Here is a 57,266-nt window from a genome sequence, read left to right on the forward strand (position 1 = left end):
GGCGGTTTTCGGACCAAGACAGGGGAGCGTGGGGTCCTGGCGGGTAGTAGTCAAGCGATGGGGTGACGCAGGAAGGTAGCTGAGCCCGGCCGGTGGTTGTGCCGGGGTAAGCGTGTAGACCGCACCATAGGCAAATCCGTGGTGCATGTGGTTGAGACGTGATGCCGAGCCGATTCAGGTGAAGTCAGTGATCCTATGCTGTCGAGAAAAGCCTCTAGCGAGTTCCGAGCGGCCCGTACCCTAAACCGACACAGGTGGTCAGGTAGAGAATACCGAGGCGATCGGGTGAACTGTGGTTAAGGAACTCGGCAAATTGCCCCCGTAACTTTGGGAGAAGGGGGGCCGGAGACGTGAAGCCACTTGCTGGTGGAGCGTTGTATGGCCGCAGAGAGCAGGGGGAAGCGACTGTTTACTAAAAACACAGGTCCATGCGAAGAAGTAATTCGATGTATATGGACTGACGCCTGCCCGGTGCTGGAACGTTAAGGGGACCGGTTAGCTCTCTTCGGGGGGCGAGGCTGAGAACTTAAGCGCCAGTAAACGGCGGTGGTAACTATAACCATCCTAAGGTAGCGAAATTCCTTGTCGGGTAAGTTCCGACCTGCACGAATGGCGTAACGACTTCCCCACTGTCTCAACCACAGGCCCGGCGAAATTGCAGTACGAGTAAAGATGCTCGTTACGCGCGGCAGGACGGAAAGACCCCGGGACCTTTACTATAGCTTGACATTGGTGCTTGAATTAGCTTGTGTAGGATAGGTGGGAGCCGGTGAAGCTCGTACGCCAGTATGGGTGGAGGCAGTGTTGAAATACCACTCTGGTTGGTTCGGGTATCTAACTTGGGGCCCTTATCGGGTTCAGGGACAGTGTCTGGTGGGTAGTTTAACTGGGGCGGTTGCCTCCTAAATGGTAACGGAGGCGCCCAAAGGTTCCCTCAGCCTGGTTGGCAATCAGGTGTTGAGTGTAAGTGTATAAGGGAGCTTGACTGTGAGACTGACGGGTCGAGCAGGGACGAAAGTCGGGACTAGTGATCCGGCACTTGCGTGTGGAAGCGGTGTCGCTCAACGGATAAAAGGTACCCCGGGGATAACAGGCTGATCTTCCCCAAGAGTCCATATCGACGGGATGGTTTGGCACCTCGATGTCGGCTCGTCGCATCCTGGGGCTGTAGCAGGTCCCAAGGGTTGGGCTGTTCGCCCATTAAAGCGGTACGCGAGCTGGGTTTAGAACGTCGTGAGACAGTTCGGTCCCTATCCGCCGTGCGCGTAGGATACTTGAGAAGGGCTGTCCCTAGTACGAGAGGACCGGGACGGACGAACCTCTGGTGTGCCAGTTGTCCCGCCAGGGGCACGGCTGGTTGGCTACGTTCGGGAGGGATAACCGCTGAAAGCATCTAAGCGGGAAGCCTGCTTCGAGATGAGGTATCCCACCCCTGTTTGGGGGTAAGGCTCCCAGTGAGACGACTGGGTTGATAGGCCGGAGATGTAAGCCAGGTAACTGGTTCAGTTGACCGGTACTAATAGGCCGAGGACTTGTCTACAAGGCTGCTACGCGTCCACTGTGTGATTCACAGCAAACGAACAACGGTGTTCCCGGGTGTGGCCGGGGTGTTGTTTGTTGTGTTGATAGGGTTACGGCGGTTATGGCGGAAGGGAAACGCCCGGTTACATTCCGAACCCGGAAGCTAAGCCTTCCAGCGCTGATGGTACTGCACTCGGGAGGGTGTGGGAGAGTAGGACACCGCCGGACATCTTAGTGTGCAGGGCCACCCCGACCGGGGTGGCCCTGCACTGTGTGTTTTGGCGATCTCGCCATGAGGAAGGATGTACCCGTGAGTTCAGGAGCGCATGGCGGAGAGCGCCCGCGCCGTCGAGACGACGACCGTCCAGGCAGCGAGGGCGGTCGGGACGGCTCCGCGCGTCGCGACGGACGCCCGCCCTATCGCGGGGATCGGGATCCCCGCGGCGGCAGCTCCGGCGACCGGGGCGGCTATCAAGGCGGCGGCCGAAGCGTCGGCGGCCGCGACGGTGACCGTCGGGAGCGGCCGTCTCCCCGGGGCGGGGTGGGTGACCACCGGTCCGGCGGTGGTGGTTACGAGCGGCGCGCCGGCGGGTCGGGCGACGACCGCCGCAGTGGCGGGTTCGGAGGCGACCGGCGGGGCGGCGGGTTCGGAGGCGACCGGCGCGGCGGCGGGTTCGGAGGCGACCGGCGCGGCGGCGGGTTCGGAGGCGACCGGGACTCCCGGGGAGACCATGACTTTCGGGCCGAGCGTGGGCCCGGGGGCGGACGGTTCCGGGATGGCGATCGACGCACCGGCGGCGACCGGGGCTCGTATCGGGACGACGCGGGTGGCGGAAACCGGGACTCCGGGCATCGGGCAGACTACCGCGACCGCGGCGCGGGCTTTCGGGACGGTGGAGACCACCGGCGGGGTGACGACCGGCGGAGCGGTTACCGAGGTGACGGGCGTCGAGGAGAGGCATCCGGTTCCGGTCGTTCCGGTTTCCGCGGCCGGGACGGACGCTGGGAGGATCGCCCAGCCGGCTCGGGACGAAGCGCCGCCGACCGCGAGGGTGGTTACCGGTCCGGGGGGCGGGACGGCTTCGACCGGGGTGACCGTGGCCCTCGCGACGGCTATGGCGGCGACACCCGGGGCGACCGCGGGCCGCGCGGCGGTGGATATCGGGACGATGCCCGGCGCGGCGACGAGAGGTCCGGAGGTGGCTACCGTGGCGGCTACGCCGGCGGTGACCGGCGCGGCGGCTACCGGGACGGTTCCCGGCCCGGCTTCGGCGAGGAGCGCCGGGGTGATCGAGACTCACGCGGTGGCGGTTACCGGGACGGCGAGCGCGGATATCGCGGTGATGCGGGGGGACGCGACAGCGGATATCGCGGCGACGGCGGATATCGGGATCGTGCGACTCGGGACTCCGGCGGCGATGCCGGGCGGGGCGGTTATCGGGGTGGATCGTCCGACAGCGGCGGCCAGCGCGGTGTAGGACGCGACGGCGGACGACGCTTCGGCGACGACGGTCGTCGAGGGTTCGCCGGGCGTACCCGCGACGGTGCCCGAGACTCGGACCGGGACGGTCCTCGCGGCGGTGACCGTGGTGGCTTCCGCCGTACGGAGCGGGACGGCCGGGACGGGGGACGCGAGGGTGTCCGCCGTCCGGGCGGAGCCCGTGCCGACGACGACCGCCGCTCCGGGACACCACCGCGGCGCACCGGCGAGGCGTACTCCGGGACCGCGGGGAAAGAAACCGGCGGTCCCCGTTCCGGAACGGATCGGCGCGGCCAGGGCGATCGGTCCGCACGGCCGGTCGACCAGGCCCGGGAAGCGCCGGAACCTGCGCTTCCGGCGGAGATCGTCGCCACCGACCTCGACGGCGCGGTCCGGGCCGAACTGCTCTCCCTGGCGAAGCCCGTCGCGGAGAGCGTCGCTCGGCATCTCGTCGCGACGGGTCAACTACTCGACGAGAATCCGAGCCTTGCCCTGGAGCACGCGCTGGCCGCACGCCGGCTCGCGGCACGGATCGCACCGGTGCGCGAGGCCGTCGGGCTGGCGGCGTACCGGGCCGGTGAGTGGCAGACGGCACTCGCCGAACTGCGTACCTACCACCGGATGAGCGGGCGGCAGACGCACCTGGCGGTGCTCGCCGACTGCGAGCGGGCGCTCGGGCGTCCCGAGCGGGCGATCGACCTCTATCGCGGCGCGGACCGGGAGGCGCTCGACCCTGCGGAGGCCGTGGAATTGTTGATCGTGGCGGCCGGAGCCCGTGGTGACCTCGGCCAGGGCGACGCCGCGGTGGCGATGCTCCAGGTACGTGAACTGACGGCCGGTACGACCGAGCCGTGGGCGGCCCGGCTGCGGTACGCGTACGCCGACGCGCTGCTCTCGGCGGGCCGGCGGGAAGAGGCACGCGAGTGGTTTTCCCGGGCGGCCGAAATCGACGAGTTCGGCGAGACCGACGCTGCGGAACGGCTGCTGGAACTCGACGGCGTCGTCCTGGAGGGTGACGACGAGTCCGAGGACGAGTACGAGGACACGAACGACGGCGACAACGGCGACGTAGCCGACCGGACGCAGGGCGCTGGCATGTACGACGCCGACGCCGACGCCGTTGGCGTTGGCGTCGGTGATGGCGATGGCGTGGAGGCGGCCGGGGCGGTGGAGCCGGGCGGAGACGAGATCGGGAACGTGGAGCAGGACACGGATGTGGTCGAGGACACGGACCTGGACGAGCGCGCCGGTGAGGGTGTGAACGGTCGGGTGGTCGACGCCGATCCCGCGCGACCGGCGCGTACCGCCGAGTCGTGAGCGGTTCCGCGCCGGACGGCCGGCTGGTCGACGCGTACGACCTGGTGATTTTCGACCTGGACGGCGTGGTCTATCTCGTCGACCGACCAATCGATACGGCGGTCGCGGCGGTTGCCCGGCTGCACGACGAGGGCAAGCCGCTGGCGTACGCGACGAACAACGCCTCCCGGCGCGCCGCCGAGGTTGCCGCCCTGCTTTCCGGGATGGGGCTCGCCGTGCAACCGCACGAGGTGCTCACCTCGGCGGCTGCGGCGGCGGAACTGCTGGCACACCGGTTCCCGCCCGACTCACCGGTGCTCGTGGTGGGGGCGGAGGCGCTGCGGGCCGAGGTACGTGACGTCGGGCTGCGCCCCGTCATCCGGTTGGAGGACGCACCGGTCGCGGTGGTGCAGGGCTACGGGCCGGAGGTGGGCTGGGCGGAGCTGGCCGAGGCGGCGCTCGCCATCCGGGCCGGGGCCGACTGGTTCGCCACCAACACCGACCGGACCCTGCCGACCGCCCGTGGCCCGGTGCCGGGGAACGGCTCCCTGGTCGCGGCGGTGCGTACCGCTCTGGGACGGGAACCCGACGTCGTGGTCGGCAAGCCGGAGCCGGCTCTGTTCGCCGCTGCCACCCGGCGGTTCGGCGCGGCCCGTCCGCTGGCCGTCGGTGATCGGTTGGACACCGACATCGAGGGCGCGGTCCGGGCCGGCATGGCGAGCCTGCTGGTTCTCACCGGTGTGGCCGCCGCCGTCGACCTGCTACAGGCGCCGCCGTCGGCCCGCCCGGACTTCGTGGCGCACGACCTGGGCGGGCTCTTCGACCCGGCCCAGGTCGCGCGGCTGACCGGGCCCGGAGCCGGCACCTCCAACGGTGCGGAAGGCTGGCGTGTGGTCGGCGGCGCCCCGGCAGTTCTCACCGGGGCGGGGTCGAGTTTGGCTGCGCTGGCCGCGCTCTGTGCGGCGAGTTGGGCGGGAACCGAGGTCGATGGCATCGAACCGGGCTCCGAGGCGGCTCGCAAGGCGCTCGACGAGCTCGGTCTGCTGCGCTGACCGAAGCGGCCCCTGCGACGAGCGTCAGAGCATCTTGCGGAGCTTCAGCAGGTCCAGCGGGTTGGCATTGATCGACATCTGCCGGGAGGCGAGCGCCCTCGGGACGTCCAACTCGCCCCGGACCAGCCGGATCAGGTCGTCGCTGGCGATGCTCAGGGCGACCTTGGCCTTGGGGTCGTCCCCGTCCGCCAGGTCGACCAGGCGACCGCCGGCCAGCCGGCCGTGGAACGCCGTGCTCAGGTCGGTGATCCGGCAGGCCAGGGTGCGATCGAGATCGACCTGCTTGCGTACCTTCTCGGCGTTCGCGTCCATCCGGGCCGCCAGATCGTGCAATGCCTGCCGGCACTCCTCAACGGTCGCCATCGTCGTGCCCCCTCGCATCACGCCACGCCCGTCCCCCGGGCACCGTACCGCACTGGACGGCACCGGGCGCCCGGTAGCGTGCAACCTGAACAGTCGGCACACGCGGAAGGACCGGGGTATGCAGGATGCGTGGCGGGCCTATCTCGAACTGGCCCTCGGGCTCACGGACGCGTCGAAGAAGCGCGCGCAGGCCGCAGCCAGGAAGCTGGTCGGCTCCAGCGGTGCGACCGCCGCCCAACTGCAGACGATGGCCGAGGAACTGCTCTCCACCGGGATGGCCAACCGGGAGGCGCTGACCCGGATGATCCGGGTCGAGATCGACCGGACCCTCGGCGCCCTCGGCCTGGCGACGGGGGAGGAGGTCGCCGCGCTCACCGAACGGGTCGGCAACCTGGAACGGGAGCTGGCCGCTGCCAGGGGGACCGCGCCGGGTGGCACGGGCCTGGAGCCGGAAGCGGAAGGGGCGAGGAAGGTAGCGGCCACGAAGGCCGTAGCCAAGAAGACGGTCGCCAAGAAGACGGTCGCCAAGAAGACGGTCGCCAAGAAGACGGTCGCCAAGAAGACGCTGGCCAAGAAGGCGGCCGCAGCGGATGCGCCCGCGAAGAAGGCTGTGGCGAAGAAGGCTGCGCCCGGCAGGGCGGTGGTGGCGAAGAAGGCCGCACCGGGTAAGACGGTGGCCAGGCGGACCGCGACGCCGGGCGGCGGTGCGGCATGATCGCTGCGGAAGAGCAGGCCCGGAGGCGGACCGGGCGGAGCGGAGGGGCAGCATGAGTCAGGTTCCCGTTCCCGGACCGTTCCGACCGCGCCCCCCGGCCCCGGCCGCGCCGGTCGGCACCGGGCCGGCCACGCCCGGCGACCGGAGCACGCCCGGCGGTGGTGGTTCCGGTCACCCCGCCGTCGACGCGGCACTGCAGGCGATGGCGAACGCTGCGGACCTTCCGCCGGCGGACCAGATCGCCCAGTACGAGGCGGCGCACCAGACGCTGCGGGAAACGCTCGCCACCATCGACCAGGCCTGAGCCCCGTCCCCCGGAGAACGTCCGATGGCACGTCGCACCCGGCTCGACGCCGAACTCGTCCGCCGCGGTCTGGCCCGGTCCCGGGAACAGGCCGCCGCACTGGTCGAGGCCGGGCGGGTCCAGGTCCGTGGGGTGCGCGCGCACAAGGTGGCCGCCATGGTGGACCCGGCCGATCCGGTGCGGGTGCTCGGCGAGGACCCGAGCACGGAGTACGTCTCCCGGGGCGGCCACAAGCTGGCCGGCGCCCTGGCGGCTTTCACGGCCGACGGGCTCGCCGTCTCGGGCCGCCGCTGCCTGGACGCGGGGGCGTCGACCGGCGGCTTCACCGACGTGCTGCTCCGGGCGGGTGCCGCCGAGGTGGTGGCGGTCGATGTCGGCTACGGGCAGCTTGCCTGGACGATCCGGGAAGATCCACGGGTACGGGTATTCGAGCGGACCAATGTGCGTACCCTGACGCCCGACACCATCGGCGGCACGGTGACCCTCACGGTCGGGGACCTCTCGTTCATCTCGCTCCGCCTGGTGCTGCCGGCACTGGCCGGCTGCACCGCGCCGGACGGCGACCTGGTGTTGATGGTCAAGCCGCAGTTCGAGGTCGGGAAGGAACGGGTGGGCAGCGGTGGCGTGGTACGCGATCCGCAGTTGCGGACCGAGGCGGTGCTCGCGGTGACCGGGGCGGCAGCCGGGCTGGGACTCGGCCTGGCCGGGGTGGTGGCCAGTCCGCTGCCCGGGCCGAGCGGAAACGTGGAGTTCTTCGTCTGGCTGCGCGCCGGCGCACCGGCCGCGGACGAGGCGCTGGTCGCGGCGGTGGTGGCGGCGGGGCCGGCCGTGGCGCGGGAGGGAGCCCGATGACTCGCACCGCACTGCTGGTGACGCACACCGGGCGGCGGCGGAGCACCGAACACGCCCGTACGGTGGCGGCGGACCTGATCCAGGCCGGCTTCGAGGTCCGGGTGGTGGCCGAGGAGGCCGACGACCTGGATCTGCCCGGGGTGACCCCGGTGAGTCTGCTCGACGCGGCCGAGGGCGCGGAGATCGTCTTCGCGCTCGGCGGCGACGGCACCTTCCTGCGCGCCGCCGACCTGGCCCGACCGGCGAAGGCGCCGCTGCTCGGCATCAACCTCGGCAAGGTCGGGTTCCTCGCCGAGGCCGAGATCGACGACCTGGACGAGGCGGTCCGGGACGTGGTGGACCGCAACTACACAGTGGACGAACGGCTCACCCTCGACGTCCGGGCGGAGTTCGAGGGCGGCCCGGTGATCGAGTCGTGGGCGCTCAACGAGGTGAGCGTGGAGAAGGGCGAGCGCGCCCAGATGCTCGAACTCCTCGTCGACGTCGACGGCCGTCCGCTGTCCCGGTACGGCTGCGACGGTGTGGTCTGCGCGACTCCGACCGGCTCCACCGCGTACGCCTTTTCGGCCGGCGGGCCGGTGGTGTGGCCGGAGGTGGAGGCGCTGCTGCTGGTGCCGATCAGCGCGCACGCGCTCTTCAGCCGGCCCGTCGTCACCGCGCCGACGGCGACCTTCACCATCACGGTGGACCCGTTCACCACCCTTGCCGTGCTCTGCTGCGACGGCCGCCGCGTCTACGATCTGCCTCCCGGGGCCCGGGTGACAGTGCAGCGGGGCGCGCTTCCGGTGCGGATCGTCCGGCTGCGGGCCCGGCACTTCACCGACCGGCTGGTGGCCAAGTTCGGCCTGCCGGTGCACGGCTGGCGGGGCGGTCGCAGGTAGATCGCCGGTGGACGCGGGCGGTGGCTCACGGGCGGTGGGCGGCAGGTAGTCGCAGGCAGCCGGCGCCGGCGCACCGGCCGGGAACTGCTCGCGGCGTGGCGGCCACTCATCTCCGAACGCGTGCCGGGTGGTCAAGTGTCGGTGACCGCTACTACTGTCGGTTGCTGTGCTGGAAGAGCTGCGCATCACCGGACTGGGCGTCATCGAGGACACGACACTGCCGCTGACGGGCGGCATGAATGTCATCACGGGCGAGACCGGCGCCGGCAAGACGATGGTGGTGACCGGTCTCGGCCTGCTCTTCGGCGGTCGGGCCGACGCCGGGCGGGTGCGCGCCGATCCGGGCCGGGCCATGGTGGAGGGCCGACTGCGGTTGGCCGGCGCCACCGCCACGGCGGTGCACGCCCGGATCGTGGACGCCGGCGGCGAGCCGGACGACGACGGGTCGGTGCTGCTCAGCCGCACGGTCACCGTGGAAGGGCGGTCGCGGGCGCACGTGGCGGGCCGCAGCATGCCGGTGTCGATGCTGGCCGAGGTGGGTGAGCAGGTGTTGGCCGTGCACGGCCAGTCGGACCAGCTCCGGCTGCTCCGCCCGGCCGAGCAGCGGGCCGCCCTGGACCGGTTCGGCGGGGCGGAGCACGAGAAGCTGCTGGAGAGCCTGCGCGAGTCGTACGCCGGGTGGCGGCGGGTCTGTGACGACCTGGCCGATCGGCGGCGCAACGCGCGCGAGCGCAACCAGGAGGCCGACCTGCTGCGGCTCGGATTGGACGAGATCACCCGGGTCGACCCGCAACCGGGCGAGGACGAGGAGCTCAAGGCCGAGGCGCAGCGGCTGGAGCACGCCGAGGGGCTGCGTACGGCGGCGCAGACCGCGCAGCACTGCGTGGCGGGTGCTGCCGAGCCGACCGACGAGATGGCCGACGTGACCACGCTGCTCGGGCACGCCCGGCGGACGCTGGAGGCCCAGGCCGGGGTGGACCGGACCCTCGGTGACCTGTCGGTGCGGCTGGAGGAGGTCGCCACGCTGGTCGGCGACGTCGCGGCGGAGCTCTCCGGCTACCTCGCCGCGCTGGACGCCGATCCGGCCCGGTTGCAGGTCATCTACGAGCGCCGGGCCGCGCTGCGCGGCCTCACCCGCAAGTATGCCGACGACGTCGACGGGGTGATCGCCTGGGCCGAGCGGGCCCGGACCCGCCTGTCCGATCTGGACAGCTCCGACGACCTTCTCGACGAGCTGGACCGGGAGCGGCAGCGACTGGCCGGCGAGGTGGCCGAGTTGGCCGCCCGGCTCTCGGCGGCGCGCCGCGAGGCGGCCACCCGCTTCGCCGAGCAGGTCACGGTGGAGCTGGCCGGGCTGGCGATGCCGCACGCCCGGATCGAGGTGGCGGTGCTGCCCCGGCCGGCCGGCAGGTCCGAGCCGACGCTCACCGTGGACGGCGTGGAGGTCGGGGTCGGTCCGGACGGGGCGGACGAGGTCGAGCTGCGGCTGCTGGCTCATCCTGGTGCCCCCGCGCTGCCGTTGCAGCGCGGTGCCTCCGGCGGTGAACTGTCCCGGGTGATGCTCGCGATCGAGGTGGTCTTCGCGGGCTCGGGCGGGCCCCCGACCCTGGTCTTCGACGAGGTCGACGCGGGCGTGGGCGGGCAGGCCGCGGTCGAGATCGGCCGCCGGCTGGCCCGGCTGGCCCGCAGCCACCAGGTGCTGGTGGTGACCCACCTGCCGCAGGTCGCGGCCTTCGCCGACCGGCACCTGGTGGTGGCCAAGGACACCGGCGGCGCCGTGACGACCAGCGGGGTGCGGATGGTGGAGGACACCGAGCGGGCTCGGGAACTGGCCCGGATGCTCGCTGGTTTGCCCGACTCCGATCTGGGTATCGCCCATGCGGAGGAACTCTTGGCGGTGGCGGCCCGGGAGCGGCGCCCGTGAGCGGCCGGAGCCGCGCCACGGATCGGGCCTGGAGCCCGGCACGGTGCCGGGCTCGGAGTCGGACGAGGGTCGGCGCCGGGCCGGGCGTGACCGTGGCGGGATGGTGCGTGGTGCCGAACCGATGCGTGGTACCGAACCGAGCGGGGTGACGCCGGCCACACTCGGTCGGGCGTCGATGTGATTCCCTGGGGTGGCGGCCCTGCTCAGGCATGTCGCGAGAGAAAGCTCTGCCCCACGTGCCAGGATGGTCAGGATGCGTTTACCCATGTTGCGCCGGGCCCGGAGCGCGGAACCGGGCAAGATCGTCGGCATTGCGCGCCTCGACCGCCGGACGAAGCGCCTGGTCAGCAGGCTGCGGCCGGGTGACATCGCGGTGATCGACCACGTCGACCTGGACCGGGTGGCGGCGGACTCGCTCGTGGCGGTGGGCGTGGCCGCGGTGCTCAACGCCAAGCCGTCGGTCTCCGGTCGCTATCCCAACCTCGGCCCCGAGGTGTTGATCAAGGCGGGCATCCCGCTCGTCGACGACTTGGGCGAGAGCGTCTTCCAGCAGATTCGGGAGGGCGACACCCTGCGGATCGACGGCAACACCGTGCTGCGCGACGACGAGCCGATCGGGCACGGCAGCCGGCAGGACGCCGAGTCGGTCGCCAAGGCGATGTCCGACGCCCGGGAAGGGCTCTCGGTGCAGCTGGAGGCGTTCGCCGCCAACACCATGGAATACCTCAAGCAGGAGCGGGAGCTGCTGCTCGACGGCGTCGGCGTGCCGGACGTCGAGACCCCGATCCGGGGCCGGCACTGCCTGATCGTCGTCCGGGGCTACGACTACAAGGCAGACCTCGACGTGCTGCGCCCGTACATCCGGGAGTTCAAGCCGGTGCTGATCGGCGTCGACGGCGGCGCGGACGCGCTGGTGGAGGCGGGCTACACCCCGGACCTGATCATCGGCGACATGGACTCGGTCACCGACGACGTGTTGCGGTGCGGCGCCGAGGTGATCGTGCACGCCTATCCCGACGGGCGGGCGCCGGGGCTGGCCCGGGTGAACGGGCTCGGCGTCGCCGCGCAGACCTTTCCGGCCGCGGCCACCAGCGAGGACCTGGCGATGCTGCTCGCCGACGGCAAGGGGGCCTCGCTGATCGTCGCGGTCGGGACCCACGCCACCCTTGTCGAGTTCCTCGACAAGGGGCGCGGCGGCATGGCCTCCACCTTCCTGACCCGGCTGAAGGTCGGCGGCAAGCTGGTCGACGCCAAGGGGGTGAGCCGGCTCTACCGGCAGAGCATCTCCGGGTCGTCCCTCCTGCTGCTCGTGCTCTCGGCGGTGGCCGCGATGGCGTCTGCGGTCGCCGTCTCCACCGTGGGGAAGGCATACCTCGGGGTCGCCTCCGAATGGTGGGACAATGTGGTATTCCAGCTCGGGCAGCTCTTCTAGCTCCGAGCCGATGTCCTTCCGCCCCCGAACTCCCAAGAGGCGCCTGTCGTGATCAATTTCCGGTACCACGTGGTCTCGCTGACCGCGGTCTTCCTCGCCCTGGCCATCGGCCTGGTGGTGGGCACCGCGGCGTTGAACGGTCCGGTCGCCGACTCGCTCAAGGACCGGGTCAACGGACTCAGCAAGCACAACGAGCAGCTCCGCGAAGCGGTGAACAACCTGGAGACCGAGGTCAAGCGCGAGGAGGACTTCCTCACCGAGGCCGCGCCGCACATCCTCAAGGACACCCTGGCCGACCGGCGCGTCCTGCTGTTCACCCTGCCGAGCGGGCAGGAGCACGCCGACGGGATCGCCGAGATGCTGCGGATGGGCGGGGCCACGATCACCGGGCGGATCGACGTACAGGAGAAGTTCATCGACCCGGACAACAGCGTCCTGCTGCTCGGCGTCGCGGCCAAGGCGGCCCGGCCCACCGTGCCGGACGTCGGGCTGCCGAGCAGCGAGGGCGTGGAGAAGTCCAGCGCGCTGCTGGCCAGCGCCCTGCTGGACCGCCCGGAGGGTGGCTCGCCGGTGACCGACGCGGACCGCCGGTCGGTGCTGGACGACTACAGCGACGAGGGTTACCTCAACGTCCCCGACAAGATCAGCGGTCCCGCCGAGGCGGTGGTGCTGGTCAGTGGGCCGCCCTACGTCGACCGGGACGCGACCCGGAAGGACAGGTCGGTGGTCCAGCTCGCCGAGCAGTTCGACCGGGCCGGGGCGCTCGTGGTGGCCGGCAACGGCAGCAGCGGCGGAAACCTGGTCGCGGAGGTACGCCGGGACCCCGCACTGGCCAAGACGATCTCCACCGTCGACAACGCCAACACCGTGGCCGGGCAGGTGGTCACCGCCCTCGCCGTGGTCCAGCAACTCACCCAGAAGCGGGCCGGCGCGTACGGCGTCGGTGCCAGCGTGGACTCGCTGCTGCCGGAACGGCCGGAGTGACCGCCCTCGACGCCGACCGGGGGAAGGTCGGCCCGGGGAAGGTGTGGCGCCGTTCCCGGGCGCTCGGCGCCGGGGTGTTGCTGGCCGGGGCGGCGCTGCGCGGCGTACTCGGCTCGCCCTGGGCCGGCGGGCTGCGGCGTACCAATTTCCGGGGCCGCACCGTCACCCTGGCCGCCGGTCCGGCGCTCGCCGTCGGGGCCGCCGCCGGCGGGGCGCTCGGCGCACCGAGCCGGCCCGCCGGAGCCGCCGCGCTGGTCGCCGGCCTCTCCTGCGGCGCCGTCGGGCTCTACGACGACGTGGTCGGCGGTCGGCCGGAACAGAAGACCGCCAAGGGCTTCGCCGGGCACCTGGCCGCGCTCCGGCAGGGGCGGGTGACCGGCGGTATCGTCAAGATCGCCGGAGTCGGCGCCGCCGGGCTCGCCGCCGCCGCCCTGCTCGCCGCCGACCCGACCGTCCGGGCCCACCCCGGCCGACGCCGGCCACACCGCGGCGCCGGGCGCCGGTCGGCCCGCACCGGCCGGGTCGCCGGAACCCTCGACGTGCTGCTCGGCGCGGGCGTGATCGCCGGCACCGCCAACCTGGTCAACCTGCTCGACCTGCGACCGGGCCGGGCGCTCAAGGCCAGCCTGCTGCTCGGCGCGCCGCTGCTGCCCGGCCCGACCGGTGGACTCGCCGCCGGCCCGGTCGGCGCCGCCGCCGCACTGCTCCCGGCCGACCTCGACGAACGGGTCATGCTCGGGGACAGCGGCGCCAACGCCCTCGGCGCGCTGCTCGGGGTGGCGCTGGCCGCGCGTACCGGGCCGGTGGGGCGGGCCGGCACGCTGGCCGTGGTCGCCGCGCTCACCGCCGCCAGCGAGAGGGTCAGCTTCACGCAGGTGATCCAGAACACCAGGGGGTTGCGCGAACTCGACGCCCTGGGCCGGCGACAGTCCTGAGGTGGGCAGGCCGGCACCCCTCGTCGGCGCCGGGCGCGTCGCGGGCGCCGCGGCGCTGATCGCCGTACTCACCGTGGCCAGTCGACTGGCCGGGTTCGGGCGTACCGCCGTCTTCACCTGGGTGATGGGGGAAGACAGCGACCTCGGCGGCATGTACGTGGTGGCGAACAGCGTGCCCAACATCGTCTTCGAGATCGTCGCCGGTGGGGCGCTGGCCAGTCTCGTCGTACCGCTGCTGGCCGGCGCGGTCGCGGCCGGTGACCGGGCGACGGTCTCGGCCACCACCGGCGCCCTGCTCACCTGGACGGTCAGCCTGCTCGTCCCGCTCGCCGTCGCGGTGGCACTGCTCGCCGAACCGGTCGTCGGGCTGATCTCGGAGGGGCGCAGCGACACCGAGATCGAGGCCGGGGCGCGAATGCTCCGGGTCTTCGCCCCGCAACTGCCGCTCTACGGGATCGGCATCGTGCTCACCGGCGTGCTCCAGTCGTATCGCAGATTCGCCTGGCCGGTGCTGGCGCCGCTGCTCTCCAGCGTGACCGTGATCGCGGTCTACCTGGCGTTCGCCGCCGTCGAGGGGGTGCACCCGAGCATCGGCGGGGTCGGCCGGGGCGGCGAGCTGATCCTCTCCGCCGGCACCACGCTCGGGGTGGTGGTGCTCTCGCTGTCGCTGCTCGTCCCGGTGCGCCGGCTGCGGCTGCGGCTCCGCCCCGGCTACGCGCTGGCCGCCGGGGCCCGGGGCAGGATCCGTGGCCTCGCGCTGGCCGGTGCGGTGACGGTGCTGGGCCAGCAGGTCGCGCTGGTGGTCAGCCTGCACCAGGTCAGCGGCGGACCGACCGGCGCGCCGGTGGTCTTCAACCTCGCCCAGACGGTGTACCTGCTGCCCTGGGCGGTGCTCGCCGTGCCGCTCGCGATCGCGGCGTACCCGCAGCTGGTCGCCGCGCACAGCGCCGGGGACGAGGCGGAGTACCGGCGTACGCTGGCGCCGACCGCCCGCCGGGTGCTGCTCTTCAGCTGCCTCGGCGCGGCGGCGCTGGCCGGCACCGCCGAGCCGGTGGCCCGGTTCTTCTGGCCGGGCAGCGGCCCTCCGCTCGCCGCCGCCGTCGCCGGCTTCGCGCCGGGCCTGCTCGGGTACGGGCTCTTCGCGGTACTCACCCGGGCCCTCTACGCGCGCGGCGCCACCCGGCCGGCGGCGGTGGCCACCCTCGCCGGCTGGCTCGTCGTGCCGGTCGCCGCGGTGGCGCTGGCCGCCGCCCTGCCGGTCGACTACCGGGTCTTCGCGGTCGGGTTGGCGAACTCGGCCGGCATGCTGGTGCTCGGGCTCCTGCTGGTCCGGGCGGTCCGGCGCAGTGCCGGAGCGGCCGCGCTGACCGGATTCACCAGGTCAGCCCTGGTGGGGCTGCTCGCCGGAACAATCGCGGCGGCGGCCGGCGCGCTGCTGGCGCACCGGTTGCCGGGCCTCGGAAGTGGTACCCCGGCGAGAGTCGACGCCCTCGTGCAGGGCATGCTGTCCGGAGTAGCCGTGGGCGCGGCTTTCGTCGCGGTCGCCTATCCGCTGGACCGGCACGACGTCCGCCCGCTGCTGGCAGCGGCCCGGGCCCGGCTGCGCCGCCTGCTGGCGCAGGCCCCGGGCGAGGACGACGGGAAGGAGCGGGGGGCGCGGTGAGCGAGCAGGTACGGGGGATCCGGTGACCGGGGCTGCCGCCGACCGGGCCGGCTCGGTGCTCCTGGTCCTCGCCTCCAGCACCGGCGGCGTCGGTCAGCACGTCGCCTCGCTCGCCCGCGGGCTGGTCGGTGCCGGACTGGCGGTCACCGTCTGCGGTCCCGCCGCGACGCAGCAGCAGTTCGACTTCACCGCCGCAGGAGCCCGGTTCGTGCCGGTGGAGATTCCGGCCAGTCCCACCCCGGCCGACGTACGGGCGGTCGCCGGGCTGCGCCGGGCGTTCGCCGCCGGGCCGGTCGACGTGGTGCACGCGCACGGGCTGCGGGCCGGCCTGGTGGCGGTGCTCGCCCGCCCGGCCGTACCGGTGGTGGTGACCCTGCACAACGCGGTGCTCGCCGGCGGGCTGCGGGGCCGGCTCTCCCGGCTGGCCGAGCGGACCGTGATCCGGCGGGCCCGGGTCGTCCTCGGCGCCTCCGCCGACCTCGTCGCGCGGGCCGGCGCGCTCGGCTCCCGGGACGCCCGGCTCGCCCCGGTCGCCGCCCCGGAACTGCCGCCGCCGCGCCGGAGCCGGCAGGCGGTCCGGGCCGAGTTCGCCGTCGCTCCGGAGCAGCCACTGATCGTCTCGGTCGGCCGGCTGCACCCGCAGAAGCGGTACGACGTGCTGGTGGACGCCGCCGCCCGGTGGCGCGAGCGGAAGCCGGTGCCGGTGGTGGTGATCGCCGGCAGCGGGCCGAGCTATCTGCAACTGGCCGCCCGCATCTCGGCCGCCCGGGCCCCGGTGACCCTGCTCGGGCACCGCACCGACGTGGCCGACCTGCTCGCCGGGGCCGATCTGGCCGTGGTCACCAGCGACTGGGAGGCACGGCAGCTCTTCGCGCAGGAGGCGCTGCGGGCCGGCGTGCCGCTGGTGGCCACCGCCGTGGGCGGCCTGCCCGAGCTGGTCGGCGAGGCGGCCGTGCTGGTGGCGCCGGGTGAGGTGGCGGCGGTGGACGAGGCGGTGCGGGCGTTGCTCGACGACCCCGCCCGCCGGGCCGAGCTGGCCGGACGGGCCATTGCGCAGGCTGCGCGGTGGCCGACCGCGGCGGAGACGACCGCCGCCGTCGCCGCGGTCTACGCCGAACTCGGCGTACCCGGACCGCAGCCGGGCGTACCCGGACCGCAGCCGTCAGCAGACGGACAGGGCAGCCCAAAGACACGAAGCCAGTCACCGCCGCCCGAGCAGCCCGCGTCCGGCCACGCCGCCGGGGACGGCGGTACGGCTCCGGAGACCGGTTCGTCGGCGGGGCGGGGCTGATGCTGCGCCGACTGGTACCCGTCCTGTTGACGGCGGTGATGGTGGCGCTGGGCATCGCCGCGCTCGTCGTCCGGCCGGCCCCGAAAGGGCCGGAGCAGACCGCCGACTACGTGCTGGTGGCGGGCGTACCGGGACTGCGCTGGGACGACGTCGACCCGGCGAACACGCCGACGCTGTGGCGGATGGCCGAGCAGGGTGCCATCGGCTCCCTCGCGGTCCGGTCGGCCCGGCAGCCGACCTGCCCGGTCGACGGCTGGCAGACCCTCGGCGCGGGCAACTTCGCCGCCTGGGACGAGACGGTCGTCGGCCAGACCTGCCCGGACCCGGACATCACCGTCGAGCGGCCGGACGGGATCAGCGCCAACCTGCCCGACCAGCGGGCGACGGTGACCTACAACCAGGAACGGCTGCGCTGGGGCACCATGCCGGGGGCGCTGGCGGAATCGGTCCGCTGCACCGTCGCGGTCGGCCCGGGTGCGGCGGTCGCCGCGGCCCGACCGTTCGGCCGGGTCGACCGGTACGCCGCCGAACTGCCGCCCGACCCGAGCGCGCTGCTCGGCAGCTGCGTACTCGGAATCATCGACCTCGGCACGGTCAGCGGCGACGATCCCGCCCGCCGGGCCGACGCCGCGCGCCGGGCCGACGAGGCCCTGGCCCGGGTCCTGGCGGCCCGCCCCGAGCGGTCCCTGGTGATGGTGGCCGGGGTCGCCGACACCGACCGGACGTCCCGACTGCACGTGGTCGTGGCGGACGGTCCCGGCTGGGGGCGGGGCTGGCTGACCTCGCCCAGCACCGGCCGGGACGGCTACCTGCAGCTTGTCGACCTGGCCCCCACCGCGCTGGCGGCGCTGGGCCGGCCGGCCCCGGAACGGCTCTTCATCGGCCAGCCGGCGGCGGTGGTCGGCGACCGCCCGGCCGATCTGCCGACGGCGATCGCGGCGCCCGCCGACGCCGATCGGGAGGCAGGGGCCCAACAGCGGGTGGCCGGGTGGTTCTTCCTGCTGCTCGCCGGGCTCCAGTGCCTCCTCGCGGTGGCCGTGCTGCCGCTGCTGCGCCGGGCGCGCCGCGACGCCGGCCGGTCCGGGCCCGCCCCGGTACCCCGGCGGGTGGTCGGAACGGTCGAGGTACTGCTCATCGCCGCCGCGCTGGCGATCCCCGCCGCACTCGTGGCGGACATCTTCCCGTGGTGGCGGGGTGAGCACGCCGGGTTCTACTACGGCCTGGTCACCGCGGTGGTGCTGGCGCTGGCCACCGCCGGGGTGCGGCTCGCCCCGGCGTACCAGCGCACCCTCTGGCCGCTGGCCGGGGTGGCCGGGCTGGCCGCGGTCGTCGTCGGCGCGGACGTGGTCACCGGGGCGCGCCTGCAGCTCAACGGGGTGACCGGCTATTCGGCCCTGGAGGGTGGCCGGTACGCCGGCCTCGGTGCCGTCGGTCTCGGCGTCTTCATCGCCGCCATCCTGCTCTCGGCCGGATGGCTGGCGCAGCAGGTCCGCCGGAGCTGGCGGCCGGCCGTCGTGGTGCTGGTCGGCGTGCTCGGGGTGATCGTGGTCGGCAGCCCCTACCTGGGCGCCGACGCCGTCGGCGCCGTCGCGCTGACCGCCGGGGTGAGCATCGCCGCCGTGATCAGCACCGGCGGCTGGCTCACCCTCGGCCGGCTCGCCTGGGCCAGCATCGCGGGCCTGGCGGTCACCGTCGGCTTCGCCATCCTGGACCTGCGGCAGCCGCTTGCCCAGCAGGGCAGCCTCGGCCGGTTCCTCACCGCCGTCGGCGACGGCACCAGCGGGCTGACCGTGCACCGTTCCGGCGCCGCGAACCTCTCCGCCCTGGCCGGGAGCCCGCTCACCGTTCTCGCGCTGGTCGGTGCGGTGCTGGTGTGGTTTGCCCTGCTCCGGCCCTGGGGTGGGCTCAAACGGCTCTTCGGGATCTATCCCGCCATCCGCGCCGGAATGGCCGGAATCGTCGTGGCTGCGCTGATCGCCGGCCTGCTCGGCGGAACGGCCCTCAACGTCGCCGGTGCGGCGGCGGCGTTGACCGTGCCGATGGCGGCCCTGGCCGCGCTGCGGGTACTCGACCACGCCACCGACCGGACCATCCCGGCGGCGTCGTCTCCCGACGAGCCGTCGGCGCCACCGGGGGCCCCGGACCGGTCGGCTGGTGCCGTCACGGTGGCGCCGAGCGGCCCGAGGGTCGAGCAGTCCCGCCGTGCCGCGGAGGAGGCGGGGACCGCCGCGCAAACCGGCCCGGCGCAGCCGTCGGCCGGGGTGTCGGCGGGCTGACCGGCACCGGCTCGCCGGTGGAAACGGATGCCCCCGGCGTCCCGGCCAGGGTTGGTGTTAGCGTGGAATCCCGTGGATCGCGTGGATCACCTCGACTGATCCGACACCGGTTCGCATGACCGCGACAGACGACCACGGGAGCAGGCCTTGGCCCCTTCAGTACGGACGACCAGGCACATTTTCGTCACCGGGGGCGTCGCCTCCTCGCTCGGCAAGGGCCTGACCGCCTCCAGCCTCGGAAACCTCCTCACCGCGCGTGGCCTACGGGTCGTGATGCAGAAGCTCGACCCCTACCTCAACGTCGACCCCGGCACCATGAACCCCTTCCAGCACGGTGAGGTATTCGTCACCGACGACGGGGCCGAGACCGACCTCGACGTCGGGCACTACGAGCGTTTCCTCGACCGCGCCCTCTCCGGCAAGGCGAACGTCACCACCGGCCAGATCTACTCGGAGGTGATCGCGAAGGAGCGCCGGGGCGAGTACCTCGGCGACACCGTGCAGGTGATCCCGCACATCACGAACGAGATCAAGGCCCGGATCCTCGCCATGGGCGACCCCGACGAGGACGGCCGCACCCCGGACGTGGTGATCACCGAGGTCGGCGGCACGGTCGGCGACATCGAGTCGCTGCCGTTTCTGGAGGCGATCCGGCAGGTCCGGCACGATCTCGGCCGGGACAACTGCTTCTACCTGCACGTGTCGCTGGTGCCGTACCTGGCGCCGTCCGGTGAGCTGAAGACCAAGCCCACCCAGCACTCGGTCGCGGCACTGCGCAACATCGGTATCCAGCCGGACGCCATCGTCTGCCGCTCCGACCGGGAGATCCCGGACAAGCTCAAGCACAAGTTGTCGCTCTACTGCGACGTCGACCGGGAGGCGGTGATCGCCGCACCCGACGCGCCGAGCATCTACGACATCCCGAAGGTGCTGCACCGGGAGGGCCTGGACGCCTACGTGGTCCGCCGGCTGGGGCTGTCGTTCCGGGACGTCGACTGGCAGCGCTGGGACGACCTGCTGGAGCGGGTCCACCACCCGCACCACACCGTCCGGGTCGCGCTGGTCGGCAAGTACGTCGACCTGCCCGACGCGTACCTGTCGGTGAGCGAGGCGATCCGGGCGGCCGGGTTCGGCCACCGGGCCCGGGTGGAGCTGCACTGGGTGCCGAGCGACGAGTGCGTCACCGCCTCCGGCGCGGCAGCCGCGCTCGCCGGCGTCGACGGGATCGTCATCCCCGGCGGCTTCGGCGTACGCGGCATCGAGGGCAAGATCGGCGCGGCACGGTACGCCCGGGAGAACGCCATCCCGATCCTCGGGCTCTGCCTCGGGTTGCAGTGCATGACCATCGAGGTGGCCCGGCACCTCGCCGGACTCGACGGCGCCAACTCGCTGGAGTTCGACTCCGAGGCCCGGCATCCGGTGATCGCCACCATGGCCGACCAGGAGGACATCGTCGCCGGTCGGGGCGACATGGGCGGCACCATGCGGCTGGGCGCGTACCCGGCGCGGCTGGTGGAGGGCTCGCTGGTGGCGCAGGCGTACGGCGACACCGAGGTCAGCGAGCGGCACCGGCACCGGTACGAGGTGAACAACGCCTACCGGGACGCGCTGACAAAGGCCGGAATGCACATCTCCGGCACCTCGCCGGAGGGTCGGCTGGTCGAGTTCGTCGAGCTGGACCGGTCGCTGCATCCGTTCTTCGTGGCGACCCAGGCGCATCCGGAGCTGAAGAGCCGGCCGACCCGGCCACATCCGCTCTTCGCCGCGTTCGTCGCCGCCGTCGTCGCCTACTCCTCCGCGGACCAGCTTCCCGTGGAGATGGCCCCGGTGGCCGGCGCGGCACCGGGCGCATCCGGAGCCGGCGGTGCCACCGCCGTGCTCTCCGGGGAGCGCTCCGGGGTGGCGGCGGAACGCTCCGAGTTGGCGGAGTTCACCGAGTCGGAGGAGGTCACCGGGAACAACCGGCAGATCCGGCCGGCAAAGGCGAGCTCCTCCTCGTGACCCGCGATCGGGTCGGGGTGGCGGCAGCGGTGGTAACGGGGGTAGTGGGGGCAGCGGTGGTGGCGGCGTGAACGGTCGGGTGGGCGGGCACGTCTACGAGGTACGGGACCGGCGGGAACAGTTCCGGGGCAGGGTCTTCTCCGTGGTCACCGACCAGGTCACGATGCCGGGCGGCCGGGTCGTCTCCCGGGACTACGTCCGACACGTGGGTGCGGTCGGCGTGCTCGCCCTCGACGAGCGGGGACGGGCGGTGCTGATCCGCCAGTACCGCCACCCGCTGCGCCGGGTGATCTGGGAGCTGCCCGCCGGGCTGACCGATGTCGCCGGGGAGGAGCCGCCGGCCGCGGCGCTGCGGGAGCTGGCCGAGGAGGCGGACCTCGCGGCCGGCCGGCTCGACCTGCTGGTGGACGTGCACACCTCGCCGGGCTATTCCGACGAACTGATCCGGATCTTCCTGGCCCGGCAGCTCTCCGAGGTGGTGCCGGAACAGCGGCACGAGCGGCGTGACGAGGAGGCCGAGTTGGAGGTGATCCGGGTCGACCTGGACGAGGCCGTGTCGATGGTGCTCGCCGGCGAGATCACCAATGTGGCCTGCGTCGCCGGGGTGCTCGCGGCGGCCCGGGCCAGGGACCGCGACTGGGCGGGACTCCGGCCCGCGGACTCGCCCCTGCCCTGACCGCCGCAACGGTCGCTGTCGACGTCCCGCCGCACGGTCGCTGTCGACGTCCCGCCGGTCGGTCGCTGTCGACGTCCCGCCGGTCGGTCGCTGTCGACGTCCCGCCGCACGGTCGCGTCACGGGTGGCGGTCGGTCGTGCGGGTTCGTCGTGAGGTGACTGACATACCGTCAAGGTTGCCGGCTACCCGTTGTCACAATGGCGGCTGCCGGCACGTCGCCCCGGTCCTAGACTTCCGCGGGCGGGACGGTGGACCGTGGCGGCAACGGGGCCGTCGCTCGTCGCGCGGCCGGGGCCGGTACCCGGAGAGAGGTGTCTGGATCGTGAAGGTCGGAATTCCGCGCGAGGTCAAGAACCGCGAGTACCGGGTGGCGATCACCCCGGCCGGGGTGCACGAGTTCGTCCGTGCCGGCCACAAGGTCTTCGTGGAGAGCGGGGCCGGGGCAGGGTCGTCGATCACCGACGCCGAGCTCGCCTCCGCCGGGGCCACGATCCTGGGCGACGCCGACGAGGTGTGGGGCGTCGCCGACCTGGTCCTCAAGGTCAAGGAGCCGGTCGCCGAGGAGTACCACCGGATGCGCGAGGGACAGGTGCTCTTCACCTACCTGCACCTGGCCGCCTCGAAGGGCTGCACCGACGCGCTGCTGGACCGGAAGGTGACCGGGATCGCGTACGAGACCGTCGAGCTGCCCGACCGTTCGCTGCCGCTGCTCGCCCCGATGTCCGAGGTCGCCGGCCGGTTGGCGCCGCAGGTGGGCGCGTACCACCTGATGCGTTCCGGCGGCGGGCGCGGCGTGCTGATGGGCGGCGTCTCCGGGGTCTACGCCGCCAAGACCGTGGTGATCGGAGCCGGGGTCTCCGGCCGGAACGCCGCGGCGATCGCGCTCGGCCTCCAGGCCGAGGTGCTGCTGCTGGACCGGGCGGTCGGCCAGCTCCGCCAGGCCGACGCGATCTACCGGGGTCACATCCAGACGGTGGCGTCGAACACCTACGAGATCGAGCGGGCCGTCGTCGACGCCGACCTCGTGATCGGCGCGGTGCTGGTGCCCGGCGCCAAGGCGCCGACGCTGATCAGCAACGACCTGGTTTCCCGGATGAAGCCGGGCAGCGTGCTGGTGGACATCTCGATCGACCAGGGAGGCTGCTTCGAGGACTCCCGCCCGACCACGCACGACGACCCGGTCTATCCGGTGCACAACTCGCTCTTCTACTGTGTGGCGAACATGCCCGGCGCGGTGCCGCACACCAGCACCTACGCGCTGACCAACGTCACCCTGCCGTACGCGCTGGAACTGGCGAACCACGGCTGGCGGGAGGCGCTGCGCCGCGATCCGGCGCTCGCGCTCGGGCTGAACACGCACGCCGGGCAGGTCACCTACGGCCCGGTCGCCGAGGCGCACGGCATGGCCGCCCGGCCACTGGCGGACGTCCTCGGATGAGTTCCGCTCCGGTCGGTGACGGGCCCGAACCGTCGCCGGCCCTGCGGCGTGTGCTCCGCGGCTACCTCGACCATCTCACGGTCGAGCGCGGGCTGGCGACCAACACGCTCGCGTCGTACCGGCGGGATCTGGAGCGGTATCTCGGATCGCTGGCCGCCGCCGGCGTCGAGGAGCTGGCGGCGGTCGGGCCGGCGGAGATCGCCGACCACGTGGCGCGGCTGCGGGCCGGGCACGACGGCCACCCGCCGCTCGCGGCGGCATCGGCGGCCCGTGCCGCCAGTGCCGTCCGTGGGCTGCACCGGTTCGCCGTCCGGGAGGGCCTGGTCGGCCAGGACGCCAGCCGGGACGTACACCCGCCGGCCCTGCCCCGCCGGCTGCCCCGGGCCCTGGACGTCTCCGAGGTGGAGCGGCTGCTGGAGAAGGCAGGAGCGGCCGGCGCGACCGGACCCGGGGCCGCGCTGGCGCTGCGGGACCGGGCACTGCTGGAATTCCTGTACGGCACCGGCGCGCGGATCTCCGAGGCGGTCGGCGCCGCGATCGACGACCTCGACCTGGTCGACGGCTCGGTGCTGCTGCACGGCAAGGGCGGCCGGAGCCGTCTGGTGCCGGTCGGCGGATACGCCGCCGAGGCGGTGCGGGCCTACCTGGTCCGGGGCCGGCCGGCCCTGGCCGCCGCCGGGCGTGGCGTGCCGGCGGTCTTCCTCAACGCCCGGGGCGGGGCGCTGTCCCGACAGAGCGCCTGGACCATCCTGCGCCGCGCCGCCGGGCGGGCCGGACTGCCGGTGGCGGGGCCGCGCGCGGTCTCCCCACACACCCTGCGCCACTCGTACGCCACCCACCTGCTCGACGGCGGCGCCGACGTGCGGGTGGTGCAGGAACTGCTCGGGCACGCCTCGGTGACCACCACCCAGGTCTACACGTTGGTCACCGTGGAACGGCTCCGGGAGGTGTACGCGACCGCACATCCCCGGGCGCGGGGCTGACCGGGCGATCCCCGGGACGGCATCGGCGGGGTACTGTCGGGCGGCGGACCGATCCCGATCGCGTTCGTGGCGGTCGGCGCGAGGTGTCGGCGCTCGGTCGGCGCCCTGTCGGCGGCTGGTTCGACACGCCGAGACGGTGCCCACTACGGTGCTGCGACGTGGCGTAGAGTCGGGATCTGGCGCGGCCTCGTGAGGCGGCAATCGAGGTTCGCGGCGGCGCCGCACAGGACACCGTTCGGCTCCGACGCCGGGCAGTCGTCGGGAGGGGGCGTACGAGGACATGGCTGGAAACGGCGATCGCGCCGAGGCGTGGACCTCGACCCTGCGCGAGCAGCAGTCCGCCCTGGATCTCGGCGCCGAGCTGGGTCCGGCCGACCCGGCCGCGTACACGATGCGCAAGCCGATCCCCGAGCCGATGCCGACCGACCAGCACGGTCCGGCCCGGATCATTGCGATGGCCAACCAGAAGGGCGGGGTGGGCAAGACCACCACGACCATCAACCTCGGTGCCGCCCTGGCCGAGTACGGCCGGCGCGTGCTGCTTGTCGACTTCGACCCGCAGGGGGCGCTCTCGGTCGGCCTCGGCGTCAACCCGCACAACCTCGATCTCTCCGTCTACAACCTGCTGATGCAGGACGACGTCACCGCCGAGGACGTGCTGATCAAGACGGATGTCGCCGGACTGCACCTGCTGCCGGCCAACATCGACCTCTCGGCCGCCGAGATCCAACTGGTCAACGAGGTCGCCCGGGAGATGGCGCTGGCCCGGGTGCTCAAGTCGATCCGCAAGGAATACGACTTCGTCCTGATCGACTGCCAGCCGTCGCTCGGGCTGCTCGCCATCAACGCCCTCACCGTGGCGGACGGCGTGCTCATCCCGCTGGAGTGCGAGTTCTTCAGCCTCCGCGGCGTGGCCCTGCTGCTGGACACCATCGACAAGGTCCGCGAGCGGCTCAACTTCGACCTGGAGTTGGAAGGCATCCTCGCCACCATGTACGACAGCCGCACCACGCACTGCCGGCAGGTGCTCCAGCGGGTGGTGGAGGCCTTCGGCGACAAGGTCTACCAGACGGTGATCACCAAGACGGTGAAGTTCCCCGAGTCGACGGTCGCGGGCGCGCCGATCACAACGCTGGATCCGGCCTCCTCCGGAGCCCGCAACTACCGGCAGTTGGCTCGGGAAGTGATCGCCGCGCAGGCCGAGCGGTAGCGCCGGTGGGCGGTTCCGGCCGGCCGGCGCCGGCCGGTGTTCCCTGTCGGCTCCCGGGCCCCGGTCGGTGCCCGCGGTGTCGAGGATCATCAGGTGAGTGACGGTACCGGGGCGGCGCTGGTGGCCGGCGGTTCGGAGCCGGTGGACTACGGTCGTCGGGTGAACTCCGCGCCAGCCTCCCCGGCCACGCCCGACCCGCCACCGGTCGCGCAGCCACCTGTCGCGCAGTCATCGGATGGGGTGCCGGCCGCCGTACCGGAGGTTCGGCAGGTGGCGGAGACCCGGCGGGTAGCGGAGATCCGGGAGGCACCGGAGGCCGAGGGGGTGCCGGTCGTCGGCGACGACGAGCCTGCGGCGCCAGGCGAGCCGGCCGGTGGGACCGGGACCGACGACGCCGAGGCGGAGGCGGCCGGCGGATTCACCGTACGGCTGGCGAACTTCACCGGTCCGTTCGACCTGCTCCTCCAGCTCATCGGCAAGCACAAGCTCGACGTGACCGAGGTCGCGCTGCACCGGGTCACCGACGAGTTCATCGCCTACATCCGGGCGATGGGGGACGACTGGGACCTGGACGAGGCGAGCGAGTTCCTCGTCGTCGCCGCGACCCTGCTGGACCTCAAGGCCGCCCGGCTGCTGCCGGCCGCCCAGGTCGAGGACGAGGAGGACCTGGCCCTGCTGGAGGCCCGGGACCTGCTCTTCGCGCGGTTGTTGCAGTACAAGGCCTTCAAGGAGGCCGCCGCGCACATCGCCGAGCTGGAGTCGGTCGGTTCCCGCCGCTACCCGCGGGCGGTCACCCTGGAGCCACGGTACGCCGAGGCGCTGCCGGACCTGGTGCTCGGGATCGGACCGGACCGGCTCGCCGCGCTGGCGGTGAAGGCGATGACCCCGAAGAAGCCGCCGGTGGTCTCCATCGACCACGTGCACATGGTCCGGGTGAGTGTCCGGGAACACGCCGCCCTGCTGCGGGACCGGCTCCGTCGGGCCGGTATCGCGACCTTTCGAGTGCTCTGCGCGGATTGCGAATCCACGCTTGAAGTTGTCGCCCGGTTCCTGGCCCTGCTGGAGCTGTATCGGGAGGGTCTGGTCGGGTTCGCCCAGGTGGAGGCGCTCGGCGAACTGACCGTACGGTGGACCGGCCCCGACGACGGCGGCGCCGACCTCGACATCGACGAGTACGCGGGCGCGCCCGCACCACCGGACCGGCCGGCCGGTGCGGATCAACCGCCGGAACCGCTGGTGCCGGCGGGCACGGCGGAGGGGGGCGGGACCGCCCCGGACGGGCCGGCGAGCGGCGACGAGCGGGACGAGACGCAGGAGGAGACGCGGTGACCGGCGAAGAGCAGCCCGACTCCCTGGCCGAGCAGGCAGCGGCCTGGGTGCCGCCGTGGGAGCGGCCGGCCGCGATCCGGCCGCCCCAGCCCTGCGCCGAGCCCGCCGACCCGCCGACCGACCCCGCGGACGTCTCCGACGGAGTTGAGGATTCGTCGGCGCCGATCGAGGTGGTTCCTGAGGTCAAGCTGGTTTCTGAGGTCGGGGTGGTTCCTGAGATCGCGGTGGTTCCTGAGATCGCGGTGGTTCCTGAGGTCGGGGTGCCGGCTGCGGATCGGACGGGATGGGAGCCCGGCGCCGGAGAACGTGGTGCCCAGCCGGGTGAGGCGGTGGACGTACCCGGTGATGCCGGTCCGGAGCCGGAGGGTGCGCCGGCGGCGGCGCTGGCGCCCGGCGGGTCTGACCGGCAGGGCACGGCGCTGGCGCCCGGCGGGTCTGACCGGCAGGGTACGGCGCTGGCACTGATCGACGACGCCGAGCTGCGCGGAGCGTTGGAGGCGATCCTGCTGGTGGTGGACGAGCCGGTCACCGAGACCGTGCTGGCGCAGGTGTTGGAGCAGCCGACCGGGCGGGTGGCGGCCGCCCTGGCAGAGCTGGCAGCCGGCTACACCTCGGCCGGGCACGGCTTCGAGCTGCGGAGGGCGGCTGGCGGCTGGCGGCTCTACACCCGCCCGGAATACGCCGCCTACGTCGAGCGGTTCGTGTTGGACGGGCAGTCCGTCCGGCTGACCCAGGCGGCACTGGAGACCCTCGCCGTGGTCGCCTACAAGCAGCCGGTGACCCGGTCCAGGATCTCGGCGATCCGGGGTGTCAACTGTGACGGGGTGATCCGTACCCTGGTCTCCCGTGGCCTGATCGAGGAGTGCGGCACCGAGCCGGAGAGCGGAGCCTTCCTCTACCGGACGACAACGCTGTTCCTGGAGAAGCTGGGGCTGGACACCGTCGCCCAGCTCCCGTCACTGGCCCCGTTCCTGCCCGACGACGTGGAAGAGATTGCCGATGCCCCACGATGACAGCTCCGGTGCCCCCGGCGTCGAGCGCCTGCAGAAGGTGCTCGCCGCGGCCGGCGTCGGTTCCCGGCGCGCCTGCGAGGATCTGATCTTTCGGCGCCGGGTCACCGTGGACGGCCGGGTCGCCCAGCTCGGTGACAAGGTCGACCCGGCCACCGCCGTCATCTACGTCGACGGGGAGCGGCTGGTCACCGACACCCGGCTGGTCTACCTGGCGATGAACAAGCCGCGCGGCGTGGTGTCGACGATGGCGGACGAGAAGGGCCGCACGGCGCTGGCGGATTTCCTCGGCCGGGTGGAGGAGCGGGTCTACCACGTCGGCCGGCTCGACGCCGACAGCGAGGGCCTGCTGCTGCTGACCAACGACGGCACGCTGGCGCACCGGTTGATGCACCCGTCGTACGGGGTGCCGAAGACCTACCTGTGCGAGGTGGCGGGCCCGCTCCGTCGCGACGCTGGACGGCGGTTGAAGGCCGGCGTCGAGCTGTCGGACGGCCTGGCCCGGGTGGACGAGTTCCGTCTGGTGGACACGTTGGGACGGACCGCGCAGGTCGAACTGACCCTGCACGAAGGGCGCAAACACATCGTGCGGCGGCTGCTGGAGGAGGTCGGGCATCCGGTCTCCCGGCTCATCCGTACCGCCATCGGGCCGATCCGGCTCGGGGACCTGCGGCCCGGTCGCAACCGTCGGCTGACGAACGCCGAGATCGCCGCGCTCTTCAAAGCGGTCGAGGGCTGACCACGCTGCCGCACGCTCCAGGCCGGGTCGAGGCCGGCGTCCGCCGGATGTCGCTGGGCCGGACGCGAACGCGGTCGGGTGCTGCTGCGCCCGCGGGCGGGTGCTGCTGTGCCCGCGGGCGCGGTTGCGTCGCGAGGCGGTTGCGTCGCGAGGCGGTTGCGTCGGAGCGGCGTCACCGACCGTCGCTGCCGGTGTCGGGCGCGGGCCGTTCCGGCGGACGGGGCATGATGGACTGCGACAGGCGGTGCGTCGCCGCGGCCCGCCGCCCGATGAGATCGGCGGTGCCGGGCGGATCGCCCGAAGGACTCGGTGGAGGAGGAACGGTGGCTGAAAAGGTACGGACCGGGCGATGTGTCGTCGCCGTGGATGGCCCGTCCGGTTCGGGAAAGTCCACCGTCTCCCGGCGGCTGGCGAGCGCGCTCGGCGCCCGCTACCTCGACACCGGGGCCATGTACCGGGCCGTCACCTGGGCGGTGCTGCGCTCCGGGGTCGATCCGCAGGACGCCGAGGCGGTGGCCAAGGTCGCGGGGGAAACCGACCTGAAGATCGGGGTGGATCCGGAGGCGCCGAGCGTGACCGCCGACGGGATCGCCGTCGACCGCGAGATCAGGGGCCCGGAGGTGACGGCGGCGGTCTCCGCCGTGTCGGCCGTACCCGCGGTCCGGGAGCTGCTCGTCGGGCTACAGCGCGAGATGATCGACGCGGCCGGACGGATCGTCGTGGAGGGCCGGGACATCGGGTCGGTGGTGGCGCCGGATGCCGACCTCAAGGTCTTCCTGACCGCCTCGGCCGAGACGAGGGCGCGGCGGCGCAGCGCCGAGAACGCCGCCGACCTCGGTGCGACAGTGGCCGACCTGGCCCGACGCGACCGGCTCGACTCCACCCGGGCCGCCGACCCGCTGCGGCAGGCCCCGGACGCGGTGGTGCTGGACAGCACCGCGCTCGGCATCGACGAGGTCGTCGTCAGACTGCGTGAGCTGCTCACCGGAGAGCGGCCGGCCCGGTGACCGGGCGGATCGGCGGGATCGGTGAGTTGGTGAACCGGGGTCGTACCCGGTCGGGCGAGGAGGCGGCGTGAGCGCGGGGGACGGTTGGGTAGAGCTGCGGGAACCGGAGGCCGACGAGGAGGCCGGAACGACTGGCCCGGTGCCGGTGGTGGCGGTGGTCGGCCGTCCCAACGTGGGCAAGTCGACGCTGGTGAACCGGATCATCGGTCGCCGGCAGGCGGTGGTGGAGGACACGCCGGGAGTGACCCGGGACCGGGTCCCGTACGACGCGCAGTGGTCGGGGAGACAGTTCACGGTCGTCGACACCGGTGGCTGGGAACCGGACGCGAAGGACCGGGCCGCCGCCATCGCGGCCCAGGCGGAGAACGCGGTCGCCACCGCCGACGTGGTGCTCTTCGTGGTCGACGCCACGGTCGGCGCCACGGACATCGACGAGGCCGCGGTACGGATGCTGCGGCGCAGCGCCAAGCCGGTCATCCTGGTCGCCAACAAAGCAGACAACGCGGCCGTGGAGATCGAGGCCACCTCGCTCTGGTCGCTCGGCCTCGGCGAGCCCCGGCCGGTCTCCGCGCTGCACGGCCGGGGCTCCGGCGACCTGCTCGACGCCATCCTCGAGGCGCTGCCGGACGCGCCGCCGGTGACCGAGGCGGGGCCGCGAGGGCCGCGCCGGGTCGCGCTGGTCGGCCGCCCCAACGTCGGCAAGTCCAGCCTGCTCAACCGGCTGGCCCGGGAGGAGCGGGCGGTGGTCGACTCGGTCGCCGGCACGACGGTCGACCCGGTCGACAGCCTGGTGGAGGTCGGTGGGGAGGTCTGGCAGTTCGTCGACACCGCCGGGCTGCGCAAGCGGGTGGGCAGGGCCAGCGGTACGGAGTACTACGCCAGCCTGCGTACCGCCGCCGCGATCGAGGCGGCCGAGGTGGCGGTGGTGCTGCTCGACGCCAGTGAGCCGATCAGCGAGCAGGACCAGCGAATCCTGACCACGGTCACCGAGGCCGGTCGGGCCCTGGTGATCGCCTTCAACAAGTGGGACCTGGTCGATGCGGACCGGCGATACTACCTTGACAAGGAGATCGACCGGGAGCTGCGCCGGATTCCGTGGGCGATCCGGCTCAACGTGTCGGCGAAGACCGGCCGGGCGATGGAGAAGCTCGCGCCGGCACTGCGCACCGCGCTGGCGAGCTGGGAGACCCGGGTCCCGACCGGGCAGCTCAACCAGTGGCTCACCGCGCTGGTACAGGCGACTCCGCACCCGGTGCGGGGCGGCCGGGCGCCCCGGGTGCTCTTCGCCACCCAGGCGGGTGTTTGCCCGCCCCGCTTCGTGCTTTTCACCACCGGCCCGCTGGACGCCGGCTACCAGCGCTTCGTCGAGCGCAAGCTCCGCGAGGAGTTCGGCTTCACGGGCAGTCCGGTGGAGGTCTCGGTACGTCCCCGTAAGAAGGTCGGTGCCGGCGGGCGGGGCAAGCCGCACGGCTGAACGTCCGGCCGGAAGCAGCCAGCCACCGCCGTCGGAGCCCGTACCCGTCGTCCACGTCACGCCGTGCCGGTCTCTTGACCTATCTTCCTAGGATGCGCTGAGCGGATGTGGGCCAGGCCACCAGGGGTAGCGGCTGACCACGCGCAACAGGGAAGGGACGGCAGGGCGGTGCGCGGACGAAGACGCCCTGCGCTACGCTGTACCGGCTGTCGCACGGTGAGCCGGGCGGAAGCAGCGGGACGTGGCGCAGTTTGGTAGCGCACTTGACTGGGGGTCAAGGGGTCGTCGGTTCGAATCCGGCCGTCCCGACGCAGGTAGAAGGGCATTTTCCGCGATCATGCGGCCTCCCCTTTGGGGACCGCCAGGTGCGGGGTCGGCGCCGCCCCAGCGACCGTGATTGACACCCGGTTCGGATGCAGGTAGCGCTGTCGTGGTCAGCGACCCATGACCCGCGGCCTTCTTTCGTCACTACACGCTGCAGGAACGGCTGAACCTGATGCTGGTCAACCCCCGCCCACCTGCGGGGTATCCGTGCTTGCAAGACCGACCCGTCGGACGCGACGTTCCTGGCCAGGGCCGGGGCGTCCGGGATGGTCCTCGGCTCCCTCGTCCCTGACCGTCGGATGCGCGAACTGCGTGACCTGACCCGCCGCCGCAGCGAACTGACCGTGACCGTGGGCAGGAGATCCAGCAGTTGGAGAAGGAAAAGGAACCGCAGGACACCGGGGATGGAGCTGACCAGTGTCATCACCAATGTGGTCGGCACGACCGGACGGGCCATCAGCGATGCGCTCATCGCCGGCGAACGCGATCCACAGGTGCTGGCCGGAGTCGCTGTCGGCCGGGCGAGGAAGAAAACCACCGACCTCGTCGGGATCGTCGACCTGGTCGCCGGCCACGACGGCATCAGCAACCTCGACTCCCTGCCCGGTGTGGGCCGCCGGGCCGCGGAGGTGGTCCTCGCCGAGACCGGCGGCGACATGACCAGGTTCGCCGCCCCGAAAGCGCCATGGAACGGATGATCCGCGAGGCCGACACTCTCGGGCTGACCGTCAGCTTCGACCCGCTTCCACAAGTCGGCTGACCCGAACAGGCCCTCGCAAGTCACCGAGATTTTCGTGTCAGACCCCTGCCGTATCAGTGGTTAGCTGGAAGCATGATCAGTTCTCTATCACTGGGCACATGGCCGACCCCGATCGACGAAGCGCCTCGTCTCGCGGCGCGTGCGGGACTGGCGAGACTATGGATTAAGCGGGACGACCTGGTCGGACTTGGCGGTGGTGGCAACAAGGTGCGCAAGCTGGAAATCACATGTGCTGAGGCGATAGCAGCGGGGGCCAGCACGCTGGTGACCACGGGTGCGCCGCAGAGCAACCACGCCCGGCTCACCGCGGCGGCCGCCGCGCGCCTGGGGATGCGGTGCGTACTGGTGCTCGTAGGTGGGGAGAATGAGCGGCCGGGTGGCAACCTGCTGCTCGACGACTATGCGGGTGCAGAGATTGTCTGGGCAGGAGACCGACCAACCGACGATGTGGCTGCCGAGGTCGACGGGTACCTAATTCCATTCGGCGGTACGTCGGCGACCTCAGTCCAAGGCTACGAAAGGTGTGGACGTGAACTTTTGGAGCAGGTCGCGGACTTTGACGCGGTAGTCGTCGCGCTCGGTTCCGGGGGGACGATGGCGGGGTTGGTGCGGGAGCTCGGGCCGCAACGGGTTGTCGGCGTGGACACCGGCGTGTTGTCGGAGCCGCGCGCGACCGTGGCTGCGCTGGTCGGCGCCGAGATCGACCCGGCATTGCTGCGGATCGACCGGTCGCGGGTGGGTCAGGGCTACGGCTACTACACGCGCGCCGCACGGAATGCAGTGGCGGTGGCCGCACGTACTGAGGGTATCTTCCTTGACCCAACTTATACGGGCCGGGCGATGGCTGCACTGTTGGCTGGCGGCATCGGGCAGAACCTGGTCTTCCTGCACTCGGGTGGGCTGCCGGGACTGTTCAGCCCGCCGCCGTCCGAGCACGCTGCCGACGTAGCATCCGGGCATCCGTGACGCCGGCTGCGCGGGTGGCCCTGCCCGGGTGACGAGCAGTACATGAACCGGGTTGGGCCTGGACCGAGCGACCGTGACCTAGCCGGGGGCGTCGGCTGCGGCTGGGTCTCTGAATACGACTGCAGTCCCGGTCCCAATGGCCGCATCGTTGGCCTTGGCGTCCTTTGCCCGGAGCGCGACCACGAGCGTCCTGGTTGGTGCCGGGTCGTCTCCGGTCACGGACAGGACGACTGCGTCGAGACGGGCCAGCACCCGTTGGCCGCGTATCAGCGTCAGCTGGATCCGGTTGCCGGGTTGGAGTGCGCCACCGAGGACGGCCGCGGGCGATACCTCGAAGCCATGCACTGTGAGGTTGTCACCGAGCACCGAGGCCACGTCCGGCGCGATGTCGCCCCGTCGTAGTGGCTGACCACCGGCGATCGGTTTGAGGCTCAGGCGTCCCTGCACTGGCAGGGCTGCGTACGTCTCCGTCTCATCCGCCTCCCGGGTGCTCAGCGTGACGTCATCCGGGGTGATGAGGTGATACGCCGGTAGGTCACGGGTGGCGACGAGGACCGCTACCGTATCGGGCCGCTGGACGGTGAGGTAGATCGCGGCAACGACGCCAGCTATGGCGAGCACGGCCAGATACCGCGAGAGCGGCCCGGCCCGACGGAAGGAGCGGTCGGGTGCACCGCTCCGGGTAGCCTTGCGCGGTTGAGGGGCCCGCGGTGGCGACGTAGCGGGCGGCGGCTCGGCAACTGGGTCGACATCGACAATGCGGCCGCCAACCGGGAAGGGGGTTGGTTCCTGTCCGACCGGTTTCCCGCGGCCGCTCGGCTCGGTGGCGTCAGCGTTCGAGGTCGCCGGACGTTCGTTCGGGGACACCGCGCGACCCTAATCGGGGCCAGGGATTCACCGGCTCCGCCACGCCGCGTTCGTAAGACCATCGGGGCGGGATGCCGCGGCCCACGAAGGCGCCGAGTTCGCGCCACCGGCTGCGCTCATCGGCGTAGTCGGCGGGCGTGGGGAGCCGGAGCTGCTCAAGCAGTGTGAACCGGTGGGTGTCGAACAAGGCCCGCAAATGCTCGCCATACTCGGACGCTGCCGCGATGCCGGACAGATAGGCGGCGTAGGCGCCGACGGCGGCGACGGCGAAACACCCTAGGGCGACGATCGCCGAACTCCCGGCCAGCATGGCAATGCCTGGTGAGAGCACTCCAGAACAGACAAACCACAACGACAGGACGAGTAGAAACTCAAGGGTGGCCCGCGAATCCTCCACATCCTGCACGGACTCGCGCGGCAGGACTTGGAGCAGACGTGGCCAAACCAGGATCAGGTCCGCGTCATACAGCGGTTGAAAGTCTGGGGTCTGTTTCGGTCATGGTGGTTCCGGTTCCAGGCTGAGTCCGGTCTGGGCGAGGAAGCCGGGGATCAGGTCGGGTCGGTACTGGATGCGCTTGAGTCGGTTGCGGATGATCGCGGCGAGGTGGTCCACGCCGTCGACGGCGAGGTTGCCGAGGCTGGACTTCATCGTTGACCACAGGCCCTCGACGGGGTTGAGGTCGGGTGCGTACGCGGGTAGTTGGACCACGGTCAGCCACCGGTGGCGGGCGGCGATGAGCTGGCGCATCGCGGTGCTGGTGTGGGTGTTGACTCCGTCCCAGATCAGGATGATCGGGGCGTGGAGCCGGTGGTGCGCGGCGGTGATCAGGGTGGCGTAGTCGTCCTCGGACAGGCTGCGGCGCTCGCCGGTACGGTTGCGGTGGACGCGCAGGCGGTAGAAGACGTGGCCGCGCTGGCCGGGTTTGTAGGCGATCAGTCCGGCGATCGAGATTCGGCCTGAGCCCTTGCCCGATACCCGCACGGTGGGTGTGTGGCCCGTGCGGGCCCAGGTTCGGGCCCTGGACGGGCGCAGGGTCTGTCCGGCCTCGTCTTCGAAGACGATCCACGCCCTGGTCGCCGCCGCTAGCCTCGTACCTTGGCCCAGGTCGTGGCCCGCCAGTCGGCGATCGCGTCCTCATCGCGCTGGACGGCTCGGTGTGTGGGTACCTGAGGGGTGTAGCCCATGCGGTGCAGCAGGTAGGACACGCCGCGCAGGGTGTAGGAGACGTGGAACAGTCGGCCGATCAGGGTGGCGACCCGGGCCAGGGTCCAGCGTTGGTCCTCGATCCAGCCGTGTGCGGCCGGGCCGAGGTCCAACTCCGCTCGTAGCCGCAGTAGCTGGTCCGGTGAGAGCCGGGAGACGTTTCCACCCGGGCCGGTCGAGGCCAGGGCGGTCATCCCACCCGCACGCCAGCGGCGTCGCCACTGGTAGATCGACTTCGTCGACACCCGTAGCCGGGCCGCGACCTGCGCCGCCGGCACATCGACGGCGAACATCCGCGCGGCCTGCATCCGTACCTGCTCCCGCTTGGCCCGTCCGGCAGCGGACAGGCCACCACTATCGGCGTACCTCACACCCCAGGTATAGATCAACACCGACCGGTCGTCCATAGTGGTTGATCACAGGCGATCGACCGAGCCAGACCCCAGCCATTCAACCGCTGTAGCGGTACAACGGGTACCGCTCCGCCGCTCGGATCACGTTGCCCAGCCGCGTCGGCAGGACTTCGGTGCTCGCCGGGTATTCAAGATACCAGGCGTACCACTCGTCACGATCCGCCTCCAGCGCGGCGCTACGCGCCCGGTGCCAGCGTTTACCCACCTCGTCGAGCATCGGCCATCGGGCCAGCGGGTACCCCTCGAACAACCGGATGATGTTCCGCCATTGGCTGGCCACGATCACCGCCAAGAACCAGCAGAGCGTGAAGTACCCGGCAACGACCAACGTCTTGGTGGCCAACGGGAGCGGGTTGAAGGTCGCGATCAGGTGATCGAGTCGGCGTTCCTGCATCAGAGATGGGAGCGCGGCGGAGGGCAACAGGATCAGAACTGGTAGGAAGGCGTTTGTAAGGAACCGCCGCTCCAGGACGGACGTGGCTCGGTCGAGGAAGCTGTCGATCATGGGATGTGGAGGCTTCTGATACGGATCCGATGCGGAGCCTCATCTCGCGCGGAACAGCCCGCCGGATAGCGATCAAACCAGCCCTTCCAGCAGCCCTCAACGCACTCCACCAACGCCTTCACCGCCACCGGGCGGCCGTGCGTCGTATCCTTCTCGCACGTCAAACGCAGGCGGTCGGTGACCTCGTGCCATCCACAAACCGGACACGCCACGACAATGCGAGGGCCCGAGACGGGTTCGCCCGGATCGCCGGCGAGGCGGACACTGCCCGGGGCCATCGGACCTCTCTCCTGAACAGGTGCGTGCTGACCCAGGAGGAGCCTGGAGGAGCGTCTACGCTACGTCAAGACATCTGTTGGTCACCCGTCACAGGCTCCGATGGCGGCGGCCGAGGCCTCATGCTGCGCCATGCGCCCTGAATCTGCTCATGGAACTTTCGCGATCCGTGACGCGAGCATTGGTCGCGCTTGGGTACGCGGCCCGTTTCGACCTACGGCCCGGGGTGGAGCAGTTCGTGGCGGTGCCGCGCGACTTCGGCATCTGGCCCAGGGGCTGCATCTGGAGCTCACATCCGGCCGGTCCTCGGGGGTGTCGACGACACGCGGGTCGCTGACGGGGGAGAGCGGGCCGGCACACTCCGGCCACCGGCGCACCGGCCGGGCGGGACATCGTCGTGACGCCCACCCGGCCGGCGCCGCTACCTCACGCGGGGCGGTTCGCCGGCGTGGACGCGGGCGGTCGCGCCGTCACGGGGTCCATCGGATGTTCGGGTTGAGCCGTCCGTTCCAGTCGAAGGTGGCCATGTGGTCCCAGCCGTTCCCGCTGCCGCTGATGTTGGCCGGGTCCCAACCGTTGCCGGGGACGGCGTACCAGGTCGGCTCCCAGTAGAAGACGCCGATCGCGCCTGCGTCGCGGGCGGTGTTCTGCACGTGGGTGAAGTGGGTCGCCTGGCCCTGGAAGGTCAGCGGATAGCCGGAGCAGCTGGAGGCGCCGTGGTTGCTGGTGCTGTCGGCGTTGCCGGAGGTGAACGGGTACGCGGTCTCGGCGATGACTACCGGCTTGCCGTACCGGCTCCGCATGTCGGTGATCACGTTGTAGAGGTTGCTCATCGAGCCGTGCCACATGCAGTAGTACGACAGGGCGGTGATGTCCCACTGCACGCCCTGCCCGCGGATTCCGTCGTAGAACCAGCGTGCGTTGGCCAGGCTGTCGGCGTGCGCCGTGTGGATGATCACCTGGGTGCCGCTGTTGCATGCCTTCGTCGCGTTGTAGCCGGCCTTCAGCAACAACCCGAGGTTGTAGAAGTTGTTGTTGGTCACCCGGCCGTCGTTCCACAGCATGCCGCTGTTGATCTCGTTGCCGATCTGCACGCTGTCCGGCGTGGTGCCCTGGGCTCGCAGGCTGTTGCAGACGTCGTAGGTGTAGTTGTAGACATCCGTGGTGAGCTGGTTGATGCCGTGGCTGGCCCAGGCCGCCGGCTTGGTCTGCTGGCCCGGGTCCGCCCAACTGTCCGAGTAGTGGAAGTCGATCATCAGCTTGAGGCCCTTGGCCTTCACTGTCCGGGCGTACTGCAGGACCTTGTCCCGGTTGTTGTAGCCGCTGCGGGGGTTGTTCCAGATCCGAAGCCGGACGTAGTTGACGCCGACGCCGCGGAGGATGTCGAGCGCGTCCCGTTGGGTGCCGTTCGCGTCGTAGTACCTGGCGCCGAGGTCGTTGGCGCGCTGCAGGGTGGAGACGTCGGCGCCCAGCATGGTCATGGGGGCGGCGGAGGCGGGTGCGGCGACGGTGAGCAGCGTCGCGGGCACGGCCACGGCCGCCAGCATCAGGGCGATTCGCCGCTTCCACTGGTGGTGGACGGTCATTGCCAATCTCCTCGATCCTCGTCCGCCGATCGGCCCGGTGCCCCTTCGATCGATGGACATGACATAGATGGGGCTGGGAGCGCTCACAGTAGTATCTTCAGAGATGGATGTAAATACCTTGTGTCTGCTGTGGCGACCTGCGTAATCAAGGCTGGCCCACGTCTGTGAGCGCTCCCAACTCCGCATCGGATGGGAGGTCCTGGTCGCTGCCGAAGGCGACGGGCGCGGCATGTCCGGCGGTGAGAAGTCGTCGTCCCTGGGAGGAACGCCGCCGATACCGGCGAGCATCGGGCTGCTCGCGCATCGGGCTGCTCGCGGCGAACACGCTGGTGCTGGCGCCCGTCGCGGTGTCGTGTTCTCCTGCCCGGGGTCGATGACGACTCGGTCGGACTCGTCGATCAGTTTCAGCGAGCGACGTAGCCGCCGTCCACGCTGAGGATCGTGCCGGTGATGCCCGCAGACTCGGGTGAGGCCAGGAAGACGATGGCTCGGGCCACCTCGTCGGGTGTCGACATGCGGCCGATCGGATGGTTGCCCAACGTCACGGCCAGGCTCGCCGCGGGATCCGGGTCGGCCGCCCTGGCCTCGGCGGTGAAGTCGGTGTCGACCGCGCCGGGCGCGACGGCGTTGACCCGTACGCCACGCCCGGCGCACTCGATGGCGAGTTGCCGGGTCAGCTGGACGATCGCACCCTTGGTCATCGCGTAGGCGCTCTGGTTCGGCACGCCGACCAGTCCCGAGATCGAGGCGGTGTTGACGATGCAGCCGCCGGTCTCGACCAGGTGCGGCAGGGCCGCGCGGGCGAACCTGAACGCCGAGCGTACGTTCACCGCGAAGAGGGCGTCGAAGTCGTCGTCTGTGGTGTCGAGGATGGGGCGGCGCAGGAACCGTCCGGCGTTGTTGACCAGCAGGTCCAGCCGGCCGAACTCGACCGCCGCCCGACCGACCACGTCGTCCGGTGCCGCCTCGGCGGTGATGTCGGCGGTCATCGGCACCACCCGGCCCGCCTCGGCGAGGTCGGCCACTGCCGGCGCGACGTCGACCGCTACGACCCGGTAGCCCGCGGCCCGCAGCCTGGTCACGACGCTGCGGCCGATGCCTCCGGCCGCCCCGGTCACGACGGCGGTCAGATCCATGGCGCCCCTCCTCGATATATCGTACGACGATCATACAGTTTTGCCCGACTGACCGGTTCCCGCAAGCCTTCTGTTTTCATGAAGGCTCAAGTGCTCTGCACAGGGCTGTTGCAGATTTTGTATGACAATCATATAGTCGGACCGGCGATCGTCCGTCGACGTTGCCGCCCAGTCCGTGCCCGTCCCGTCCCCGAGGAGCAGGTATGTCACACGGTTGGCCCGCATCGCCCGGAGCAGCCACTCCGCCGGGGCCGGCCGGCGAGACCGTCGCGGTGCACTGATGCCCGGCATCGACCGCTACCAGGTGACCATCGTCAAGTACGGCACCCGGCAGACCGTACGCAGCGACGTCTACCTCAACCACCACGTCTACGGCGAACCCGACGGCCCGATCGGGATGGACTACTTCTTCTGGCTCGTCCGCAACGCGGACCGCACCATCGTGGTGGACACCGGCTTCTCGGCGGCCGGCGGCGCCCGGCGCAACCGCACCACCATGATCGCCCCGGGCAGCGCGTTCGACGCGCTCGGGGTGGACCGGGCCGCGGGGCCGCCGGTCGTCGTCACACACGCGCACTACGACCACATCGGCAACCTGGCACTTTTTCCCACGTCGCCGCTGGTCGTCGCCGCCGCCGAGTACGCCTTCTGGACGGGCCCGTACGCGGACCGGCCCCTGCTGCACCACTCGGTGGAGGACGCCGAACTCGGCCATCTGCGGCAGGCCGAGCGGGAGGGGCGGGTACGCACCTTCGCCGACGACGTCGAGATTGCTCCAGGCGTCCGGGTGATCCGGGTCGGCGGGCACACCCCCGGACAGAGCATCGTCACGGTGAACACCTCCGAAGGCACCGTGCTGCTCGCCTCCGACGCGGTGCACTACTACGAGGAGTACGAGCGGGCCATGCCGTTCTCCCAGGTGGCCTGCCTCGTCGACATGTACGCCGGCTTCGAGCGGATCCGGGGGATGCTCCAGACCGGCGAGGTGCGCCACCTGGTCTCCGGCCACGACCCGGAGACGCTCGCCCGGTTCACCCCGGTCTCCGGGGCGCTGGCCGGTCTCGCGGCCACGATCGGCGAGGAGTGCTGACGGATCGGACAGGGGCAGCGGGCGGAAACGCCGGCAGCGGCGACGGATCCGCGGGGATGGCGGGCGGGAACGGCGGCAGCGGCGACGGATCCGCGGGATGGCGGACGGGGATCCGCGGGATGGCGGACGGATCGCCGGAGGCCTGGCGGGAGCGGCACCCGGCGGACCACCGAGTGAGGGATGGAGAGCAGTGATGAGGATCGGCTTCGCGGGACTCGGCAACATGGGCGGCCGGATGTCCGCCTGCATCGTGCGCGCCGGCCGGGAGGTGCTCGGCTACGACGTGCGCGCCGACAACGTCGCCGCGGCCGGGGCGAAGGCCACGGGATCGGTAGCCGAGCTGACCGACGGCAGCGACATCCTGCTGCTGTCGCTGCCGGACAGCACCGTCGTCGAGGCGGTGGTCCTCGGCGACGGCGGTGTGCTCGCCCACGCCCGCCCCGGCCAGATCGTGGTCGACCTCTCCACCGCCGCACCGGACTCGAGCGCGCGCATCCACCGGCTGCTCGCCGAGCGGGGAGCGGCGTACCTCGACGCCGGCATCTCCGGCGGGGCCGCCGCCGCCGAGCAGGGGACGCTGACCCTGATGGTCGGCGGTGAGCCCGACCCGCTCGACCGGGCCCGCCCGGTCCTGGAGCTCTTCGCCGCGAAGATCTTCCACTGCGGGCCCAGCGGAGCCGGGCACACGGTGAAGCTGCTGAACAACTTCCTCAACGCGATCACCCTGTCGGCCACCGCCGAGGTGATGGTCGCCGGCAGGAAGGCCGGTCTCGATCTGGAGACGTTGCTCGCCGTGCTCAACGCCAGCTCCGGGGTCAACTTCGCCACCCTGAACCGCTTCCCGAAGATCATCCATGGCGACTACCTGCAGGGTGGGCTCACCAACACCCTGATGCTCAAGGACGTGAACCTCTACGTCGAGCTCGCCGCCCGGCTCGGCGTGGTCAGCCCCAACTCGGCCGGTCCGCTCGCGAGCTTCGGCCTGGCCCGCGCGCTGGGCTACGCCGACGAGATCAGCAACACCGTGGTCGACGCCATCGGAGACCTCTCCGGAGGTGTCCGGCTGCACACCGGGGAGGAGCCTGTCGCGTGACGATCATCGACGGGCGGCGGGCGGTGTACGGGTGGCGCAGAGTGGAAGGACGGGAGAGATGACCGAGACGGTCGCGTTCGTCGGGCTCGGCAACATGGGCGGCCCGATGTCGGCCCGGCTGGTCCGGGCCGGCTACCAGGTGCGGGGCTTCGACCCGGCGGAGCCGGCCCGGCAGGCGCTTGCCGGCGCCGGTGGGACGGCCGCCCCGGATCTGGCCGGCGCTGTCCGGGGTGCCTCGGTGATCGTGCTGATGCTGCCCAACTCCGACGTCGTCGATGCCACCCTGCACGACGGCGGCTTCGTGGCGGAGCCGGGGGCGACCGTCGTCGACATGAGCTCGTCGGAGCCGATGCGCACCCGGGCGCTCGCCGCCGAGCTGGCGGAGCGGGGCGTCACCCTGGTGGACGCCCCGGTCTCCGGCGGCGTCTCCCGGGCGCGGAGCGGCGAGCTGACCATCATGACCGGCGGTGAGCCCGCCGACCTCGATCGGGTCGCGCCGATCCTGGCCCACCTCGGCACAGCCACCCGGGCCGGCGCGGTCGGCAGCGGGCACGCGGTCAAGGCGCTGAACAACCTGCTCTCCGCCACCCACCTGCTGGTCACCTGCGAGGCGATCCTCGCGGGGGAGCGGTTCGGCCTCGACCCGGAGACGATGCTTTCGATCTTCAACCGGTCCAGCGGCCGGAGCGGGTCGACCGAGAACAAGTGGCCCACCTTCATCCTGCCCGGCAGCTACGACTCGGGCTTCGGGCTGCGTCTGATGCTCAAGGACATGCGCATCGCCACCGGGCTCGCCGACCAGGTGGGCACCCCCGATCCGCTCGGGCACGCGGCGGCCGAACTCTGGGCGCGGGCGGCGGAGGCCCTCGACGCCACCGCGGACCACACCGAGATCGTCAACTGGTTGCGAAAGGACCCCGCACGATGAGCCTCACCCCACGGCAGGAAGAGATCAAGCAGGAGTTCATCCGGGTCCGTGGCACGTGGAGCGACACCTGGGAGGGCGTACTCCGGCTCGATCCCGAGTTCCTTCAGGCGTACCTGGACTTCTCGGCCGTGCCGTGGCGCAAGAACCACCTCGACGACAAGGTCAAGGAGTTCGTCTACATCGCGATCGACGCCAACGCCACCCACATGTACCTGCCGGGAGTACGCCAGCACATCCGGGCCGCCCTCAAACTCGGCGCCACCCCGCAGGAGATCATGGAGGTGCTCGAACTCTCCGCGACGCTCGGCATCCACGCGATGAACATCGGGGTGCCGATCCTGGTGGAGGTGCTCCGGGAGAAGGGGCTGCGCACCGGGCCGGCCCCGCTGACCGGGGAACAGGAGCGGCTCAAGGCCGAGTTCACCAGGACGCGCGGCTACTGGCACGCCTTCTGGGACGAGATGCTGGAGCTGGACCCGGAGATGTTCGCCGCGTACACGGAGTTCTCCTCGGTGCCCTGGCGCTCCGGCACCCTGGAGCCGAAGGTCAAGGAGTTCATCTACATCGCCTTCGACACGGCGGCCACGCACCTCTACGTCAAGGGCCTCAAGCTGCACATCGAGAACGCGATCGGCTACGGCGCCACCCCGCAGGAGATCCTGGAGGTCATGGAGATCGCCTCGGTGCTCGGCATCCACGGCGTGACCGCGGCCGCCCCGATCCTGCTCGAGGAGATGGCGCGGATCGGGACGACCGGGGAGTGACCTCCGGCGGCGCGCACCCGACGGTGCGCGCCGCCGGGCTCAGCCCAGCAGCAGCTGTCCCGCGTTGGTGCCGACCAGTTGCCGGATGTCCGACTCGGCGACGCCGGCGTCCAGCAGGCCACGGACGGCCCGGCGGTAGAGGGTCACCGGCAGCGGGTTGTTCTTCTGCCCCGAGTCGGAGGAGAGGACCGTCTGCCCGACACCCACCTCCTTGACGAAGGTCAGGAGCTCGTCGAGGTCCCGCCGGCGTTCCGGCCGGCCGAAGTACATGACGATGCAGTGCTCGATGTGTACGCCCTGCCGCGCCCAGGCCACCGCCTGGTCCACCGAGGCGCCGACGACGAAGCAGGGGTGGTTGACCACGATCCGCCGGACACCCGCCTCCAGCGCGGCGTCGATCAACCGCTGCGACTCCTCGACGCCCAGGTGACCGCAGGTCAGCACGGCGTCCTCGGCGGCGATCACCGAGAGGATGTCCCGGACCTCCGGCAGCACCGCACCCCGTTCGTCGAGGATCGAGATGATCTCGTTGGGGCGCAGCTCCACCTCTGGCGTGGGAAATCCGGTGTCGTGGTCTTCGTGGTGCCGGACATGCGCGGCGGAGGAGAGGGTGGGGAACCACACCATCCGGCCGCCCATCCGCAGCGCCAGCTCGACCGCGTACGGGTTGAGCCCGCCGACGGTCCGGTTGAGCGCGATCCCGCCGTACACCTCGGTCGACAGCTCCGCCAGGCCCGCCGTGCGCAGCGCCAGGATGTCGGTGACCATGCTGTGGTGGTGCGACTTGGCGACGATCGCCCGGAACCCCGCAGCGGCGGCGTCGCGCGCCGCGTCGAGGATGCTCATCCGCCGGGGGAACGGGCTCGGGCCGGGGTGCTGGTGCAGGTCGACCGCACCGACGAGGAGGGCGTCCGCCTCCTCGTCCGGCACCTTCCGGTCGGCGTCGGCGTCGGGGTCGAACGGGTAGTCGACTGAGATCATCTGTGCTTCCTTACGGTCGGACTCTGGTCGACGGTCGGAGTCTCACCCGACGGTCGGAGTTGATTCGGAGAACGGTCGGACTTCACTCGGAGAACGGTCGGACGTCACTCGGAGACCAGCACCTGGTCCGCGGGGCGCCAGTGGGCGACCACCCCGGCACCCGGCTCGACCGTCGCCGGCGCGCCGACGGGAAGCGCCGCACAGCCGACCGAGCCGTCGCCGAAGGCGAGCTCGATCCGGTAGTAGGTGCCGTAGAAGGAGACGTCGGTGACGGTCGCCGGTGCGGCGTTGCTGCCGGACGGCACCGACTCCTCGTCGGGGGCGAGCCGCATGCGTTCCGGGCGTACGACCAGCGCCCGCTCCTCACCACCCTGGCCCTGCTCCTCGACGGCCCACTTGCGGTCGTGCCACTCGTACACGTCCGCCGAACGGTGGCGGCCGGCGAAGACGGTGGACTCGCCGAGGAACCGCGCGACGAACTGCGTGGTGGGCCGGTGGTAGAGGTCGGCCGGGGTGCCGAGCGCGACGATCCGGCCGTGGTCGAAGATGGCGATCCGGTCCGAGAGCGTCATCGCCTCGTCCTGGTCGTGGGTGACGAAGACGAAGGTGAGCCCCAGCTCGTCGTGCAGCCGCTTGATCTCGCGCTGCAGCGACTGCCGGAGCTTGCGGTCCAGCGCGCTGAGCGGCTCGTCGAGCAGCAGCACGCTGGGGGAGAAGACCACGGCCCGGGCCAGCGCGACCCGCTGCTGCTGCCCACCGGAGAGCTCGTGCGGGCGGCGGTTCTCCATGCCGGCCAGGTCGACCAGCTCCAGCGCCCCGCCGACCAGCCGGGCCGTCTCGGCGGCGGGCACCTTCCGCTCCCGCAGCGGGAAGGCCACGTTCTGCGCCACCGTGAGGTGGGGGAAGAGGGCGTAGTTCTGGAAGACCATGCCGAAGTTGCGTTTGTGCGCCGGCATCCGGGTGATGTCGCGGCCGTTGAGCACGATCCGGCCCGAGGTCGGCTCGGTGAAGCCGACGATCATGTTGAGCGTGGTGGTCTTGCCGGAGCCGCTCGGTCCGAGCAGGGTGATGAACTCGCCCGGCTCGATGTCGAGGTCGACGTGGTCCACGGCGGGCCGCTCCCCGGCCCCGTACCGCTTGCAGAGGTCCACCAGCTCGACCCGGCCGCCGCTGGCGCCGATCGGCGGCGTCACCGAACTCGCCGGTGCCGCCGGTGCCGGCGGGGCGGTCGTGCTCGTCGGCGGGCCCGACGTCTGCTGCTTGATCGGAGATCTCACCGGTTACCTTTCCTTCCGCGTCGCGCACCGACGACCTGGGCGAGCAGGATGGGGACACTGACCAGGACGACCATCAGGCTCGACGCGGCGGAGATCGTCGGGTCGATCTGGACGGTGACGCTGTTGAACATCTGGACCGGGAGCGTGACCGCCCCGGGTGCCTGCAGGAACAGGGCGATGACCACCTCGTCCAGCGACGTCACGAAGGCGAGGACGGCGCCGGAGAGGATGCCGGGCAGGACGAGCGGGAAGGTCACCCGCCGGAACGCCGAGACCGGGCCCGCGCCGAGGCTCGCCGCCACGCCGCTGAGCCGGTGGTCCATCCCCTGCAACCGCGCGGTCACCGCGATCACCACGAAGGGCAGCGCCATCGCGGTGTGCGCCAGGATGATCCCGATGAGCGTGCCGTTCAGGCCCAGCCGCAGGAACGCGGAGAAGACCACCAGGGCGACGAGGATGTGCGGGACGATGATCGGCGAGAGCAGGAAGCCGTTGAGTACGCCCCGCCAGCGCGGGCCGAGCCGGGTCAGGCCGAACGCCGCGGTGGTGCCGAGCACGGTGGCGAAGATCGCGGTGTAGATGCCGACCTGGAGGCTGTTGAGGATCGCGGCGCTCCACTCCGGCGAGGTGAAGAGCTGCTGGTACCAGCGCCACGACCAGCCGTCGGGCGGGAACCGGAAGGTTTCCGCCGAGGAGAAGCTCATCGGGATGACCACGAGCGTCGGCGCGACCAGGATGATCGCGACGATCGTGGTGTGCACCCGGAGCCAGGGGCGTACCTCGGAGGAGCGCTCCCCACCCGCGCGGTGCCGGGTCGAGTGGCCGACGCCCGCGACCGTCGCGACGTTCTGCCCGGCCAGCCGGCGGCTGAGCCCGAGCACGACGAGCACGACGGCGAGCAGGAAGATGCCCATCGCGCCGGCCCCGCCGAAGTCGAGCAGTTCCTTGGTACGCACGTTGATCACCTGGGCGATCATCGCGCTGCGGGTGGAGCCGAGCAGGGCCGGCGTGACGTAGAAGCCCAGCGCCAGCACGAAGACCAGGGACATCCCGGCGACGACGCCCGGGGTGGAGAGCGGCAGGTAGACCCGGCGGAAGGCACGGGCCCGGGGCGCGCCGAGGCTCTGCCCGGCCGCCACCAGCCGCCCGTCGATCTGCTCCATCGCGCTGTACATCGGCAGCACGAGGAAGGGGAGCAGCACCTGGGTCATCGAGATGCCGACCGCCAGCGAGGTGCCGAGCAGGGCGACGTCGCCGAGCCCGAACGGGCGCAGGAGCTGCGCGATCGCGCCTCCGTCCTGCATCAGGACCAGCCAGGCGAAGTTGCGGGCCAGCATGCTCGTCCAGAACGGGACGAGCACGACTGTCACCAGTACGGCCCGCATGGTCGGCCCGACCAGGGTCATCGCGTACGCGTACGGGTAGGCCAGCAGCACCCCGACGACGGCGACCACCAGCGCGACGAGCAGGGTCCTGCCGAGTACCCGCAGGGTGTAGCCGTCGGTGAAGAGCGAGGCGTAGTTGCCCAGCCCGAGACTCGGCTCGGTGAAGCTGTCCAGGACGACGTTCGCCAGGGGCAGCACGAAGAGGAGCGCCAGGGCGACCAGCGACGGCAGGAGCAGCAGCCATCCGGTGGCGTGCGCCCGGCCGAGCCAGGCCGCCGGGCCGGGGCGCCCGACGGGCGCCCCGGCCGTGGCTGTCGGAGCCGACATGCTCAGCCGACCTTCCAGCTGGTCCACCGCTTGACCAGCGCGTCGGTGTTGTCGATCCACCACTGCTTGTCCTGCTCGACGGTGGTGCCCCGGTCCGGCAGGAAGGCGTTGAACTTCTTCTGCTGCTCGGTGTAGCCGACCGAGTCGAGGTCGACGTCGGGCCGGGCCGGCGCCGTGCCGGTCAGCTTGGCGTAGGCGACGGCCTGCTCGGGCTCGGTGACGAAGGCGAGCATCTCCTGGGCGAGCTGCTTGTTCGGGGTGCCCTTCGGGATCACCAGCGCGCCGATGTCGGTGGTGTTGAAGTCCCAGACCGGCACGAGATTGGCACCGCTCTGCGCCGAGACGATGGTCCGGGCGGTCACCGTCAGGACCATGCTGGCCTGCTTGTCCACCAGCATCTGCTGGATGGCGCCGTAGCTGGGGGCGAAGACCAGTGAGCTCTTGATCGTGTCGATCTTCTTGAGGGCCCGGTCGACGTCGATCGGGTAGACCTGCTCCGCCGGCACGCCGTCGGCGACCAGCGCGGCCTCCATCAGGCCGGCCTTGGGGTAGTCGTAGACGACCCGCTTGCCCGGGAAGCGCTGTACGTCGAAGAAGTCCTCGATTTTCGTCGGCTTCTCGCCGGGGTACATGTCGGCGTTGTAGCTGAAGATGTTGGCGTATCGGTAGGTGGGGACGAAGCAGTCGCCGGTGGTCCCCTCGGGGAACTTGCTGCGGTCGAGGGCCGGGTCGTCCAGCTTCTCGAACAGCTCGCCGCAGTAGGCTCCGGCGTAGATCCAGCTCATGTTCGCCAGATCCCAGATGGTCTTGCCGGAGCTCACCATCGCGCGCACCTGTGCCTGTTCGGCCGGGCTGACGTTGGTGAACGTCGTACCGGTCTTGGCGGTGAAGGGCTCCTGCAGGGCCTTCTTCTCGTCCTCCTGGAACTGGCCGCCGGTGCTGGCCCAGGTCAGGCTCTTCGTGCCCGAGTCGCCGGAACCACCGCCCACCCCGCAACCCGAGACCAGCAGGGCACCGACCGCTATCGTAGTGAAGAATAGGGATTTCTTCATATTTATCGCCTTTTCTAGTTAAGCGTCGTCCGCTGTCCACCCAACGATGTCCATCGGGGACGTCGACTCCGGTCGCTTCGTCCCGCCTACCTGCCCCGGCCCCCGCCGGAGTGCTCCGGGGTCAGTCGGCCCCGCCGTCGAGCGGATTCACCATCCGCCGACTGATCGTCACGGCGCCTGCCAACAGGGCGCGCGCCACCGGACTGTCGGTCTCCTCGGGCACGAACTGCGCGATGTCGACCACGGCCAGCGTCGCCACGACCTGGCCGCCCGGACCCCGCACCGGGGTCGCCACCGCGCTGACGCCGTCCCGGGGACTCTTCCGGACCGCGATGCCGGTCCGCCGGACCTCCGCCAGCTCCGCCTCGGTCGCGTTCACTGGCGGCGTCCCCCGGCGGAACCGGTAGTACGACTGCTCCCGGAAGGCCCAGAAGACCACGGTCTGGGCCGCGTTCGGCCCGAGCTGGCTGCCGACCGCGATCGAGACGTGTGCCGTACGGCTGCTGTCCTCCCGCACCTTCGCCACCACGGGGCAGGTGCCGTTCCAGACGCTGAGCACGACCGTGTGCCGGACGTGCGCGCTGATGTCCTCCATCACCGGACCGGCCAGGTCGACCACGCCGAGCCGGGACAGGGCCATCGTGCCCAACTCGGCGAGGAGGACGCCGAACTCGTAACGGTTGCGGTCGCGGCGTTGCAGGAGACCGTGGTTCTCCATCGACGCCAGGTAACGGTGGGCGGTGGACTTGCCGACGCCCAGCTCCTCGGCGGCGGACACCAGGTCGATGGTGTCGTTGGCCGTGAGCAGCCGGAGCAGTTGGGCGACCCGCGCGACGACCTGGAGGTCTCCGCTGGCGATCTCCATGCCGTACCTCCTTCGCTCGCCCGGTCTTGTCCCGCATTGCGGGGCATCCATCCGGCTATCCGGTACCGACGAATCTTGGTAACCCCTCCCGACGCATGTCAAGAGCCCAGAGAGATTTCCGCCCTACTTCCCGGAAGTTAAATCCGGGGGGATGCGCGACTGTGCCCACGCGTGGCATGATTGTATGATTGGCAGACAATCTATGAGGATGAATCGGAGGTCGACATGCGCGGACTTGCCGGGAAGGTCGCGGTGGTCACCGGCGCGGCCGGCGGCATCGGCGCGGCCACCGCGCGCCGCCTCGCCGAGGAGGGCGCACACGTCGTCGCGGTCGACACCGACGAGGCCGGCGCGCGCAAGGTCGCGGAGTCGCTTGCCACCGAGGGGAGCTGGGTGGTCGCCGACGTCTCGACCGAGGAGGGCGTGGCGGCGTACGTGCGGGCCGCCGCCGACCGGTTCGGCCGGCTCGACCTGCACCACCTCAACGCCGGCATACCCGGCTCGTTCGCCACGCTGCCCGAGCTGACCGTGGCCGAGTTCGACCGGGTTATGGCGGTGAACGTCCGCGGCGTCTTCCTCGGTGTCCGGGCGGCCTTCCGCCGGTTCGCCGCACAGGGCGGTGGCGGGAGCGTCGTGCTCACCGGCTCCATCGGCAGCCTGCGGGGCAGCGCGGACCTGTTGGCGTACCAGACGTCCAAGCACGCCGTGCTCGGCATCCTGCGCGGCGCGGCCATGTACGGCGGCCCACTCGGAGTACGCGTGAACGCGGTCGCGCCGGGCATCGTCCCCACCGATCTCTTCGCCGCGACGCCGGAGGTGGCCGGCGGCCGGGACGACATGTCCCGGCGAGCCAGCAGCACTCCGCTGCGCCGGGCCGGCACCGGCGACGAGATCGCCGGCGTGGTGGCCTTCCTGCTCAGCGACGACGCCGGCTACATGACCGGTGAGGTGGTCTCGGTCGACGGCGGCGCGAGCATCGTGAGCACCGTCCGGCCCTCCGGCGGCGCGGGCGCCTGGGACTTCGCCGCCTACGACCGCTCGCTCTACGGCGACGCCTGACAGCAATTGCCGACCAGCGATCTCCGGCCGGAGAACACTGCGGCCGGAGAACACTGCGGCCGGAGAACACTGCGGCCGGAGAACACTGCGGCCGGCGCGGTCGCGGCTCAGCCGACCGGCAGCGGCGCGGCCACGGCGATGTCGGTGTGCACGTCGACCACCACCGGACGCCCGGCGTGCAGCGCCCGGTCGAGGGCGCCCGCCAGGTCGCCCGGCCGGTCCACCCGGATACCGAGCGCACCCATCTGCTCGGCGATCCGGGCGAAGTCGACGTCGTGGTACGTCCACAGCTCCCGGGCCTGCTCGGTCGCCTGACCGCCGTACGCCCGGTCGAAGCCGCGCCTGCTCTGGTTGCCGCCATGGTTGTTGTTCACCACGGTGACCAGGTTGACCCTCCGCCGGACCGCGGTCTCGATCTCGCCGAGGTGGTAGTAGAGGCCGGCGTCGCCGGTGAAGACCACCACCGGCCGATCGGGCGCGGCGCACTTCGCACCCACCCCTGCGGAGAATGCCCAGCCCAGATGGCCGGCGCTGCGCAGGTAGCCCTGCTCCGCCGAGGTGGTGTCGTGGAACTGGGCCATCCACATCCCGGCGTGACCGGTGTCGACCACCAGGACGGCGTCGCCGGGCAGCCCGGCGGTCAGCTCGGCGCAGATGCGCTCCGGCCGGACCGGCACGGCGTCGCTGGTCAGCACCTCGCGGTAGCGGTCCCGCCACTCCGCCTTCAGTCGGTCCACCTCGGCCAGCCACGCCGTGCGGTCCGGCTGCGGCTGCCGGTCGGCCAGGGCCAGCATCCGGCCGAGCGCGGCCCGCGCGTCGGCGGCCACGGAGGCGCGCAGCGGGTAGTTGCGGCCGAGCTGCGACGGCTCCAGGTCGATCTGGACCGCCGGGGTGCCGATGGGAGGCACGGCCCAGAAGTGCGTGGTCATGCTCCCGGTCCCGGTGCCGACGAAGCAGACCAGGTCGGCGCGGGCGACCACCCGGTTGGCGCACTCCCGCGAGTACGTCCCGACGACCCCTGCCGAAAGCGGGTGGGTGCCCGGAATGGTGTCCTTGCCGTTCGCGGAGGTCGCCACCGGGATGCGCAGCGCCTCGGCCAGTGCCACCAGTTCGGCGCCGGCCCGGGAGGAGCGCACCCCGCCGCCGGCCACCAGGACCGGGCGGCGCGCCTCGGCGAGCAGCCGCAGCACCGCCGTCACGGCATCGTCGTCGGGGGCCGGGCGTATCGGCGGCACCCGGGCGAACTGCGGCTCCACGATCGGCTCGGCGTCGGTTTCCGCCGTGTCGAGCTGCCCCTCGTTGCCCTGCACCTGGAGGTGGACCGGCCCGGGTGCGCCGGTGGTGGCCACCCGGAACGCGTGTCGGAGCATGTCGGGGAAGCGGTCGGCGTCGTCGATCGTGCCGTTGAACTTCGTGACCGGCTCGAACGCGGGCAGGTCGTCGATCTCCTGGTAGACCCGGCGGAACTTGGTCGCCGGCGACCGGCCGCCGGTCAGGGCGACCACCGGGGATCCGGCCAGGAAGGGCTCGCGCAGGCCGGCGGCGAGGTTCAACGCCCCGACCACCTGCGCCGCGACGACGCCGGGACGCTGCGAGACCCGGGCGTAGCCGTCGGCCATGTAGGCGGCGGACTTCTCGCCGTGCGTCACCACCCGGGCGATGTGCGGGTGGTGCAGCTCCAGCTCGGCCATGGTGCGGCGGAGGATCGCGGGTACCGAGAAGACGTGTGTCACCCCGTAGCCGTCGAGCATGTCGGCGACGACCCGGGCTGCGGTCCGCCGGGTCACCCGGCCGTGATCCCGACCGGCGCGCCGTCGGCGGCGGCCGACTCCTGCCGCACCTCGTCGAGGACCCGCGCGGCCAGCCGGAACGACTCGAGGGCGGCGGGTGCGCCGCAGTACGCGGCGGTCTGCAGCAGCACCTCCTGGATCTCCGCCTCGGTGCAGCCGTTGCGCAGCGCGCCCCGGACGTGCACCGAGAACTCGTGCGGACGGTTCAGCGCGGTCAGCATCGCGAGGTTGAGCAGGCTGCGGGTGCGCCGGTCGAGCCCGGGACGGGACCAGACATCGCCCCAGCAGCTCGCCGTCACGTACTCCTGCACCAGCCGGGTGAAGTCGGTGGCCTGCTTCATCGACCGGTCCACGTGGGCGTCGCCGAGCACCTCACGCCGGACCTGGTTGCCGCGTTCGAGCCGGCTCTGGTCAGAGGTCATGTACCGCTCCTGTCTGAGGTCGATGAGGAGGCAAAGCGTACGACCATCATACAATTTTGCGGTGCGGGCGGAAGCGGTGGAAGTCGACGACCAGGGAAACCGGGGGTGGCGGCTAGCCGCCGTCCTGCTCGGAGAGAGCGGCGAGCCCGGCGCGGCCGGCCTCCTCGACGTGTCGGGCGCAGGCCGCCGCGGCGGCGTCGGCGTCGCCGGCCACCACCGCGTCGACGATCGCGTGCAGCTCGGCGACGCTGTGTTCGAGCCGGCCCGGCACCGAGAGCGACAGCGACCGCAGCACGCTCACCCGCGCGTGCAGGCTGCCGACCACCGAGCGCAGCGCGAGGTTGCCGCCGCCCTCGAAGAGCACGTCGTAGAAGGCGTCCTTCGCGGTCAGGATCGGCGCTCCCGACGCCGCCAGCCGGTCGACCCGGTCCAGCGCGCGGACCAGTGCCCTGCGCTGGGCGGCGCTGGCGTGCTCGACGAAGAGCCGGCCGGCAAGTGCCTCCAACACCGAGCGCACCTGGTAGAGCTGGCGCGCCTCCTCGGCGCTGACGCTCGTGACGATCGTGCCCTTGTTGGGGATCGCGGTGACCAGCCCCTCGGCGGCCAGCTCGCGCAGCGCCTCACGGACGCTGGTGCGGGAGACACCGGTGAGTTCCACCAGCTCACGCTCGATCAGGCGCTGCCCCGGCGCGAGCCGGCGGTCGAGGATCGCCTGGCGCAGGTTTTCCAGGACCTGCGAGCGGATGAGCGCCGGGGTGCGTTCCACGCGCAAGGTATTGGCTCGGGTCACCGTCGCCCTCCCTGGCCACGCTCGTCCGGCACGTCGTGCCTGACATCGTACCCACGGGGCAGGCCCGTGGGGCAGAGGCGTCCGCGACGGCGTACCGTTGTCTCAGATCGTATGACGATGCTACATTCTCGAAACCCAAAAACCCTTGTGAGGAGCGTTATGGCGCGGTTGGGTTTCGCTCGTCGGTTGGCCAGCGCCGACCGCTGCATGGTCGGCACCTGGGTCAAGATTCCGGCACTCGAGCCGATCGAGATCCTGGCCGACGCCGGGTTCGACTTCATCGTGATCGACCAGGAACACGCGCCACTCACCCTCGAGTTCGCCTACCAGGCGACGGTGGTGGCGCAGGGCGCCGGCATGTCGGTCCTGGTCCGCGTCCCCGACCGCAGCGGCAGCCACCTGCAGCGGCTGCTCGACGTCGGGGTGGACGGGATCCTGGTGCCCCGGGTCACCTCCGTGGCGGAGGCCGGGGCGGCGGTCCGGCAGATGCTCTTCGCCCCCGGCGGCGACCGGGGGCTCGGCACCACCTCCCGGGCCGGCCGGTGGGGCGGCACGCCCCGGGAGGAGTACCTGCGCTTCGGCAACGAGGAGGTGATGCGCGCGGTCCAGCTCGAGGAGCGGGCCGCGATCGAGGCGGTCGACGAGATTCTCGACGTGGCCGGGCTCAACGGCGTCTTCCTCGGCATGGGTGACCTGCAACTCTCCTCCGGCCTGCCGCAGTCGGACCCCGAGATCCAGAAACTGGTCGACCGGCTGCTCGCCGCCGCGCAGCAGCGCGGGGTGCCGGCCGGCACCGCCGTGCAGACCGCCGCCCAGGCACACGCGGCCGCCGAGCGCGGCTTCCGGTACGTGATGGTCAGCAACGACACCAGCCTGCTGAGGAGTGCCGCGGCGTCCGCCGTCGCCGACCTCCGCAGCCGATTCGCCTGAGGGAGGCCCCATGGCCTACGACAACAGCGACCTGCGCTCCACCCTGCCGTCGAGCACCGCGACGGCCACCGCGCCCGAGCGGTTCTCCGGCTCCGAGCACGTGAGGTTCGGCGACCTGCCCCCGGTGGAGAAGACCGACGAGATCTCCACCTGGTACGCGCGCGGCCAGAACTTCGTCGTCGGCTACTCCGAACTCGACGGCACCGCCACCTTCACCCGCACCGCCCAGCCGGACGAGTACGTGGTGCTGCTCGCCGACGACGGCCTCGGCGCGACCGTCCGGGCGCCCGGCGAGGAGGTCTCGGTGACCGGCCGCACCATGCTGGTGGTGCCGCCCGGTGACAGCACCGTGACGGTCACCGGGCAGGGCCGGGTGCTGCGGCTGCTGACCACCCGGTCGGACGACGTCGCCGCGCTCGCCGCCAACGCCGACTCCTACGCCGAGCCGCACGAGAACATCCCCCCGTTCCAGCCCTGGCCCGAGCCGGTCGGCGGTTACCGGGTCCGCAGCTACGACCTGACCGTGCCGCCGCTGGCGAACCCGCCGTTCCGGCTCTACCGCTGCACCACGTTCATGGTCAACTTTATCGATCCGAAGCAGGGGCCGCGCGACCCGTCGAAGCTCTCGCCGCACAAGCACGACGACTTCGAGCAGTGCTCGATCGTGCTGGCGGGGGAGTACCTGCACCACATCAGGTGGCCGTGGACCACCAACAAGGCCAACTGGCGGGAGGACGAACACGAGCGGGTGTTCGCCCCGGCGGTCACCGTGATCCCGCCGCCCTCGCTGCACACCAGCGAGGCCGTCGGCCCGGAGACCAACCACCTGATCGACGTCTTCAGCCCGCCGCGCGCCGACTTCTCGGCGATGGAGGGCTGGGTCTTCAACGCCGACGACTACCCGGCGCCGGAGAGCCGATGACGGGCGGGCGCGAGCCGATCCGGGTGGCCATCATCGGCGCCGGGCTGGGCGGCATCGCCGCCGCGGTCAAGCTCCGCAGGCACACCTCGGCCACCTTCGTCATCTTCGAGCAGTCCGCCGGGGTCGGCGGCACCTGGTTCGACAACCGGTACCCCGGGTGCGAGGTCGACGTTCCGTCGCACGCGTACTCCTTCTCCTTCCTCAGGTACGACTGGCCGCGCAGCCACGCCACCCAGCCCGAACTGCTCGCGTACGCCGAGCACGTGGTGCAGCGCTTCGGGCTCGCCCCGCACCTGCGGCTGAACACCCGGGTCACCGACCTGGTCTGGGAGGAGTCCACCAACTCCTACCGGCTGCGGACCGAGCACGGCGAGAGCGAGGAGTTCGATGTCGTCGTCTCCGCGCTGGGCCTGCTCAACGTGCCGCGCTATCCCGAGTGGCCGGGGCTGGAGACCTTCACCGGCCCCTGCTTCCACACCTCGCGCTGGGAGGAGCACGACCTCACCGGCAAGTCCGTCGCGGTGGTCGGCACCGGCTCGACCGCCGTGCAGATCGTCCCGGCGATCGCGCCCACCGCACGGCAGGTCTACGTCTTCCAGCGCGAGCCCGGCTGGATCGAACCGAAGAACGAGCGGGAGTACAGCCCGCGCGAGCGATGGGTCTATCGCCACGTGCCGCTGGCCCAGCGGCTGCACCGGGCCTGGATATTCCACCAGGGAAACCGGCGGTTCAAGGGCTACGACGTCGGCTCCCGCCGGCAGCGGCGGATGCGTGCGGTCTGCGAGCGGTTCATCGCCGACACCATCGCGGACCCGGTGACCCGGGCCGCGGTGACCCCGGACTATCCCTGGGGCTGCAAGCGGCCGGTCATCTCCTCCACCTTCTATCCCTCGCTCAACCGCGACAACGTCGAACTGGTGCCGCACGCGGTAAGCCGGGTGACCCCGACCGGGGTCGTCGACACGACCGGCACCGCCCGGGACGTCGACGTACTGGTCCTCAGCACCGGCTTCCAACCGACGAAGTTCCTGGCAAGCCTCGACGTCAAGGGCCGCGAGGGGCGCAGTATCCACGACGCCTGGCGGGAGCGCGCCTCCGCCTTCCTGGGCATCACGGTGCCGGGCTTTCCCAACTTTTTCATCCTCTACGGGCCGAACACCAACGGCGGGGTCTCGATCATCGCCCAGCTCGAACGGCAGGCCGAGGTCATGGTGCGGACCGTGCGGCGGCTGGAGCGCAGCCGGCGGCGCCGTGTCGACACCTCGCCCGACGTGATGCGCCGCTTCCTCGCCTGGATCGACCGGCGGATGTCCAGCCACGCCTCGGCGATGAACTCCGGCTGCCACAACTACTACCACGACCCGGCCGGGCACAACGTGACGCAGTGGCCGGGCGGCCACCTCAGCTACGCCATCGCCACCCGGCTCCTCGCCCGGCTGGGCCTGCGGACACCGCGCTAGGGCGCCCGCCGGCCGGCGTTCACCACGCTGGGGTGCCCGCCAGCCAGCGACACCTCCGCGACGTGCAGGCCGTCGTCGAAGACCGCCGATGGGAAGCGGTCCCAGACGGCCGACTCGTGGAACGGCAGGATCCGCCGGGTGTCCCCGCCGACGCCGGCCAGCAGCTCGTCGGCGAAGTCGAGCCAGGCGGCGGCGCTGCCGGTGGTCAACGAGATCGGGGCGAGCACGCCGTCGCCGCGGATGCCCTCCAGGTTCTCGTAGCTGTAGACGTTGTCCCCGGCGAAGACCCAGGTGCCGTCCGCGTCGTTCGTCACCGCGACCAGTTGCGAGCCGGCGGTGTGGGTGTCGTGCGCCGGCCGCAGCTCGACACCGTCGGCTACCTGGGCCGCCCCGTCGACGAGCGTCGCCGGGCGGGTCGCCAGCAGTTGTGGCAGGTCCGCCTGGCAGGAGCGGGTGAGGAACTCGAACCGGGCGGGCCGGGCGGCGGCGGCGAGGTAGCTCTCGATCTCCCGCCGCTGGATGTGCACGTGCGCCGCGCCGAACGCGTCGACGCGGCCGGCGTGGTCGAAGTGGTTGTGGGTCAGCAGGACGGTGTCGACCTCCTCGGGCCGTACCCCGACCCGGGCGAGCACGTCGACCGGGTCGCGCCAGCTGGTCTCGCCGTACTTGGCGGTGAGCCGGTCGTGGATCGCCTTGTCGGCGAAGCCGGTGTCGACCAGGACGCACCGGTCCGCCGAACGCAGCAGGCCGAAGCAGTACGGCATCCGCCGGTGACCCTCGTTCGGCTGCGCGGCGAAGAGGTTGCTGGCCGGGAAGCGCGCGACGTAGCCGTACTCGAGGATCCAGATCGACCAGTTCACGAGCCGGCACCCGGCGGTTGGACGTCGAAGACGGCGAGCTGCCAGGCCACCATGTTGTAGTAGCCGACGATGGTGACCAGTTCGAGCAGCCCCGGCTCGCCGAGCCGGCCGACCGCCTCGCGGAACTCCTGCTCGTCCAGGGTGCCCCGGGCGAGGACCGCCCGGGTGGTCCGGAGGACGCAGGTCTCCACCTCGGAAAGCCCTGCCGGCTCTCGCCCGCCGGCCAGGGCCGCGAGGTCGGCCTCGGTGAGGCCGGCGGCCCGCCCGGCGCGGGTGTGCGCGTAGAGCTCGAACTCGCTGCGGTGCTGGTGGCCGACGAGCAGGATGGCGATCTCGCGGGCCCGGGCGGGCAGCCGGGAACCGAACCGGACGGCGGCGCCGATCTGTTGCAGCGCGTG

General features: G+C 71.6%; 51 protein-coding genes, 1 tRNA gene, 2 rRNA genes and 1 pseudogene (2 of these 55 only partly in view). 37 read left to right on the top strand and 18 right to left on the bottom strand.

Annotated elements, in window-relative coordinates:
• The 5 genes from ACN28C_RS17765 to ACN28C_RS17785 form a co-directional block, all read left to right on the top strand.
• Nucleotides 1-1,540: ribosomal RNA gene (locus tag ACN28C_RS17765) — 23S ribosomal RNA — on the top strand (it extends 1,583 nt beyond the left edge of the window).
• 92 nt (nt 1,541-1,632) lie between these two features.
• Nucleotides 1,633-1,749, top strand: a 5S ribosomal RNA gene (rrf, locus tag ACN28C_RS17770).
• 98 nt (nt 1,750-1,847) lie between these two features.
• A complete protein-coding gene (locus ACN28C_RS17775; RefSeq protein WP_422774944.1) occupies nt 1,848-2,999 on the top strand; it encodes a hypothetical protein in 1,152 nt (383 codons plus the stop codon).
• Nucleotides 3,000-3,403: 404 nt separating this feature from the next.
• Nucleotides 3,404-4,318 carry a Replicase polyprotein 1ab gene (locus ACN28C_RS17780; protein ID WP_422774724.1) on the top strand — a complete coding sequence of 305 codons (915 nt, stop codon included), beginning with the start codon at nt 3,404-3,406 and terminating at the stop codon, nt 4,316-4,318.
• Nucleotides 4,315-5,349 carry an HAD-IIA family hydrolase gene (locus tag ACN28C_RS17785; RefSeq protein ID WP_422768661.1) on the top strand — a complete coding sequence of 345 codons (1,035 nt, stop codon included), beginning with the start codon at nt 4,315-4,317 and terminating at the stop codon, nt 5,347-5,349. The genes ACN28C_RS17780 and ACN28C_RS17785 overlap by 4 nt, the downstream gene beginning before the upstream one ends.
• 24 nt (nt 5,350-5,373) lie before the next feature.
• Here ACN28C_RS17785 and ACN28C_RS17790 read toward each other — a convergent pair whose 3' ends face one another.
• Nucleotides 5,374-5,712, bottom strand: a complete 339-nt coding sequence (locus tag ACN28C_RS17790; protein ID WP_422768662.1) for an SCP2 sterol-binding domain-containing protein — start codon at nt 5,710-5,712, stop codon at nt 5,374-5,376.
• A 118-nt stretch (nt 5,713-5,830) separates the two neighbouring features.
• Here ACN28C_RS17790 and ACN28C_RS17795 point away from each other — a divergent pair, with 118 nt between their 5' ends.
• From ACN28C_RS17795 to ACN28C_RS17910, 24 genes and pseudogenes are all read left to right on the top strand, one after another.
• On the top strand, nt 5,831-6,427 hold the full coding sequence (locus tag ACN28C_RS17795; RefSeq protein ID WP_422768663.1) for a histone H1-like repetitive region-containing protein: 597 nt from the start codon (nt 5,831-5,833) through the stop codon (nt 6,425-6,427).
• A gap of 52 nt (nt 6,428-6,479) precedes the next feature.
• A complete protein-coding gene (locus tag ACN28C_RS17800; protein ID WP_422768664.1) occupies nt 6,480-6,731 on the top strand; it encodes a hypothetical protein in 252 nt (83 codons plus the stop codon).
• Nucleotides 6,732-6,755: 24 nt separating this feature from the next.
• Complete coding sequence (locus ACN28C_RS17805) at nt 6,756-7,583, top strand: TlyA family RNA methyltransferase (protein WP_422768665.1); 828 nt, start codon at nt 6,756-6,758, stop codon at nt 7,581-7,583.
• Complete coding sequence (locus ACN28C_RS17810) at nt 7,580-8,464, top strand: NAD kinase (RefSeq protein ID WP_422768666.1); 885 nt, start codon at nt 7,580-7,582, stop codon at nt 8,462-8,464. Before ACN28C_RS17805 ends, ACN28C_RS17810 begins: the two co-directional genes overlap by 4 nt.
• Nucleotides 8,465-8,630: 166 nt before the next feature.
• Nucleotides 8,631-10,388, top strand: coding sequence for a DNA repair protein RecN (gene recN, locus ACN28C_RS17815; RefSeq protein ID WP_422768667.1), 1,758 nt, complete (start codon nt 8,631-8,633; stop codon nt 10,386-10,388).
• A 253-nt stretch (nt 10,389-10,641) separates the two neighbouring features.
• Nucleotides 10,642-11,820: a putative cytokinetic ring protein SteA gene (steA, locus tag ACN28C_RS17820; RefSeq protein ID WP_422768668.1), complete on the top strand. Its 1,179-nt coding sequence runs from the start codon at nt 10,642-10,644 to the stop codon at nt 11,818-11,820.
• 48 nt (nt 11,821-11,868) lie between these two features.
• Nucleotides 11,869-12,804 (top strand): copper transporter, encoded by a 936-nt coding sequence (locus ACN28C_RS17825; protein ID WP_422768669.1) that lies wholly within the window; start codon nt 11,869-11,871, stop codon nt 12,802-12,804.
• Between the two features lie 41 nt (nt 12,805-12,845).
• A complete protein-coding gene (locus ACN28C_RS17830) occupies nt 12,846-13,739 on the top strand; it encodes a hypothetical protein (RefSeq protein ID WP_422774725.1) in 894 nt (297 codons plus the stop codon).
• A 1-nt stretch (nt 13,740) separates the two neighbouring features.
• On the top strand, nt 13,741-15,402 hold the full coding sequence (murJ, locus tag ACN28C_RS17835) for a murein biosynthesis integral membrane protein MurJ (protein ID WP_422768670.1): 1,662 nt from the start codon (nt 13,741-13,743) through the stop codon (nt 15,400-15,402).
• Nucleotides 15,403-15,424: 22 nt separating this feature from the next.
• The gene (locus ACN28C_RS17840) at nt 15,425-16,693 is read left to right on the top strand and encodes a glycosyltransferase family 4 protein (RefSeq protein ID WP_422768671.1); all 1,269 of its coding nucleotides are present in this window, start codon (nt 15,425-15,427) and stop codon (nt 16,691-16,693) included.
• Nucleotides 16,693-18,969, top strand: coding sequence for a hypothetical protein (locus ACN28C_RS17845; RefSeq protein ID WP_422768672.1), 2,277 nt, complete (start codon nt 16,693-16,695; stop codon nt 18,967-18,969). The genes ACN28C_RS17840 and ACN28C_RS17845 overlap by 1 nt, the downstream gene beginning before the upstream one ends.
• 147 nt (nt 18,970-19,116) lie before the next feature.
• Nucleotides 19,117-20,829: pseudogene (locus tag ACN28C_RS17850) on the top strand (CTP synthase); the annotation flags it as partial.
• Nucleotides 20,830-21,037: 208 nt separating this feature from the next.
• On the top strand, nt 21,038-21,646 hold the full coding sequence (locus tag ACN28C_RS17855) for an NUDIX domain-containing protein (RefSeq protein ID WP_422768673.1): 609 nt from the start codon (nt 21,038-21,040) through the stop codon (nt 21,644-21,646).
• Nucleotides 21,647-21,968: 322 nt separating this feature from the next.
• Nucleotides 21,969-23,084, top strand: a complete 1,116-nt coding sequence (gene ald / locus ACN28C_RS17860; RefSeq protein WP_422768674.1) for an alanine dehydrogenase — start codon at nt 21,969-21,971, stop codon at nt 23,082-23,084.
• Nucleotides 23,081-24,067, top strand: coding sequence for a site-specific tyrosine recombinase XerD (locus tag ACN28C_RS17865; RefSeq protein ID WP_422768675.1), 987 nt, complete (start codon nt 23,081-23,083; stop codon nt 24,065-24,067). The genes ald and ACN28C_RS17865 overlap by 4 nt, the downstream gene beginning before the upstream one ends.
• Before the next feature lie 280 nt (nt 24,068-24,347).
• Complete coding sequence (locus ACN28C_RS17870) at nt 24,348-25,277, top strand: ParA family protein (RefSeq protein WP_421493776.1); 930 nt, start codon at nt 24,348-24,350, stop codon at nt 25,275-25,277.
• 324 nt (nt 25,278-25,601) lie between these two features.
• The gene (locus ACN28C_RS17875) at nt 25,602-26,606 is read left to right on the top strand and encodes a segregation and condensation protein A (protein WP_422774726.1); all 1,005 of its coding nucleotides are present in this window, start codon (nt 25,602-25,604) and stop codon (nt 26,604-26,606) included.
• Nucleotides 26,603-27,619 carry an SMC-Scp complex subunit ScpB gene (gene scpB / locus ACN28C_RS17880; RefSeq protein WP_422768676.1) on the top strand — a complete coding sequence of 339 codons (1,017 nt, stop codon included), beginning with the start codon at nt 26,603-26,605 and terminating at the stop codon, nt 27,617-27,619. Before ACN28C_RS17875 ends, scpB begins: the two co-directional genes overlap by 4 nt.
• Nucleotides 27,606-28,355: a pseudouridine synthase gene (locus tag ACN28C_RS17885; protein ID WP_422768677.1), complete on the top strand. Its 750-nt coding sequence runs from the start codon at nt 27,606-27,608 to the stop codon at nt 28,353-28,355. The genes scpB and ACN28C_RS17885 overlap by 14 nt, the downstream gene beginning before the upstream one ends.
• A gap of 323 nt (nt 28,356-28,678) precedes the next feature.
• Complete coding sequence (gene cmk, locus ACN28C_RS17890) at nt 28,679-29,362, top strand: (d)CMP kinase (protein ID WP_422768678.1); 684 nt, start codon at nt 28,679-28,681, stop codon at nt 29,360-29,362.
• 67 nt (nt 29,363-29,429) lie between these two features.
• Nucleotides 29,430-30,836, top strand: a complete 1,407-nt coding sequence (der, locus tag ACN28C_RS17895; RefSeq protein ID WP_422768679.1) for a ribosome biogenesis GTPase Der — start codon at nt 29,430-29,432, stop codon at nt 30,834-30,836.
• A 235-nt stretch (nt 30,837-31,071) separates the two neighbouring features.
• Nucleotides 31,072-31,145, top strand: a tRNA-Pro gene (locus tag ACN28C_RS17900).
• A 419-nt stretch (nt 31,146-31,564) separates the two neighbouring features.
• The gene (locus ACN28C_RS17905) at nt 31,565-31,858 is read left to right on the top strand and encodes a transposase (RefSeq protein ID WP_422768680.1); all 294 of its coding nucleotides are present in this window, start codon (nt 31,565-31,567) and stop codon (nt 31,856-31,858) included.
• Nucleotides 31,859-31,992: 134 nt separating this feature from the next.
• Entirely contained in the window at nt 31,993-32,886 is an 894-nt protein-coding gene (locus ACN28C_RS17910; RefSeq protein ID WP_422768681.1) for a pyridoxal-phosphate dependent enzyme, read from the top strand.
• Between the two features lie 78 nt (nt 32,887-32,964).
• Here the strand turns inward: ACN28C_RS17910 and ACN28C_RS17915 are convergent, their stop codons facing one another.
• The 7 genes from ACN28C_RS17915 to ACN28C_RS17945 form a co-directional block, all read right to left on the bottom strand.
• Nucleotides 32,965-33,507 carry an SAF domain-containing protein gene (locus ACN28C_RS17915; protein ID WP_422768682.1) on the bottom strand — a complete coding sequence of 181 codons (543 nt, stop codon included), beginning with the start codon at nt 33,505-33,507 and terminating at the stop codon, nt 32,965-32,967.
• A gap of 208 nt (nt 33,508-33,715) precedes the next feature.
• Nucleotides 33,716-34,159, bottom strand: coding sequence for a hypothetical protein (locus tag ACN28C_RS17920; RefSeq protein ID WP_422768683.1), 444 nt, complete (start codon nt 34,157-34,159; stop codon nt 33,716-33,718).
• A gap of 90 nt (nt 34,160-34,249) precedes the next feature.
• Nucleotides 34,250-34,873 carry an IS630 family transposase gene (locus tag ACN28C_RS17925; protein ID WP_422774727.1) on the bottom strand — a complete coding sequence of 208 codons (624 nt, stop codon included), beginning with the start codon at nt 34,871-34,873 and terminating at the stop codon, nt 34,250-34,252.
• Nucleotides 34,837-35,328: a winged helix-turn-helix domain-containing protein gene (locus tag ACN28C_RS17930; protein ID WP_422768684.1), complete on the bottom strand. Its 492-nt coding sequence runs from the start codon at nt 35,326-35,328 to the stop codon at nt 34,837-34,839. The genes ACN28C_RS17925 and ACN28C_RS17930 overlap by 37 nt, the downstream gene beginning before the upstream one ends.
• A 79-nt stretch (nt 35,329-35,407) precedes the next feature.
• Nucleotides 35,408-35,875, bottom strand: a complete 468-nt coding sequence (locus tag ACN28C_RS17935) for a hypothetical protein (RefSeq protein ID WP_422768685.1) — start codon at nt 35,873-35,875, stop codon at nt 35,408-35,410.
• A gap of 746 nt (nt 35,876-36,621) precedes the next feature.
• Nucleotides 36,622-37,737: a glycoside hydrolase family 53 protein gene (locus tag ACN28C_RS17940; RefSeq protein WP_422768686.1), complete on the bottom strand. Its 1,116-nt coding sequence runs from the start codon at nt 37,735-37,737 to the stop codon at nt 36,622-36,624.
• A 404-nt stretch (nt 37,738-38,141) separates the two neighbouring features.
• Nucleotides 38,142-38,873 carry an SDR family NAD(P)-dependent oxidoreductase gene (locus tag ACN28C_RS17945; RefSeq protein WP_422768687.1) on the bottom strand — a complete coding sequence of 244 codons (732 nt, stop codon included), beginning with the start codon at nt 38,871-38,873 and terminating at the stop codon, nt 38,142-38,144.
• A gap of 280 nt (nt 38,874-39,153) precedes the next feature.
• On the opposite strand from ACN28C_RS17945, the gene ACN28C_RS17950 reads away from it, so the two are divergent.
• The 4 genes from ACN28C_RS17950 to ACN28C_RS17965 all read left to right on the top strand — a co-directional run bounded on the left by ACN28C_RS17950 (nt 39,154) and on the right by ACN28C_RS17965 (nt 42,748).
• On the top strand, nt 39,154-39,963 hold the full coding sequence (locus ACN28C_RS17950) for an N-acyl homoserine lactonase family protein (RefSeq protein WP_422768688.1): 810 nt from the start codon (nt 39,154-39,156) through the stop codon (nt 39,961-39,963).
• Nucleotides 39,964-40,156: 193 nt separating this feature from the next.
• Nucleotides 40,157-41,056, top strand: coding sequence for an NAD(P)-dependent oxidoreductase (locus tag ACN28C_RS17955; RefSeq protein ID WP_422768689.1), 900 nt, complete (start codon nt 40,157-40,159; stop codon nt 41,054-41,056).
• A 58-nt stretch (nt 41,057-41,114) separates the two neighbouring features.
• Entirely contained in the window at nt 41,115-41,984 is an 870-nt protein-coding gene (locus ACN28C_RS17960; RefSeq protein ID WP_422768690.1) for an NAD(P)-dependent oxidoreductase, read from the top strand.
• Nucleotides 41,981-42,748: a carboxymuconolactone decarboxylase family protein gene (locus tag ACN28C_RS17965; RefSeq protein WP_422768691.1), complete on the top strand. Its 768-nt coding sequence runs from the start codon at nt 41,981-41,983 to the stop codon at nt 42,746-42,748. The genes ACN28C_RS17960 and ACN28C_RS17965 overlap by 4 nt, the downstream gene beginning before the upstream one ends.
• A gap of 39 nt (nt 42,749-42,787) precedes the next feature.
• On the opposite strand, the gene ACN28C_RS17970 is transcribed toward ACN28C_RS17965, so the two are convergent.
• From ACN28C_RS17970 to ACN28C_RS17990, 5 genes are all read right to left on the bottom strand, one after another.
• Nucleotides 42,788-43,729, bottom strand: coding sequence for a DUF6282 family protein (locus tag ACN28C_RS17970; RefSeq protein ID WP_422768692.1), 942 nt, complete (start codon nt 43,727-43,729; stop codon nt 42,788-42,790).
• Nucleotides 43,730-43,833: 104 nt separating this feature from the next.
• Entirely contained in the window at nt 43,834-45,006 is a 1,173-nt protein-coding gene (locus ACN28C_RS17975) for an ABC transporter ATP-binding protein (protein WP_422768693.1), read from the bottom strand.
• Entirely contained in the window at nt 45,003-46,718 is a 1,716-nt protein-coding gene (locus ACN28C_RS17980) for an ABC transporter permease subunit (protein ID WP_422768694.1), read from the bottom strand. The genes ACN28C_RS17975 and ACN28C_RS17980 overlap by 4 nt, the downstream gene beginning before the upstream one ends.
• Nucleotides 46,719-46,720: 2 nt before the next feature.
• On the bottom strand, nt 46,721-47,770 hold the full coding sequence (locus ACN28C_RS17985; RefSeq protein ID WP_422768695.1) for an extracellular solute-binding protein: 1,050 nt from the start codon (nt 47,768-47,770) through the stop codon (nt 46,721-46,723).
• A gap of 121 nt (nt 47,771-47,891) precedes the next feature.
• The gene (locus ACN28C_RS17990) at nt 47,892-48,635 is read right to left on the bottom strand and encodes an IclR family transcriptional regulator (RefSeq protein WP_421493705.1); all 744 of its coding nucleotides are present in this window, start codon (nt 48,633-48,635) and stop codon (nt 47,892-47,894) included.
• Between the two features lie 225 nt (nt 48,636-48,860).
• Here ACN28C_RS17990 and ACN28C_RS17995 point away from each other — a divergent pair, with 225 nt between their 5' ends.
• A complete protein-coding gene (locus ACN28C_RS17995) occupies nt 48,861-49,694 on the top strand; it encodes an SDR family NAD(P)-dependent oxidoreductase (protein WP_422768696.1) in 834 nt (277 codons plus the stop codon).
• Nucleotides 49,695-49,801: 107 nt separating this feature from the next.
• Here the strand turns inward: ACN28C_RS17995 and ACN28C_RS18000 are convergent, their stop codons facing one another.
• The 3 genes from ACN28C_RS18000 to ACN28C_RS18010 all read right to left on the bottom strand — a co-directional run bounded on the left by ACN28C_RS18000 (nt 49,802) and on the right by ACN28C_RS18010 (nt 52,672).
• Entirely contained in the window at nt 49,802-51,481 is a 1,680-nt protein-coding gene (locus tag ACN28C_RS18000) for a thiamine pyrophosphate-binding protein (protein WP_422768697.1), read from the bottom strand.
• Nucleotides 51,478-51,906 carry a carboxymuconolactone decarboxylase family protein gene (locus ACN28C_RS18005; RefSeq protein ID WP_422768698.1) on the bottom strand — a complete coding sequence of 143 codons (429 nt, stop codon included), beginning with the start codon at nt 51,904-51,906 and terminating at the stop codon, nt 51,478-51,480. The genes ACN28C_RS18000 and ACN28C_RS18005 overlap by 4 nt, the downstream gene beginning before the upstream one ends.
• Nucleotides 51,907-52,018: 112 nt before the next feature.
• Nucleotides 52,019-52,672, bottom strand: a complete 654-nt coding sequence (locus ACN28C_RS18010) for a GntR family transcriptional regulator (RefSeq protein ID WP_422768699.1) — start codon at nt 52,670-52,672, stop codon at nt 52,019-52,021.
• A 210-nt stretch (nt 52,673-52,882) separates the two neighbouring features.
• On the opposite strand from ACN28C_RS18010, the gene ACN28C_RS18015 reads away from it, so the two are divergent.
• The 3 genes from ACN28C_RS18015 to ACN28C_RS18025 are packed head-to-tail and all read left to right on the top strand — an operon-like array spanning nt 52,883 to nt 56,008.
• A complete protein-coding gene (locus tag ACN28C_RS18015) occupies nt 52,883-53,626 on the top strand; it encodes an HpcH/HpaI aldolase family protein (RefSeq protein ID WP_422768700.1) in 744 nt (247 codons plus the stop codon).
• Between the two features lie 10 nt (nt 53,627-53,636).
• Nucleotides 53,637-54,548 carry a hypothetical protein gene (locus tag ACN28C_RS18020; protein WP_422768701.1) on the top strand — a complete coding sequence of 304 codons (912 nt, stop codon included), beginning with the start codon at nt 53,637-53,639 and terminating at the stop codon, nt 54,546-54,548.
• A complete protein-coding gene (locus tag ACN28C_RS18025; protein WP_422768702.1) occupies nt 54,545-56,008 on the top strand; it encodes a flavin-containing monooxygenase in 1,464 nt (487 codons plus the stop codon). The genes ACN28C_RS18020 and ACN28C_RS18025 overlap by 4 nt, the downstream gene beginning before the upstream one ends.
• Here ACN28C_RS18025 and ACN28C_RS18030 read toward each other — a convergent pair.
• Both ACN28C_RS18030 and ACN28C_RS18035 read right to left on the bottom strand, forming a co-directional pair.
• Entirely contained in the window at nt 56,005-56,868 is an 864-nt protein-coding gene (locus ACN28C_RS18030; RefSeq protein WP_422768703.1) for an N-acyl homoserine lactonase family protein, read from the bottom strand. The two genes, ACN28C_RS18025 and ACN28C_RS18030, sit on opposite strands and share 4 nt — an antisense overlap.
• Nucleotides 56,865-57,266 carry the 3' portion of a carboxymuconolactone decarboxylase family protein gene (locus tag ACN28C_RS18035; RefSeq protein ID WP_422768704.1) on the bottom strand. The gene runs 171 nt beyond the window's last position, so the window shows 402 of its 573 coding nt (coding positions 172-573); its start codon lies off the right edge, out of view — the gene reads right to left on this strand; it ends in the stop codon at nt 56,865-56,867. The genes ACN28C_RS18030 and ACN28C_RS18035 overlap by 4 nt, the downstream gene beginning before the upstream one ends.

The organism is Plantactinospora sp. WMMC1484, assembly GCF_049315195.1.
Taxonomy (GTDB): Bacteria; Actinomycetota; Actinomycetes; order Mycobacteriales; family Micromonosporaceae; genus Plantactinospora.

What these genes read in the sequence shown, in the direction of transcription:
- ACN28C_RS17775 (WP_422774944.1), top strand. Translation starts at nt 1,848, where the DNA reads ATGGCGGAGAGCGCCCGCGCCGTCGAGACGACGACCGTCCAGGCAGCG.
- ACN28C_RS17790 (WP_422768662.1), bottom strand. Translation starts at nt 5,712, where the DNA reads ATGGCGACCGTTGAGGAGTGCCGGCAGGCATTGCACGATCTGGCGGCC.
- ACN28C_RS17795 (WP_422768663.1), top strand. Translation starts at nt 5,831, where the DNA reads ATGCAGGATGCGTGGCGGGCCTATCTCGAACTGGCCCTCGGGCTCACG.
- ACN28C_RS17800 (WP_422768664.1), top strand. Translation starts at nt 6,480, where the DNA reads ATGAGTCAGGTTCCCGTTCCCGGACCGTTCCGACCGCGCCCCCCGGCC.
- ACN28C_RS17805 (WP_422768665.1), top strand. Translation starts at nt 6,756, where the DNA reads ATGGCACGTCGCACCCGGCTCGACGCCGAACTCGTCCGCCGCGGTCTG.
- ACN28C_RS17810 (WP_422768666.1), top strand. Translation starts at nt 7,580, where the DNA reads ATGACTCGCACCGCACTGCTGGTGACGCACACCGGGCGGCGGCGGAGC.
- steA (WP_422768668.1), top strand. Translation starts at nt 10,642, where the DNA reads ATGCGTTTACCCATGTTGCGCCGGGCCCGGAGCGCGGAACCGGGCAAG.
- ACN28C_RS17845 (WP_422768672.1), top strand. Translation starts at nt 16,693, where the DNA reads ATGCTGCGCCGACTGGTACCCGTCCTGTTGACGGCGGTGATGGTGGCG.
- ACN28C_RS17865 (WP_422768675.1), top strand. Translation starts at nt 23,081, where the DNA reads ATGAGTTCCGCTCCGGTCGGTGACGGGCCCGAACCGTCGCCGGCCCTG.
- ACN28C_RS17870 (WP_421493776.1), top strand. Translation starts at nt 24,348, where the DNA reads ATGGCTGGAAACGGCGATCGCGCCGAGGCGTGGACCTCGACCCTGCGC.
- ACN28C_RS17885 (WP_422768677.1), top strand. Translation starts at nt 27,606, where the DNA reads ATGCCCCACGATGACAGCTCCGGTGCCCCCGGCGTCGAGCGCCTGCAG.
- ACN28C_RS17905 (WP_422768680.1), top strand. Translation starts at nt 31,565, where the DNA reads ATGGAGCTGACCAGTGTCATCACCAATGTGGTCGGCACGACCGGACGG.
- ACN28C_RS17910 (WP_422768681.1), top strand. Translation starts at nt 31,993, where the DNA reads ATGATCAGTTCTCTATCACTGGGCACATGGCCGACCCCGATCGACGAA.
- ACN28C_RS17935 (WP_422768685.1), bottom strand. Translation starts at nt 35,875, where the DNA reads ATGATCGACAGCTTCCTCGACCGAGCCACGTCCGTCCTGGAGCGGCGG.
- ACN28C_RS17940 (WP_422768686.1), bottom strand. Translation starts at nt 37,737, where the DNA reads ATGACCGTCCACCACCAGTGGAAGCGGCGAATCGCCCTGATGCTGGCG.
- ACN28C_RS17945 (WP_422768687.1), bottom strand. Translation starts at nt 38,873, where the DNA reads ATGGATCTGACCGCCGTCGTGACCGGGGCGGCCGGAGGCATCGGCCGC.
- ACN28C_RS17950 (WP_422768688.1), top strand. Translation starts at nt 39,154, where the DNA reads ATGCCCGGCATCGACCGCTACCAGGTGACCATCGTCAAGTACGGCACC.
- ACN28C_RS17955 (WP_422768689.1), top strand. Translation starts at nt 40,157, where the DNA reads ATGAGGATCGGCTTCGCGGGACTCGGCAACATGGGCGGCCGGATGTCC.
- ACN28C_RS17960 (WP_422768690.1), top strand. Translation starts at nt 41,115, where the DNA reads ATGACCGAGACGGTCGCGTTCGTCGGGCTCGGCAACATGGGCGGCCCG.
- ACN28C_RS17965 (WP_422768691.1), top strand. Translation starts at nt 41,981, where the DNA reads ATGAGCCTCACCCCACGGCAGGAAGAGATCAAGCAGGAGTTCATCCGG.
- ACN28C_RS17970 (WP_422768692.1), bottom strand. Translation starts at nt 43,729, where the DNA reads ATGATCTCAGTCGACTACCCGTTCGACCCCGACGCCGACGCCGACCGG.
- ACN28C_RS17980 (WP_422768694.1), bottom strand. Translation starts at nt 46,718, where the DNA reads ATGTCGGCTCCGACAGCCACGGCCGGGGCGCCCGTCGGGCGCCCCGGC.
- ACN28C_RS17985 (WP_422768695.1), bottom strand. Translation starts at nt 47,770, where the DNA reads ATGAAGAAATCCCTATTCTTCACTACGATAGCGGTCGGTGCCCTGCTG.
- ACN28C_RS17990 (WP_421493705.1), bottom strand. Translation starts at nt 48,635, where the DNA reads ATGGAGATCGCCAGCGGAGACCTCCAGGTCGTCGCGCGGGTCGCCCAA.
- ACN28C_RS17995 (WP_422768696.1), top strand. Translation starts at nt 48,861, where the DNA reads ATGCGCGGACTTGCCGGGAAGGTCGCGGTGGTCACCGGCGCGGCCGGC.
- ACN28C_RS18005 (WP_422768698.1), bottom strand. Translation starts at nt 51,906, where the DNA reads ATGACCTCTGACCAGAGCCGGCTCGAACGCGGCAACCAGGTCCGGCGT.
- ACN28C_RS18020 (WP_422768701.1), top strand. Translation starts at nt 53,637, where the DNA reads ATGGCCTACGACAACAGCGACCTGCGCTCCACCCTGCCGTCGAGCACC.
- ACN28C_RS18025 (WP_422768702.1), top strand. Translation starts at nt 54,545, where the DNA reads ATGACGGGCGGGCGCGAGCCGATCCGGGTGGCCATCATCGGCGCCGGG.